The 57,671-nt window shown below is 70.0% G+C and carries 48 protein-coding genes and 1 tRNA gene (2 of these 49 cut by a window edge); 29 read left to right on the forward strand and 20 right to left on the reverse strand.

The features are described 5' to 3' along the window. A protein-coding gene (locus F6A08_RS08695) for an ATP-dependent DNA helicase (protein ID WP_192576769.1) crosses the window boundary here: on the forward strand, positions 1–1,024 show its end. Its footprint begins 2,477 nt before the window's first position; only the last 1,024 of its 3,501 coding nucleotides appear in the window; its start codon lies off the left edge, out of view; the stop codon is at positions 1,022–1,024. On the opposite strand, the gene F6A08_RS08700 is transcribed toward F6A08_RS08695, so the two are convergent. Further along, the gene (locus tag F6A08_RS08700; protein WP_225855790.1) at positions 970–2,325 is read right to left on the reverse strand and encodes a protein kinase family protein; all 1,356 of its coding nucleotides are present in this window, start codon (positions 2,323–2,325) and stop codon (positions 970–972) included. The two genes, F6A08_RS08695 and F6A08_RS08700, sit on opposite strands and share 55 nt — an antisense overlap. 64 nt (positions 2,326–2,389) lie before the next feature. Here F6A08_RS08700 and nudC point away from each other — a divergent pair, with 64 nt between their 5' ends. Together nudC and F6A08_RS08710 are read left to right on the forward strand one after the other, a co-directional pair. Further along, entirely contained in the window at positions 2,390–3,271 is an 882-nt protein-coding gene (gene nudC, locus F6A08_RS08705) for an NAD(+) diphosphatase (RefSeq protein ID WP_151459257.1), read from the forward strand. Then, positions 3,268–4,989 (forward strand): ATP-dependent helicase, encoded by a 1,722-nt coding sequence (locus F6A08_RS08710; protein WP_124895203.1) that lies wholly within the window; start codon positions 3,268–3,270, stop codon positions 4,987–4,989. Before nudC ends, F6A08_RS08710 begins: the two co-directional genes overlap by 4 nt. A gap of 834 nt (positions 4,990–5,823) precedes the next feature. Here F6A08_RS08710 and F6A08_RS08715 read toward each other — a convergent pair. After that, positions 5,824–7,224: a zinc-dependent metalloprotease gene (locus F6A08_RS08715; RefSeq protein WP_151459258.1), complete on the reverse strand. Its 1,401-nt coding sequence runs from the start codon at positions 7,222–7,224 to the stop codon at positions 5,824–5,826. 118 nt (positions 7,225–7,342) lie between these two features. On the opposite strand from F6A08_RS08715, the gene F6A08_RS08720 reads away from it, so the two are divergent. The 3 genes from F6A08_RS08720 (at position 7,343) to F6A08_RS08730 (ending at position 12,402) form a co-directional block, all read left to right on the forward strand. Next, the gene (locus F6A08_RS08720; RefSeq protein WP_151459259.1) at positions 7,343–8,434 is read left to right on the forward strand and encodes a YlbL family protein; all 1,092 of its coding nucleotides are present in this window, start codon (positions 7,343–7,345) and stop codon (positions 8,432–8,434) included. A gap of 76 nt (positions 8,435–8,510) precedes the next feature. Next, positions 8,511–11,408: a UPF0182 family membrane protein gene (locus F6A08_RS08725; RefSeq protein ID WP_151459260.1), complete on the forward strand. Its 2,898-nt coding sequence runs from the start codon at positions 8,511–8,513 to the stop codon at positions 11,406–11,408. Positions 11,409–11,559: 151 nt separating this feature from the next. Continuing rightward, entirely contained in the window at positions 11,560–12,402 is an 843-nt protein-coding gene (locus tag F6A08_RS08730; protein WP_151459261.1) for a universal stress protein, read from the forward strand. A 72-nt stretch (positions 12,403–12,474) separates the two neighbouring features. Here the strand turns inward: F6A08_RS08730 and F6A08_RS08735 are convergent. Then, positions 12,475–12,548 (reverse strand) — tRNA-Met (locus F6A08_RS08735). Between the two features lie 97 nt (positions 12,549–12,645). Between F6A08_RS08735 and F6A08_RS08740 the strand changes: the two genes are divergently transcribed. Next, positions 12,646–13,461: a carbon-nitrogen hydrolase family protein gene (locus F6A08_RS08740; RefSeq protein WP_151459262.1), complete on the forward strand. Its 816-nt coding sequence runs from the start codon at positions 12,646–12,648 to the stop codon at positions 13,459–13,461. Positions 13,462–13,470: 9 nt separating this feature from the next. Here the strand turns inward: F6A08_RS08740 and F6A08_RS08745 are convergent, their stop codons facing one another. After that, positions 13,471–14,673: an aminotransferase class I/II-fold pyridoxal phosphate-dependent enzyme gene (locus tag F6A08_RS08745; protein WP_151459263.1), complete on the reverse strand. Its 1,203-nt coding sequence runs from the start codon at positions 14,671–14,673 to the stop codon at positions 13,471–13,473. 98 nt (positions 14,674–14,771) lie between these two features. Between F6A08_RS08745 and F6A08_RS08750 the strand changes: the two genes are divergently transcribed. Genes F6A08_RS08750 through F6A08_RS08760 form a run of 3 tightly spaced genes read left to right on the forward strand, consistent with a single transcriptional unit; the run spans position 14,772 to position 19,047 of the window. Further along, positions 14,772–16,313, forward strand: coding sequence for a S1C family serine protease (locus tag F6A08_RS08750; protein ID WP_225855791.1), 1,542 nt, complete (start codon positions 14,772–14,774; stop codon positions 16,311–16,313). Between the two features lie 47 nt (positions 16,314–16,360). Beyond that, a complete protein-coding gene (locus F6A08_RS08755; RefSeq protein WP_151459264.1) occupies positions 16,361–17,614 on the forward strand; it encodes a CDP-glycerol glycerophosphotransferase family protein in 1,254 nt (417 codons plus the stop codon). Then, the gene (locus tag F6A08_RS08760; protein ID WP_124895212.1) at positions 17,611–19,047 is read left to right on the forward strand and encodes a CDP-glycerol glycerophosphotransferase family protein; all 1,437 of its coding nucleotides are present in this window, start codon (positions 17,611–17,613) and stop codon (positions 19,045–19,047) included. Before F6A08_RS08755 ends, F6A08_RS08760 begins: the two co-directional genes overlap by 4 nt. Before the next feature lie 15 nt (positions 19,048–19,062). Here the strand turns inward: F6A08_RS08760 and F6A08_RS08765 are convergent, their stop codons facing one another. After that, on the reverse strand, positions 19,063–20,088 hold the full coding sequence (locus F6A08_RS08765) for a glycosyltransferase family 2 protein (RefSeq protein ID WP_372507444.1): 1,026 nt from the start codon (positions 20,086–20,088) through the stop codon (positions 19,063–19,065). 133 nt (positions 20,089–20,221) lie between these two features. Here F6A08_RS08765 and F6A08_RS08770 point away from each other — a divergent pair, with 133 nt between their 5' ends. The 6 genes from F6A08_RS08770 to F6A08_RS08795 all read left to right on the forward strand — a co-directional run bounded on the left by F6A08_RS08770 (position 20,222) and on the right by F6A08_RS08795 (position 26,153). Continuing rightward, positions 20,222–21,505 carry a CDP-glycerol glycerophosphotransferase family protein gene (locus F6A08_RS08770; protein WP_124895213.1) on the forward strand — a complete coding sequence of 428 codons (1,284 nt, stop codon included), beginning with the start codon at positions 20,222–20,224 and terminating at the stop codon, positions 21,503–21,505. Continuing rightward, positions 21,502–22,278 (forward strand): biotin--[acetyl-CoA-carboxylase] ligase, encoded by a 777-nt coding sequence (locus F6A08_RS08775; protein ID WP_151459265.1) that lies wholly within the window; start codon positions 21,502–21,504, stop codon positions 22,276–22,278. The genes F6A08_RS08770 and F6A08_RS08775 overlap by 4 nt, the downstream gene beginning before the upstream one ends. Before the next feature lie 86 nt (positions 22,279–22,364). Further along, the gene (locus F6A08_RS08780; RefSeq protein ID WP_069188234.1) at positions 22,365–22,883 is read left to right on the forward strand and encodes a PH domain-containing protein; all 519 of its coding nucleotides are present in this window, start codon (positions 22,365–22,367) and stop codon (positions 22,881–22,883) included. A gap of 97 nt (positions 22,884–22,980) precedes the next feature. Continuing rightward, entirely contained in the window at positions 22,981–24,105 is a 1,125-nt protein-coding gene (locus F6A08_RS08785; RefSeq protein WP_151459266.1) for a 5-(carboxyamino)imidazole ribonucleotide synthase, read from the forward strand. Between the two features lie 129 nt (positions 24,106–24,234). Then, positions 24,235–24,702, forward strand: coding sequence for a 5-(carboxyamino)imidazole ribonucleotide mutase (gene purE / locus F6A08_RS08790; RefSeq protein WP_124896823.1), 468 nt, complete (start codon positions 24,235–24,237; stop codon positions 24,700–24,702). Further along, positions 24,699–26,153 (forward strand): LCP family glycopolymer transferase, encoded by a 1,455-nt coding sequence (locus tag F6A08_RS08795; RefSeq protein WP_017203284.1) that lies wholly within the window; start codon positions 24,699–24,701, stop codon positions 26,151–26,153. Before purE ends, F6A08_RS08795 begins: the two co-directional genes overlap by 4 nt. A 184-nt stretch (positions 26,154–26,337) precedes the next feature. Here the strand turns inward: F6A08_RS08795 and F6A08_RS08800 are convergent, their stop codons facing one another. Together F6A08_RS08800 and F6A08_RS08805 are read right to left on the reverse strand one after the other, a co-directional pair. Further along, a complete protein-coding gene (locus F6A08_RS08800) occupies positions 26,338–26,922 on the reverse strand; it encodes a hypothetical protein (RefSeq protein ID WP_124895215.1) in 585 nt (194 codons plus the stop codon). A 143-nt stretch (positions 26,923–27,065) separates the two neighbouring features. Continuing rightward, on the reverse strand, positions 27,066–28,829 hold the full coding sequence (locus tag F6A08_RS08805) for a DUF4012 domain-containing protein (RefSeq protein ID WP_151459267.1): 1,764 nt from the start codon (positions 28,827–28,829) through the stop codon (positions 27,066–27,068). A gap of 121 nt (positions 28,830–28,950) precedes the next feature. Here F6A08_RS08805 and F6A08_RS08810 point away from each other — a divergent pair, with 121 nt between their 5' ends. From F6A08_RS08810 to F6A08_RS08825, 4 genes are all read left to right on the forward strand, one after another. Further along, the gene (locus F6A08_RS08810; protein WP_151459268.1) at positions 28,951–30,024 is read left to right on the forward strand and encodes a glycosyltransferase; all 1,074 of its coding nucleotides are present in this window, start codon (positions 28,951–28,953) and stop codon (positions 30,022–30,024) included. Positions 30,025–30,308: 284 nt separating this feature from the next. Next, positions 30,309–32,348, forward strand: coding sequence for a hypothetical protein (locus F6A08_RS17660; protein ID WP_192576730.1), 2,040 nt, complete (start codon positions 30,309–30,311; stop codon positions 32,346–32,348). 128 nt (positions 32,349–32,476) lie between these two features. Next, the gene (locus F6A08_RS08820; RefSeq protein ID WP_225855793.1) at positions 32,477–33,337 is read left to right on the forward strand and encodes an ABC transporter permease; all 861 of its coding nucleotides are present in this window, start codon (positions 32,477–32,479) and stop codon (positions 33,335–33,337) included. Positions 33,338–33,344: 7 nt separating this feature from the next. Continuing rightward, positions 33,345–34,097 (forward strand): ABC transporter ATP-binding protein, encoded by a 753-nt coding sequence (locus F6A08_RS08825; RefSeq protein WP_164479543.1) that lies wholly within the window; start codon positions 33,345–33,347, stop codon positions 34,095–34,097. Here F6A08_RS08825 and F6A08_RS08830 read toward each other — a convergent pair. Genes F6A08_RS08830 through rfbA form a run of 5 tightly spaced genes read right to left on the reverse strand, consistent with a single transcriptional unit; the run spans position 34,094 to position 39,584 of the window. Continuing rightward, positions 34,094–34,990 carry a glycosyltransferase family 2 protein gene (locus F6A08_RS08830; protein ID WP_192576731.1) on the reverse strand — a complete coding sequence of 299 codons (897 nt, stop codon included), beginning with the start codon at positions 34,988–34,990 and terminating at the stop codon, positions 34,094–34,096. The genes F6A08_RS08825 and F6A08_RS08830 overlap by 4 nt on opposite strands. Further along, positions 34,987–36,294 carry a UDP-glucose dehydrogenase family protein gene (locus F6A08_RS08835; protein ID WP_151459270.1) on the reverse strand — a complete coding sequence of 436 codons (1,308 nt, stop codon included), beginning with the start codon at positions 36,292–36,294 and terminating at the stop codon, positions 34,987–34,989. The genes F6A08_RS08830 and F6A08_RS08835 overlap by 4 nt, the downstream gene beginning before the upstream one ends. 4 nt (positions 36,295–36,298) lie before the next feature. Next, positions 36,299–37,720 carry a dTDP-4-dehydrorhamnose reductase gene (gene rfbD, locus F6A08_RS08840; RefSeq protein ID WP_151459271.1) on the reverse strand — a complete coding sequence of 474 codons (1,422 nt, stop codon included), beginning with the start codon at positions 37,718–37,720 and terminating at the stop codon, positions 36,299–36,301. Continuing rightward, on the reverse strand, positions 37,717–38,715 hold the full coding sequence (gene rfbB / locus F6A08_RS08845) for a dTDP-glucose 4,6-dehydratase (protein ID WP_124895221.1): 999 nt from the start codon (positions 38,713–38,715) through the stop codon (positions 37,717–37,719). Before rfbB ends, rfbD begins: the two co-directional genes overlap by 4 nt. Then, on the reverse strand, positions 38,712–39,584 hold the full coding sequence (gene rfbA / locus F6A08_RS08850; protein ID WP_124895222.1) for a glucose-1-phosphate thymidylyltransferase RfbA: 873 nt from the start codon (positions 39,582–39,584) through the stop codon (positions 38,712–38,714). The genes rfbB and rfbA overlap by 4 nt, the downstream gene beginning before the upstream one ends. Positions 39,585–39,717: 133 nt before the next feature. On the opposite strand from rfbA, the gene F6A08_RS08855 reads away from it, so the two are divergent. From F6A08_RS08855 to F6A08_RS08865, 3 genes are read left to right on the forward strand one after another with little or no spacing between them, the layout of a single operon-like run. Continuing rightward, complete coding sequence (locus tag F6A08_RS08855) at positions 39,718–41,655, forward strand: DUF6541 family protein (RefSeq protein ID WP_151459272.1); 1,938 nt, start codon at positions 39,718–39,720, stop codon at positions 41,653–41,655. Between the two features lie 16 nt (positions 41,656–41,671). Continuing rightward, on the forward strand, positions 41,672–42,412 hold the full coding sequence (locus tag F6A08_RS08860) for a glycosyltransferase family 2 protein (protein ID WP_124895224.1): 741 nt from the start codon (positions 41,672–41,674) through the stop codon (positions 42,410–42,412). After that, the gene (locus F6A08_RS08865) at positions 42,409–42,792 is read left to right on the forward strand and encodes a DUF2304 domain-containing protein (protein WP_151459273.1); all 384 of its coding nucleotides are present in this window, start codon (positions 42,409–42,411) and stop codon (positions 42,790–42,792) included. Before F6A08_RS08860 ends, F6A08_RS08865 begins: the two co-directional genes overlap by 4 nt. 7 nt (positions 42,793–42,799) lie before the next feature. On the opposite strand, the gene F6A08_RS08870 is transcribed toward F6A08_RS08865, so the two are convergent. Then, the gene (locus tag F6A08_RS08870) at positions 42,800–43,807 is read right to left on the reverse strand and encodes a glycosyltransferase (RefSeq protein WP_192576732.1); all 1,008 of its coding nucleotides are present in this window, start codon (positions 43,805–43,807) and stop codon (positions 42,800–42,802) included. A 103-nt stretch (positions 43,808–43,910) separates the two neighbouring features. On the opposite strand from F6A08_RS08870, the gene F6A08_RS08875 reads away from it, so the two are divergent. The 3 genes from F6A08_RS08875 to F6A08_RS08885 are packed head-to-tail and all read left to right on the forward strand — an operon-like array spanning position 43,911 to position 46,818. After that, positions 43,911–44,861, forward strand: coding sequence for a glycosyltransferase (locus F6A08_RS08875; RefSeq protein ID WP_192576733.1), 951 nt, complete (start codon positions 43,911–43,913; stop codon positions 44,859–44,861). Further along, positions 44,858–46,087, forward strand: a complete 1,230-nt coding sequence (locus F6A08_RS08880) for a lipopolysaccharide biosynthesis protein (protein ID WP_151459276.1) — start codon at positions 44,858–44,860, stop codon at positions 46,085–46,087. Before F6A08_RS08875 ends, F6A08_RS08880 begins: the two co-directional genes overlap by 4 nt. Further along, positions 46,084–46,818: a glycosyltransferase gene (locus F6A08_RS08885; RefSeq protein ID WP_225855794.1), complete on the forward strand. Its 735-nt coding sequence runs from the start codon at positions 46,084–46,086 to the stop codon at positions 46,816–46,818. The genes F6A08_RS08880 and F6A08_RS08885 overlap by 4 nt, the downstream gene beginning before the upstream one ends. Here the strand turns inward: F6A08_RS08885 and F6A08_RS08890 are convergent, their stop codons facing one another. Genes F6A08_RS08890 through F6A08_RS08910 form a run of 5 tightly spaced genes read right to left on the reverse strand, consistent with a single transcriptional unit; the run spans position 46,819 to position 51,054 of the window. After that, positions 46,819–47,706, reverse strand: a complete 888-nt coding sequence (locus F6A08_RS08890; protein WP_124895229.1) for a glycosyltransferase family 2 protein — start codon at positions 47,704–47,706, stop codon at positions 46,819–46,821. Positions 47,707–47,743: 37 nt separating this feature from the next. Beyond that, a complete protein-coding gene (locus F6A08_RS08895) occupies positions 47,744–48,667 on the reverse strand; it encodes an NAD-dependent epimerase/dehydratase family protein (protein ID WP_151459277.1) in 924 nt (307 codons plus the stop codon). After that, entirely contained in the window at positions 48,648–49,670 is a 1,023-nt protein-coding gene (locus tag F6A08_RS08900; protein WP_124895231.1) for a glycosyltransferase, read from the reverse strand. Before F6A08_RS08900 ends, F6A08_RS08895 begins: the two co-directional genes overlap by 20 nt. Further along, complete coding sequence (locus tag F6A08_RS08905) at positions 49,667–50,497, reverse strand: glycosyltransferase family 2 protein (RefSeq protein WP_124895232.1); 831 nt, start codon at positions 50,495–50,497, stop codon at positions 49,667–49,669. The genes F6A08_RS08900 and F6A08_RS08905 overlap by 4 nt, the downstream gene beginning before the upstream one ends. After that, positions 50,494–51,054: a GtrA family protein gene (locus F6A08_RS08910; protein WP_225855795.1), complete on the reverse strand. Its 561-nt coding sequence runs from the start codon at positions 51,052–51,054 to the stop codon at positions 50,494–50,496. The genes F6A08_RS08905 and F6A08_RS08910 overlap by 4 nt, the downstream gene beginning before the upstream one ends. 142 nt (positions 51,055–51,196) lie before the next feature. Between F6A08_RS08910 and glf the strand changes: the two genes are divergently transcribed. From glf to F6A08_RS08925, 3 genes are read left to right on the forward strand one after another with little or no spacing between them, the layout of a single operon-like run. Then, positions 51,197–52,333, forward strand: a complete 1,137-nt coding sequence (gene glf, locus F6A08_RS08915; RefSeq protein ID WP_124895233.1) for a UDP-galactopyranose mutase — start codon at positions 51,197–51,199, stop codon at positions 52,331–52,333. A 32-nt stretch (positions 52,334–52,365) separates the two neighbouring features. Then, positions 52,366–53,157: an ABC transporter permease gene (locus F6A08_RS08920; RefSeq protein WP_124895234.1), complete on the forward strand. Its 792-nt coding sequence runs from the start codon at positions 52,366–52,368 to the stop codon at positions 53,155–53,157. Next, on the forward strand, positions 53,157–53,891 hold the full coding sequence (locus F6A08_RS08925; RefSeq protein WP_192576734.1) for an ABC transporter ATP-binding protein: 735 nt from the start codon (positions 53,157–53,159) through the stop codon (positions 53,889–53,891). The genes F6A08_RS08920 and F6A08_RS08925 overlap by 1 nt, the downstream gene beginning before the upstream one ends. A 4-nt stretch (positions 53,892–53,895) precedes the next feature. On the opposite strand, the gene F6A08_RS08930 is transcribed toward F6A08_RS08925, so the two are convergent. Continuing rightward, a complete protein-coding gene (locus tag F6A08_RS08930) occupies positions 53,896–55,518 on the reverse strand; it encodes an ArnT family glycosyltransferase (protein WP_151459278.1) in 1,623 nt (540 codons plus the stop codon). Next, on the reverse strand, positions 55,515–57,671 hold the 3' portion of the coding sequence (locus F6A08_RS08935; RefSeq protein WP_151459279.1) for a glycosyltransferase. The gene runs 954 nt beyond the window's last position; 2,157 of the gene's 3,111 nt are visible here — the last part of the coding sequence; its start codon lies beyond the right edge, outside the window; the stop codon is at positions 55,515–55,517. Before F6A08_RS08935 ends, F6A08_RS08930 begins: the two co-directional genes overlap by 4 nt.

A 57,671-nucleotide genomic window follows, 5' to 3' on the forward strand; every position in this document is an offset into this window, starting at 1 on the left:
CGTCACCAGAGCGCGCACCGATCTCCTGCTCAGCGGAGCCCATTGGGCGGGGCAGAAGGCTCCGCGCACGCCGAGCCCCTACCTGCTCGAGGCGATCGACGCCCAGGGAGGGGAGGCGATCGAAGCCGTCGATCCGGACGAGAACCCGTACGACGGCCCGGGGGCGACCCTCCACTGGCCGCTCGATCCGCTCGGCTCCCGCCGCCGGATCGTCTCGGCGGCGGCGGGCCTGGTCGAGGATGCGGTCGACGCCGGCACGGCCGAGCCGTCGGTCGAGCTCACGCGCCTGCTCGCGGAGCGTGCCGCGCGCCTGCGCGGAACCGATGCCCTGCCGCCGACGCGCGTGCCGGCGTCGCGGTTCAAGGACTACGTCACGGACTTCTCCGGCACCCTGTCGTCGATCGTGCGGCCGATGCCGGAGCGGCCGTACCGGCAGACCCGCCTCGGGACCCTCTTCCATGCCTGGGTCGAGCAGCGCTCGGAGCTGGTCGGTGTGGGCAGGAGGGTGGACGAGGCCCTGTGGGAGGTCGACGAGGATGAGCCGGCGTCGGAGCCCTGGCACGACGCGACGGTCCCGGACGCTGCGGGGGCCGCGGCGGACGCGGCCGATCTGGCAGCCCTTCAGGCGACGTTCGAACGCAGCGAGTGGGGTGGCTTGAAACCTATCGCGGTCGAGATCGAGATCGACTTCGCCCTCGGCGCCGGATCGGGCGACCGCGACGGGCAGGCGCACATCGTGATCTGCAAGCTCGACGCCGTGTACCGCCGTGCGGATCGGGGCGACCGCATCGAGATCGTGGACTGGAAGACCGGTCGGGCCCCGCGCACGCCGCAGGAGCGCGAAGAGCGGATGCTGCAGCTCGCGCTCTACCGACTCGCCTACCACCGGCGCTTCGAGGTGCCGCTGGAGGAGATCGACGTGGCGCTGTACTACGTGGCGGACGACCTGGTCATCCGCGGCGACAGGGTCTACTCCGAGGAGGAGCTCTTCCACCGCTGGAGCGCCGCCCGCGCGGCCCGCTGAGCCTCGTCGGTGTCGTCCTCGTCGTCCTCAGGGGCCGCCGCAGCGGGCCGGTGCGACGACGAAGGGTCGTCGCGCACGTCACGGCTGCCCGCGAACGCGTTCGTGACGCCGGAGAGATCCTCGGTCTCGATGTTCAGCATCTCGGCCCGCCGTGCATCCTCGGCATCGGCAGCGAACCCCGGGAGCGGCGTCGGCGCGTCCCCGGCTCGGGTGGTCTCCTCGTCGCTCGTCTCAGCGTCGCGCGCCCACAGCTCCTCGGGGTTGTAGGCATCCGTGTGCATCGAGGTGTCGACCTCGCTCGCCGTGTCCCTCGGCACACGATCCAGAGCATCCAGAGCCGAGTCGACGCCGGTGCCCCGTGGTTCGTCGATGTGGAGATCGTCGGAGTTCAGGCCCTCGGCGAGGGCGACGAGCAGGGCGGCGGCATCGTCGACGATGTCGGGTCGGCGCATCGAGTCGCCATGCACCAGCCATCGTGCGAACTCCAGTTCCGCGAGCAGGCGGGCGCGCACCTCCAGGCCGCTGTCGGGCGCGCGCTCGATGGCCCGGGCGTAGGCGGCGTGCACGTCGTCGGCGGCGTCGGGGGCTGCAGACAGCCAGGAGAGGTCGAGCGCGGGGTCTCCGACCGACAGGCCGTGCCACCCCAGGAGGCCGATCACGGCAGGGCCGTCATCCGGGTCGTCTTCGAACAGGAAGGACGTGGCCTGTACGCCACCGAGCGTCACGGTGGACTCGAACTGCCAGAGGTCGTCGTCGGCCACGGCATCGCGCCAGCGCACCGTCAGCCGGGCGGGCACCCGCCCCGTCGCCGCGGCCGTGTCGACCAGCCGCTCGATCTCGGCGCGGCTCTCCTCGGCACTGCGGGTGGCGAGACCGGCGCTGCGCACGACGGACGTCGGCAGGCCGTGCACGGCCGCGATCGACGCTCCCATGGACTCTGCGGCGCCACGTCCAGGGGGGACCATGGCGGCCTCGATCTGGAACCCCGGGAGGAGCTCGGTGACGAGCGCGCGCCCGTCGCCGATACGCGTCTCGCCGATGTAGGCCGGCGCGGCGAACGGGAGCATGGCGCGAGCGCCGTCGGTCAGAGCACGGAGCGCGATCGCCTCGGCCGCGAGCTCTCGCGCCGTCTCGTCGTCGTCGGCGACGCGGATCGCGAGCTCTCGTCCGTCGGCGAGCGAGGCGATCCCCGAGTCGAAGCGGCCGTCGCCACCGGCGCTGAGGCTCCGGGCACCCGTGACCTCCGCCCCGGGCAGTGCGGCGGTCACAGCCGCGGCTAGAGTGAAAGGAGAGCGTCCCATGCCCCCAGGGTAGGTCGGCTCAGGGGCGGTCCCGCCTCCGCCACGCCCGTGAGAGAGGGAGTCGATGACCATTCCGCGCCCGACCCTCGACCGTGCAGCCGAGCTCCGCGAGGAGCAGGGCGTGCTCGATCGTCTGCGCCACGATCTGGCGACCCGCGTGATCGTCGTGCGCGAGGGACGGGTCAGAGTCGTCGACTCCGCGCTCCTGCGGGTGCCGCCGACGGCGGTGGAGGAGGCCACCTGGGCTCTCCTCGGACGCGACGCGGACGGCACCGCGCTGCTGCTCGCGGCCGCGCCGCCCGAGACCGACGCGCTGGACGCGGCGCCGGACGAGATCTGGCTCGGACTGCGCGACCTCGGCGGACGCATCGATGCGCGGGAGGCCGAACTGCTCACGGGAGCGATCGCGCTCGCGGGCTGGCTGCGCGACGCGCCGTTCTGCCCCACGTGCGGCGGGGGCACCGAACTGCGTCAGGCCGGATGGTCGCGACGCTGCCTCGTCTGCGGGCGGGAGCACTTCCCTCGTACGGATCCCGCGGTCATCGTGGCGGTCGAGAGCCGTGACGGCGAGCGCCTCCTGCTCGGCGCCAATGCGAACTGGGGCGGCCGGATGTACTCCTGCTTCGCCGGGTTCACCGAGGCCGGAGAGTCGCTGGAGGCGACCGTGCACCGCGAGATCGAGGAGGAGTCGGGCGTGCGCCTTTCCACCCTGCGTTACATCTCCTCGCAGGCCTGGCCGTTCCCGCGCTCGCTCATGGTCGGCTTCCGTGCGGTCGTGGAGGACGAGTCCGCGGCGATCGCCGACGGCGAGGAGATCATCGACGTGCGCTGGTTCACCCGTGCCGAGATCGCCTCCGCGCTCGCCGGAGACGGTCCGGTCGGGCTACCGGGGCCCGCATCCATCGCGAGGGCGCTGATCGTCGACTGGTACGAGGGCAGCGCGTGAGCGCGCTGGATGGCCTCGACGAAACGCAGAGGGCGGCGGCATCGGTGCTGCGGGGACCGGTCGTGGTGCTCGCGGGAGCGGGCACGGGCAAGACCCGGGTCATCACCCACCGCATCGCCCACGGGGTCGACACCGGAGCGTACTCCCCGTCGCGCGTGATGGCGGTGACGTTCACGGCCAAGGCGGCGGGAGAACTGCGGGGCCGGCTGCGCGCGCTCGGGGTCGAGGGGGTGGCCGCCCGCACGTTCCACGCGACCGCCCTGGCCCAGCTGAACTTCTTCTGGCCGACGCTGGCAGGCTCGCCGGCACCCTCCCTCATCGACAACAAGGTGCGGATGCTGGGTCAGGCCGCCGACGCGATCCGGCTCCGGCCGAGCACCGCGACACTGCGTGACATCGCGTCGGAGATCGAGTGGCGCAAGGTCTCGATGCTCTCGATCGACCAGTATGCGGCGCTCGGTCGTCCCGTCAGCGGTGTCGACGCCGGGCAGCTCGTGGAACTGATGCGCGGGTATGAGGCGCTGAAGGACGACCGCCGCCAGCTCGACTTCGAGGACGTGCTCCTCGCCTGCGCGGGGATGCTCGAGGCGGAGCCCCGGGTGGCCGCGTCCGTGCACGAGCAGTATCGCCACTTCACCGTCGACGAGTTCCAGGACGTGTCGCCGCTCCAGAATCGGCTGCTCGAACTGTGGCTGGGGGATCGGCACGACATCTGCGTGGTGGGCGACGCCAGCCAGACGATCTATTCGTTCGCCGGGGCCGAGCAGCGCTATCTGCTCGAGTTCGAACGTCGCCATCCCGATGCGACCGTCGTCCGCCTGGAGACGAACTACCGCTCGCAGGCGCCGATCCTGACCGCGGCCAACGCGCTGATGCACGGGCGTCCCGGTGCGCTCGAGCTGGTCCCGGCACGCGAGCAGTTCACGGCGGATCCACCGACGGTCACGGCCTACGACACGGAGAGCGAGGAGGCCGCCGGCATCGCAGCCGCGATCTCGGCGCAGATCGCGGCCGGTGCCGCGCCGTCCGAGATCGCCGTCCTCTACCGCGCCCATGCCCAGTCGGCCGTGCTGCAGCAGGCGCTCGCGGCGGAGGGCATCGCCACCTCGGTGCTCGGCGGCACCCGGTTCTTCGCGATGCCCGAGGTGCGTCAGGCGATCCTCGCGCTGCGCGCTGCGGCCGTGGCGCCCACCGAGCACGGGTTCCTCCCCGGCGTTCAGCGTGTCCTGCGTGAACTCGGACTCACCGATGAGCCCCCGGCGGCGGGCGGCGCCCAGCGCAGCGGATGGGAAGCGCGACGAGCCATCCTCACGCTCGCCGAGGAGGCCGGCCCCGATGCGGATCTCCGCACGTTCAGCGATGCGCTCATGGCGCGCGCGAAGGATCAGCACGAACCCACGATGCGGACCGTCACGCTGTCGACGCTGCATGCGGCGAAGGGCCTGGAGTGGCCGCACGTCCACCTCGCCGGCTGGGCCGAGGGCTCTCTGCCGATCTCCTATGCGACGACGTTCGAGGCGATCGACGAGGAACGACGCCTGGCCTACGTCGGCGTCACGCGGGCCGCGCGTACGCTGACGCTGTCCTGGGCACGCTCGGCGGGGCGAGGGGAGCGGGCGCCGTCGCGTTTCCTGGCCGAGATCGGGACCACGGCTCGCGGCACCGGCATTCTGCGTGAAACGTCACCGAACGCCAGACGAGGGAGCCGTCAGCGCTGACACGCACCATCGGGCTGGTGTCGTTCGCCGGTTCCGCGAGGATCAGGGCCGCGAGCCGCCCGGCCTCTGCCACCTGTGCGGCGCGCAACGGCCCGGGGTCCCTGCCGATCAGCTGCGCGTGCAGCAGGGGCCACGCGGGATCGCGATCCCGATCATGGCCGTCACGGCAGCTCAGGCACGGCGACCGTCCGGGGACGACGAGGGGGCCGACGGTGACGCGTCCGCGTTCGAACGACACGGGCAGATGCGAGACGTCCTCTCGCAGATGGCGCGCGAACTGCAGCGCAGCGGCGGCTCCGGGAACCAGCACGACCGCCACCGCCGCGGTGCCGCTGACCTCGACCAGGCGAACGCCCTCGTCTGCGAGGGCCTCCCGCATGCGGTATTCGCTGCGGGCATCCGTGACACCGATGCTCTCCACCCACGCGGGCCGGGGCGAGGCCGTATCGTCGAGCAGCACCGGTTGCAGGCGGGCGAACAGCTCTCGGGCCGCCTCCCGTGGTGCGCCGGCCGCGTGTGCGAGCACATCGAACGAGCTGCGGCGGAAGCCCGAGCGCAGCCGGCTGAGCAGCAGCTCCACCCAGGGGGCGTCCGCAGCGATGCACAGGCCTCCGTCGTCGCCGAGCTGCAGCGTCTCCTCGTCGCGCCACAGCAGCGGCAGGCCCGGGTCGATTCGGGTGAGGGTCGGCGGTGTGAGCGGCATCCCTCCGATTCTGGAGGCCGCGCACAGGGGGCTGGACGCGGAGCGACGCTTCGGTGGACAACTTCGTCGGTGTCCCGATCAGGGGAGGAGGAGACAGCGCCCGCGGATCGACGCCGCGACCGCCGTCACGCTCAGACCGGCCGGTCGCCTTCGGGCGCCGCGGCGTCGCCGTCCTCGTCGCCGTCGGTCGACGGCTTCTCGTCCGAGAAGTCGTCGCCGTCGAGGAGGCGAGCGAGCGCCTCGTCGAACTCGTCGGCCGCCGGCTGCTCGCCGCGTTCCGCCGCCTGCAGCCGGGCGACCAGAGCACTCGGGTCGTCGATGTCCTCGGCCGTCGGCATGAGGTCAGGGTAGTCCCACAGCGCGTCGCGGGCGCCGATGCCGACGGCGTCGGTCACCGCCTGCCACATCGCCGACGCCTCGCGCATGCGACGCGGCCGCAGCTTCAACCCCACGAGAGCGCCCAGCGCGTCCTCAGCGGGGCCGCCGACAGCGCGGCGGCGGCGGGCCGCCTCGGCGATGCGGGCACCGTCGGGGAGGCGCGAGGTCGCCTCGGCGGTCACCACGTCCACCCAGCCGTCGATCGTCGCGATGAGATTCTCCAGCCGGGTCAGGGCCTCGCGCTGCGCCTCGCTCTGCACGGGCAGGAGCGCTCCGCCCTCGATCGCCGCCCGCAGCTCTTCGGGGTCGGACGGGTCGAGGCGACTGGCGACGTCCTCCAGCGCGTCGACGTCCACGGTGACCCCGCGGGCGAAGTCCGTGATCTGCGCCATGACATGCAGGTGCAGCCACTTCGCGTGACGGTAGAGGCGCGCGTAGGCGAGCTCGCGCGTGGCGAGGTAGAGGGCGATCTGGTCCTCGGGGATCTCCAGGCCCTCGCCGAAGGCGGTCAGATTCTGCGGGATGATCGCCGCGGTCCCCGCCGGCAGCACCGGGATGCCGACATCTCCGCCCGAGACGACCTCGAGCGAGAGGTTGCCGAGCACCTGCCCGAACTGCGCGGCGAACACCGAGCCCCCGAGACCGCGCATGAGTCGGCCGGCGCCCTGGACGACCCCCCGCATATCCTCGGGAACCTGCGTGTCGAGCGCCGAGGTCAGCGCGTCGGCGATGCTGGTGGACACCGGATCGGCGATCTCCTTCCACACCGGAAGCGTCTTCTCGACCCATTCGCCGCGCGTCATCGCGGTGGGGGCCTCGGCGAGCTCCGAGATGGTCGTCGCCTCGCCCAGCCACAGGTCGGCGAGGGCGAAGGAGTCCGCGAGCGAACCGCGGGAGCCGTCGGTGATGCCCTGGCCGTCGCGGTTCGCGATGTGCAGGGCCTGACGCAGGGCGTTCTCCCACGGGTCGCCGCCGAACGCGCCCTGGAGCTGCGCCATGATCGTCTGCATCATCGCGGGATCGAGCTGGAATCCGTCCATGCCCTCGAACGCACCGCGCAGAGCCTCGGGGTCGATGTCCCCGCCGCCCTGGTTCGCGAGCATCCGTCGCAGGAATTCCTGGAAGTCCTCGGGTGTCGGGTCGTTGTCTGCCATGTCGATCGCCCTCTCAGCACATCTGTCGCCGTGGCATCTACGCTAGTCACAGCTTTCTGCGCGCGAACCCGTTGCGGGCAGATCGGTGTACGCCGCTCGCGAACGACGGAGGAATGCAGTGGATCGAACGCGGTCTGGGAAGCTCGGACTCGGAGTCTGGGCGCTCATCGTCGCCCTCATCGCGCTCGTCGTGCTGACCTTCCTCCCGTCGCCCTACGTGATCCAGCGACCGGGCCCGGTGTACGACACCCTCGGCACCGCGACCGACGAGGACGGCGAGGAGGTTCCGCTGATCAGCGTCGAGGGCGCCGAGACGTTCGAGACGGCGGGCACGCTCGACCTCACGACCGTGCAGGTCGTGGGCAACCGCGAGCGCACACCCAGCTGGTTCGAACTCGCCCTGGCGTGGATGGACTCCTCCCGCGCGGTCGTCCCGCTCGACTCCGTGTTCCCGGAGGGCGTCACGACCGAGCAGCGCGACGAGCGCAACGCGACGCTCATGATCGACTCCCAGCATGAGGCGACCGCGGCCGCGCTGAACGAGCTGGGCTACGACACCGGAGCGCAGGTCGTCGTCGTCGACGCGGTCGAAGGCACTCCCGCCGACGGCATCCTCCAGGCGGACGACGTCATCACGGGCATCGGCGGCACTCCGGTCACCTCCGCGACCCAGTTGCGCGAGGCGATCCAGGAGTCCGACGGTCAGCCGGTGCAGCTCACGGTGCAGCGCGACGGCGAGGAGAAGACCGTCGAGGTCACGCCGGAGAAGAGCACCGAGGGCGGGACCACCACCTGGCTCATCGGCGTGACGCTGCGCACGGACTACGACTTCGAGATCGATGTGACGATCCAGCTCGACAACGTCGGCGGGCCGAGCGCCGGCATGATGTTCGCGCTCGGCATCATCGACACCCTCACGCCGGGGGAGCTCAACGGCGGGGAGAACGTCGCCGGCACGGGGACGATCGACGCGGAGGGCACCGTCGGCCCGATCGGCGGCATCCGACAGAAGCTCTACGGGGCGCGCGACGCGGGGGCCGAGTACTTCCTCGCTCCGGCATCGAACTGCGATGAGGTCGTCGGCCACGTGCCGGACGGACTGAAGGTGATCCGCACGGCCACGCTCGACGAGTCGCTCGACGCCCTCGAGGTGATCGCCGACGGGGGAGACGTGGACGCGCTGCCGACCTGCGAGCTCCCGGCGAGTTGATCCGACCACGGCACCGTGACCTCGCCGTGATCGCGATGACAGCCCGCGCACAGTGAGCGATGCCTAGGATGGAACGGTGACCTCGACCTCAGCTCAGAACCCGGCCACGCCTCGAACCTCCCGACGGATCCTCGGCATCTCCCTGGTGATCATCGCCGCGTTGATCGCGGTGTTCTTCGTGTTCGCCTCCCTCTACACCGAGTTCCTCTGGTTCGACCAGCTCGGCTTCACCGGCGTGCTGACCACGCAGTGGATCGCCACGGCGGTGATGTTCGTGGTGGGCTTCCTCGGTATGGCGGTGCCGCTGTTCGTCGTCATCCAGCTGGCGTACCGGCTGCGCCCGGTCTACGTGCGCCTCAGCTCGCAGCTCGACCGGTACCAGGAGGTCATCGAACCCCTGCGCCGTCTGGCGATGTGGGGCATGCCGATCTTCTTCGGCCTGTTCGCCGGTTTCGCGGCGGCGGGTCAGTGGAAGACCGTCTGGCTCTGGGCCAACGGCGTGGCGACGTCGGAGGTCGACCCGCAGTTCGGTCTCGACACCGGGTTCTACATGTTCGCGATGCCGTTCTACACGATCCTGCTCGCGTTCGTCTCGGCCGTGCTCCTGCTCTCGCTCCTGGTCACCGCGCTCGTTTCTTACCTCTACGGTTCGGTGCGCATCGGCCAGGGTGAGCTGCGCATCTCGAAGCCGGCACGCATCCAGCTCGCCGTGATCGCCGGCCTCTACCTCCTCGTGCAGGCCGCGAGCCTGTGGCTCGACCAGTACAAGACCCTCGTCGAGCGCGACGATCGCATCACGGGTGCCGCGTACACCGGCGTCAACGCCACGATCCCCGGTCTCGCGATCCTCGCCATCATCGCCGCCGTCGTCGCGATCCTCTTCTTCGTCACGGCCGTCATCGGCCGCTGGCGCTTCCCGCTCGCCGCGACGGCCCTGCTCATCGTGGCCTCGCTCGTCGTCGGCATCGGCTACCCGTGGGTGGTCACGACCTTCCAGGTGAAGCCGAACCAGAACGCCTATCAGGCGGAGTACTACCAGCGGAACATCGACGGGACCAAGGAGGCATACGGGGTCGCGAACCTCGAGACCACGCCGTTCGAGGCCGAGACCGACGCCGAGGCGGGGCAGCTGCGCGCCGACGCCGAGACGACCGCGTCCACCCGCATCATGGACCCGAAGGTCATCCCGCCGACGGTCCGCCAGCTCGAGCAGTACCGCGGGTACTACCAGTTCCAGAAGACGATGGACGTCGACCGGTACGAGATCGACGGGAAGATGCAGGACACCGTGGTGTCCGTGCGCGACCTCGACATGTCCGGCCTCGGCGACGGCGACAACTGGAACAACCGCGTCGCCGTCTACACCCACGGCTACGGCCTGGTCGCCGCCGCCGGCAACCAGCGCACGTCGGACGGCGAGCCGGTGTTCCTGGAGCGCGGCATCCCCACCTCCGGCTTCCTCTCCGACCGGGAGAACTTCGAACCGCGCGTGTACTTCGGTGAGAACTCGCCCGAGTACTCCATCGTGGGCGCTCCCGACGGCGCCGAACCCGCGGAGATCGACTACCCGCGCGGCAAGGACGGCTCGAGCGAGACGAAGACCACGTTCGAGGGGGACGGCGGTCCGAAGATCGGCGACACGTTCACCAAGCTGCTGTACGCGCTGAAGTTCCAGTCCGAGCAGATCCTCTTCTCGAACCTCGTGAACGACGAGTCGCAGATCCTGTACGACCGCGACCCCAAGACGCGCGTGCAGAAGGTCGCGCCGTACCTGGAGCTCGACAGCGATCCGTACCCGAGCGTCGTCGACGGGCGCATCGTCTGGATCGTCGACGGCTACACCACCAGCTCGACCTACCCGTACTCGACGAGCGTGAGCCTCTCGGACGCGATCGCGGACTCGAACATCCCGTCGCCGACGCTCGCGATCGACGACATCAACTACATCCGCAACTCGGTCAAGGCCACGGTGGACGCCTACGACGGCTCCGTGACGCTCTACGCCTGGGATGACGAGGATCCGGTGCTGAAGACCTGGCAGAAGGTCTACCCGTCGACCCTGAAGCCGATCAGCGAGATGTCCGGCGAGCTGATGAGCCACGTCCGCTACCCGACCGACCTCTTCAAGGTGCAGCGCGACATCCTCGGTGTCTATCACGTGGACAAGGCCGGCTCGTTCGCGCAACAGGACAACCGCTGGCAGACGCCGAACGACCCGCGCAGCAACGACATGCTCCAGCCGCCCTACTACCTGACCATGCAGATGCCCGGCCAGGATTCCCCACGGTTCTCGATGTTCTCGACGTTCATCCCGAACTCGCAGGGCGCCGGCGGCAGCCGAGACGTGCTGATGGGCTACCTCGCGGTGGACTCGGACGCCGGATCGGAGAAGGGCGTCAAGGCGGAGGGCTACGGGCAGCTGCGCATGCTCGAGATCGACACCGACACCACGGTGCCCGGTCCCGGTCAGGTGCAGAACACCTACAACTCCGACACCGCGGTCGTCCCGCAGCTCAACCTGCTGCAGCAGGGAGAGTCCGAGGTCATCTACGGCAACCTGCTGACGCTGCCGGTCGGTGGTGGTCTGCTCTACGTGCAGCCGGTGTACGTGCAGTCGTCCGAGGGGACGCAGCTGCCGCGTCTGCAGAAGGTGCTCGTCGCGTTCGGTGACCGGGTCGCCTTCGAGAACACTCTGACCGAGGCGCTGGACACGCTGTTCGGAGGCGACTCCGGCGCGACGGGCGGTGACGACACGGTCGAGCCGGATCCCGACGCGGCGGATCCGGACACCGGCGAGACGCCGGCGCAGCCGACCGACGCCCAGGCCGACGCCCTCGCGGCTGCTCAGTCCGCTCTCGTCGACCGCGAGACGGCACTGAAGGCGGGCGACCTCGCCAAGTTCGCCGAGGCCGATGAGCGGCTCACCGCAGCGGTTCAGAAGCTGATCGAGCTGGAGTCCGCAGCGGGGGAGTAGTCCTCCCTCTCGAGGAATGGGCGCCCCCTCGGGGGCGCCCATTCGCGTCTTCACGCCGGCGCTGCGGCCGTGGGTGGCCGCGGTTCACGCCGGAGGGCTCGCGCCGTGCGCTCCGCCGTGCGAGGGTGGGAGTCGAACAGGGAGGGCCTCGATGGCTGAGCGGATCGTTGTGGGAGTGCTGGACACGTCGGCGGGTCGACGGGCTCTGGAATGGGCGGCGGAGCGGGCGCGATCCCGAAAGGCCTCGCTGCTCCTGGTGAGTGTCGTCGGCGGAGCGGTCGGAGCAGTCGGCGAAGGTCCTGTGGTGGAGGCGGCGATCGCGTCGGCGAACGCCTTCCTCGAAGCGCACGCGCGCAACCTGGAGGCGGAAGGACTGGCCGTCGACGTGGTGGTGCTCCGTGGCGATCCGGTGCGACAGCTGGTGTCGGCCACGGCCGGGGCCACGCTCCTGGTGATCGGCAGCGACTACCGCAGCGATGACCGCGACACCCCTCGGCGCGGGGTCCATGGCCTGCGCATCGTCGCCGGAGCCGCCTGCCCGGTCGTCGTCATCCCCGATGTCGCCGCCGAGGGACGACGGGGGATCGTCGTCGGCGTCGACGGATCGCCCACGTCGGAAGCCGCCGTCGCCTTCGCGGCTGCGGAAGCGGACCGTCTCGGAGAGCCTCTGATCCCGGTGATCGTCTGGACGCCCGTGGCCGTCCCGCGCGGACCGAAGGTGTATCCCGAGCAGTATCTGACGTCGATGCAGGCGCTCTCGGAGGAGGCCCTCGCCCTCGCTCTGGCCGGCCTGCGACAGACGTACCCCGACCTCGACCTGCAGTCCCGCGTGGAACGCGGATATCCGTCCGAGGTCATCAATCGGTTGGCTGCCACGGCGCGTCTGACCGTCGTCGGCTCGCACGGTCGCGGCGCCGTCGCGCGCTTCCTGCTCGGCTCGATCAGCCACGAGGTGCTCGCGGCGCTCGTCGCGCCGACCGCGGTCGTGCGCTGACTCGAGACGGAGAGTGCAAAGGAGAAGGGCCCTCTGACCTGGATTTCTCCGAGTCAGAGGGCCCTTCATTTGTTGCGGGGACAGGATTTGAACCTGCGACCTCCGGGTTATGAGCCCGGCGAGCTACCGAACTGCTCCACCCCGCGGCACAAGAGATAACTTATCACGGATTCCGGGGTCGGTCGAATCGAGGCGACGCCGCACGGGAACCCGGGCGCGTCGTGGATGCGAGAGGATGAGAGCATGTCCGCACCTGCAGCCGTCCCCGTCGCCGTGTGCCAGTTCGCTCCCACCGCCTCCCGCCCCGACAACCTCGAGCGGGTCGCCGAGCTCGCGACCGAGGCCGCCTCGCGCGGAGCGAAGCTGATCGTGTTCCCGGAGTACTCGAGCTACTTCGTCGACCCCCTGGATGAGAGTCTCGCCGCCAACGCGGAGGACCTCGACGGCACGTTCGTGACGACGCTGATCGCCCTCGCCGCGGATCTCGCGGTCGTGATCGTCGCCGGGCTCGTCGAGCGTGCGTCCGACGAGCGGCATGTCCGCAACACGGTCGTCGCGGTGCGGGGCGACGGTGTCCTCGCGGTCTATCGCAAGCAGCACCTGTACGACGCCTTCGGGCAGACCGAGTCGGACTGGGTCGAGCCGGGTGAGGTCGGGGAGGCCGCGACGTTCGAGCTCGGAGGGCTGCGCTTCGGACTGATGACCTGCTACGACCTGCGATTCCCCGAGGTCGCCCGCGTCCTGGTCGACGCCGCCGCCGATGCGCTGGTCGTGCCGGCCGAATGGGTCAGGGGGCCGCTCAAGGAGCACCACTGGACGACGCTGCTCGGCGCGCGTGCGATCGAGAACACCGTCTACGTGATCGCCGCCGACCACCCCACTCCGATCGGTGTGGGGCACTCGCAGATCGTCGACCCGCAGGGGGTCGTCCTGGCAGGGGTCGGTACGGCAAGCGGGATCGCGGTGGCGACCGTCGAGCGCGCCGCCATCGAGACGGTGCGGACGACCAACCCCTCGCTGCGGGTTCGCCGGTACGGAGTGACAGCCCGCGAGTCCTGAGGATCCCCGTCAGGCGGAGTACCGCGTCAGCCGGGCCGCCGCTTCCTCCAGCACGTCGATCCGCTTGCAGGCGGCGAAGCGCACGAGGCCGGCGTAGTCTTCTCGATGTTCGGGGGAGACGAAGGCCGAGAGCGGAATGGCCACGACGCCGGCGCGCTCCGGGAGGGCGCGGCAGAACGCCGCAGCGTCCGCCCCGCCGAGGGCCGTCGCGTCGGCCACGGTGAAGTAGCCGCCCCGCGGTGGATGCACGGTGAACCCGGCGGCGCGCAGCCCCTGGCCGAGGATCTGATGCTTGCGCGCGAGCTCGGTCGCCGCGTTCGAGAAGTACGAGTCGTCCAGGCGCAGTCCCACGGCGATCGCAGGCTGGAAGGGGGAGCCGTTCACATAGGTGAGGTACTGCTTCACCGTGAGGACCGCCGTGATGAGCGCCGCGGGGCCGTGGATCCAGCCGATCTTCCAGCCCGTCGTGGAGAACGTCTTCCCTGCCGAGGAGATGGTCAGCGTGCGCTCCGCCGCGTCGGGCAGGGTCGCGATCGGCGTGTGCGGGGAGTGGAAGGAGAGATGCTCGTACACCTCGTCCGTCACGATCACCGCATCGTGCTGCTGAGCCAGCCGCACGACCTCAACGAGCACCTCCCGGCCGAAGACGGCTCCCGTGGGATTGTGCGGGTCGTTGACGAGGATGATCCGGGTGCGGTCGGTGACCGCCGCGGCGAGCTGTTCCAGGTCCGGTTGGAAGTCCGGGGCTCGCAGCGGGACCGTGCGCAGTCGCGCGCCGGCCAGCGCGACCGCGGCGGCGTAGGAGTCGTAGTACGGCTCGAAGACGACGACCTCGTCGTCCGGGCCGTCGATCAGGGCCAGCAGTGTGGCTGTCAGAGCCTCGGTCGCTCCGGCGGTCACGATCACCTCGGTGCCCGGATCCACGTCGAGCCCGTAGAACCGGTGCTGGTGCTCGCTGATGGCGGCGAGCAGGTCGGGGACGCCTCGACCGGGCGGGTACTGGTTCGCACCGTCGGCGATCGCACGGCGCGCAGCCTCCAGAACCTCGGCAGGGCCGTCCTCGTCGGGGAAGCCCTGCCCGAGATTGATCGCCCCGGTTCGGGCCGCTGCGGCGGACATCTCTGCGAAGATGGTGGGCGCGACGGTTCCGTCCGCAGCGAGCAGACCTGCACCCGCTGCCGTGCGCCGCCATGCGCCGGGAATGACACTCATGAAGAACAGGCTAAGGCCATAGCTGAAACTCATCCTCGACATAAGGAACGCACAGACACAGGCGTCATTCTGAAATGGTCGTTGAAGGAGCACACACCATGAACGAAGACAAGACCCCCGACCAGTCGGCAGCCGCGTCGAACGACGCCGTGCCGTCCACCCAGGCCGCAGAGGTCGCCGCCCAGTCGGCGACGGGTGCCGCCGCTGACACGCCGAAGCCGGCCCCTGCCGCGCCGGTGCACGGACACGAGGTGCCGTCGACGTTCACGTCCCCTGCGCCCGCCGCCCCCGTCATCGCCTCGGTGCCGCACGGTTACGCGCCCCCGTCCGCAGGACACGCGCCCGGCGCCGCTTTCGGCATCCCGACGGCTGCCTCGCACACCCAGCCCACGCAGCCGCTCGGCGACGCCTCCACCGCTGGGCCCAAGGTGAAGGAGCAGAAGCGAGGCGGCACGAGGATCGCGGCCTTCATCGTGGCGGCAGCCCTCGTCGGCGGCGTCGCGGGCTTCGGCGGCGGCGCCCTGCTGAACGGCCTGCAGGAGACCCCGTCCTCCGGAACGGCCACCGGACCGCAGACCGTCACCGTGAACAATCCGGGCTCGGTCAACGAGACCACCGCGGTCGCGACGGCCGCTCTGCCGTCCGTGGTGACCATCGAGGTCGCCGGTTCCGACCAGGCGGGAAGCGGTTCCGGTGTGATCATCAGCGATGACGGCTACGTCCTGACCAACACGCACGTCGTGACCCTGGGCGGCGCGGTCGCCGATCCGACGATCCGGGTGACCACCTCCGACGGCCGCATCTTCGAGGCGACCGTGGTGGGGACCGACCCGATCTACGACCTGGCCGTCATCAAGCTGAAGGGGGCGGAGGGGCTCACGCCGATGGACTTCGCCGACTCGTCGAAGCTCAACGTCGGTGACACGGCCGTCGCGCTGGGCGCCCCGCTGGGACTGGCGAACTCCGTCACCACCGGCATCGTGAGCGCGCTGAACCGCAGCATCCAGATCGCGTCGTCCGCGCTGCCCGACTCGTCCTCCGAGGACGCGCCGGATCAGCAGCAGTCGCCCGACCAGGGGCAGGGCCAGGGGCCGTTCCAGTTCGACATCCCCGGCAGCGGCACCCCGCAGACCTCCGACAGCATCTCGATCGCCGTGATCCAGACCGACGCCGCGATCAACCACGGAAACTCGGGCGGCGCACTCGTGAACAGCAAGGGTGAGCTGATCGGCATCAACGTGGCGATCGCGAGCTCGGGAAGCTCCGAGGACTCCGGTTCGATCGGAATCGGATTCGCCATCCCGTCGAACATCGCCAAGCGCGTCTCCGACGAGATCATCGCCGACGGCGCGGCGACGCACGGTCTGCTCGGGGCCTCCGTGCAGGACGCGTCGAGCGTCGAGGGCGCGACCGTCGCCGGGGCGTACATCGCCAAGGCGAACGAGGGTGGCGCCGCGGCCGCGGGCGGTCTCGAAGCGGGCGACATCGTCACCGAGTTCAACGGTGTGCCGATCACCAGCGCCAGCGATCTGACCGCGCAGGTGCGCGCGGCGGCGGCCGGCAGCAAGGCGGACGTCACCTACGTCCGAGGCGGCAAGGAGTACGACATCGAGGTGACGCTCGGCGAACTCGCCGGCTGATCCTCCCGTCACGGAGAAGGACGCCACCCGCGCGATAGGCTCGCGGGGTGGCGTCCTTCTCTTTCGGCACCGGCAACGCGGCCAAGCTCCTCCGGATCCCGCTGTATGCCGTCGGACGCATCGGCACCTTCCTCCTCCCGCGTGGCCGTCGCTGGGTGTTCGGCTGCGGCGCCGGTATCGGCGACGGAGCGCTCGCGCTGCACCGCCACGCATCCGCGATGGGGCACGACACGCTGTGGCTCACGGCCACCGCGCGCGAAGAGCGCGACGCAGCGGCCCTGGGCATCCCCACCGCCCCGAAGAACAGTGCCCGCGGATGGTGGGCCACAGCGCGCGCCGGTGTGCTCGTGGTCACGCACGGTCTCGGAGACGTGAACCGGTACGCGAACGGCGGCGCCTTCGTGGTCCAGCTCTGGCACGGCATCCCGCTGAAGCGGATCGGCCTGGACTCCTCCGCGACGACGCAGGTGCCGCACGTACCGGGAGCGGCTGTGCTGCGTCGTCTGGTCGGGTTCCTGTATCGCGCGGCCGCCCAGCGCATCCGCGTGCTGCCCGCCGCATCCGACCGCGCGCGAGGACGCCTCGAATCCGCCTTCGGTCTCGGCGATGACCGCGTGGTCGTGACCGGTGAGCCCCGGGTTGATGTGCTCTCGGCCGGTCCCGCCGAGGAGCGACGGCGCTCCGCGTCGGCGGTGCTCCATGCCGCCGTCGACGACCTTCCCGAGGGCGCGCGCACCGTCCTCTACGCGCCGACCTGGCGCGACGGGGCGCCCGACCCCGCCGTGCCGACCGCGGCGGAGTGGACTCTCATCCTCCGTGCGCTCGAGCAGGCCGACGCGGTTCTCCTCGTGCGCTCGCATCCGCTCGGTGCCGGACGCTACGCGCCGCCGCAGCCGAGCCGCAGAGTGCGGTCGCTCGGCGCCGATCGACTCGCCGACGTGACTCCGGCCCTCGCCGCGATCGACGTCCTCGTCACCGACTACTCCTCGCTCGCCTACGACGTCGGTCTGCTGGGCATGCCGGTGCTGTTCCTCGCGCCCGACGCCGAGGAGTACGCGCGCACGCGCGGCTTCTACGGCAGGTACGAGGACGTCGCAGGTCCCGACCCGGCGAGGGACTGGACGCAGCTGGTGCAGCAGCTCGAGGCGCTGCTGTCCGACGATCGGGCGTACGACATCGCCTCCTCGCGTTCCGCTACGCTCAGCGCGGAGATGCATGCGCATCGGGACGGGCGAAACACCGAGCGCGTCTACCAGGTCATCCGCGCGCGGGGGATTCCCGCGCCGAAGGGAGCAGCATGACGACGGCCCGCATCGATGACGCCGCAGAGGCGCTGGTCATCGCCGGGACCGGTGCGCGACCGGCAGCGGCCGTCCTGGTCGGACCACGAGCGCGCGTCGACGCGCGCATCACCGGCGGCGGCAAGACGTGGAAGGCCACCTTCCCGCTGCAGGCGTCACGCTGGGGCGGGCCCCTGCTCCCGCTGCCGGCCGGACGATACGAACTGCGGATCGCGGATGCCGACCTCGCCGACCTCCGTGTGCCACCCGCGGTCCTGACCGGCGTCCGCATCGCGGTGGACGGGGACGAGGTGCGGATCGCCGCGCCCATCGATCCGGTGTACGAGACGGCCGAAGGGCGCGCGACGCTGGAGGAGCGCTACGTGGCGCAGACCGGTGGGACCGAGAACGCCGTGTTCTTCGAGAGCTTCTACGGCCGGAGCGTCGGCTGCAACCCGCGGGCGATCGACCGGGAGCTCGCCGCCCGTGCGCCAGAGGTGCGGCGGTACTGGAGCGTCACCGACCTCTCGGTGGAGGTGCCGGAGGGGGCGATCGCCGTCGTCGAGGGCAGCCCGCAGTGGTGGCATGCCCGCGGAGCCGCTCGACTGCTCGTGGTGAACGACTGGCTGCGCCGTCGGTTCGCCCGCAAGCCGGGCCAGAAGGTCCTGCAGACGTGGCACGGCACGCCGCTGAAACGACTCGCCCTGCACCGCCCGGGGTTCGACCCGCGGCGCATGGCTGCCGTCGTCAAGGAGTCGCGGCGATGGGACGTCCTGCTGGCGCAGAACACCTACTCCGAGCGCATCCTGCGCAAGGCGTACGCGTTCTTCGGGCGGCCGATCTGGGTCGAGGGCTATCCCCGCAACGACGCTCTCGTCACGGGCGACGCCGCGGCCGTCCGCGAGGCGCTGGGGATCGGCGCGGACGAGCGGGTGCTGCTGTACGCCCCGACCTGGCGTGACGATCGCACCGAGATGGTGGACTTCGTCGACGCCGAGCTGCTCGCCCGCCAGGCGAACGCGGTGGTGCTCGTGCGTGGGCACTCCCGCACGATCGAGCAGGGCAGGGACAGGGCGGGAGCGCGGGTCATCGACGTCACCGGCTATCCGGAGACGTCACGGCTGCTGCTCGTCGCCGACGCCCTCATCACGGACTACTCCTCGGTCATGTTCGACTTCAGCGTCACCGGCAAGCCGATGTACTTCCTCGTGCCCGATCTCGACCACTACCGCGGCCAGCTGCGCGGCTTCTACTTCGATCTCGCCGATCGCGCCCCCGGTCCGCTGGTGCGCACCCAGGACGAGCTCGCTGCCGCCCTGGACGATCCGGACCACGTCGCGACCTACGCCGAGCGGTACGCCGCCTGGCGGCGGCAGTTCAACACGCGGGACGACGGGCACGCCGCTCGACGTGTCGTCGACCGCCTTCTGGACCTGGGGTTCGTCACCCGCTGAGCCCGGGAGTCGGCGCTAGGGGAGCGGGGTGTTGCGCGTTCCCAGACGGGAGGCGTCGACCGTGTCCCTCGCTCCGCGGAGGACTCCGCCGAGGAAGCCGAGCCCCCAGGAGAGGTGCATGGTCGGCAGGACCGCCAGGGTCCACAGCCGTTGACGAAGGCCGCCGCCGCCGGGCGCGAGGGCGACGCCCACGACGAGCAGCACGTACAGGGCCAGCGGGGTGTAGACGAGAAGCGAGGCGATCAGCGACGCCGGCCCGCTGAGCACTCCGGCGAGCTGCAGGATGCCGACGACGAGGGCGAGGACGACGACCAGCAGCAGGATCGGGGGAGCGAAGTAGCGGATGCCGTTGCGGCGTCCGAAGCGTCTGACGAGTTCGCCGCGCCACGCCCCGGTCGCCCGGAACTGCCTGGCCAGTCGGAGCCAGCTCTCGCGCGGCCAGTAGGTCACGGAGAGGTCCGGATCGAACCACACCCGGTGCCCGGCCTGGCGGATGCGCAGGTTCAGCTCCCAGTCCTCGCCGCGGCGGATGGACTCGTCGAAGAGGCCGACCTCGTCGAGCACGGCGCGGCGCATGACGCCGAGGTACGCCGATTCCGCCTCGCCCTCCTGCGTGCCGCCGTGATAGGCGCCTCCGCCGAGCCCGACGGGGGAGTTGTACAGGCGCGCGACGGCCTTCTGGAAAGGAGAGCGCCCCTCGGCGTGCATCACCCCGCCGACGTTCGCCGCTCCGGATCGCTCGAGGGTCTGCAGCGCCCGCGCTGCGTAGCCGGGCGACAACTCGGAGTGCGCGTCGACGCGCACGATGGTCGCGTAGCGGCTCGCGCGGATCGCCGCGTTCAGTCCGACCGGGATGTGCGCCGCGGGGTTGTCGACGAGGCGGATGCGCGGATCGGCAGCGGCGAGCCTCTGCGCGAGCTCCGTCGTGCCGTCCGTCGACGGCCCGAGCGCGAGGACCAGCTCGGCCGGTCCGTCCACGTCCTGGGCGAGAACCGAAGCGACCGCATGCTCGAGGTACGCACGCTCGTTGAGCACCGGCATCACGAAGGACACCCCGGACGGGGGAGTGGGGGATTCGTCAGCGGGCACATGTCGATCATGGCACGACGTCTCGCGCGTTCCCTGATGACAGGGGGGACCCGACCCGCGGAAGGCGACGAACTATCCTGGAGGGATGGGTGCACTGTCTGACGCGAAGAAGGCCTACCGTCTGCTGAAGCGGGCGCTCGCGTCCCGGTCCGCCGTGCAGCGCGTGCGTCGACGCCTCGCCGAGCGCGAGCCGCACCCCCAGGGTCGCTTCCAGGTCGCGGTCTACTTCGCCGACGGCGACGTGAACATGTACCAGATGCGTCAGTGGTACCGACCGCTCGCCGAGCTGGCCGAGCGCTGGCCGGTCGTCGTGCTCGCCCGACAGGCCACCGGTGCGGAGAAGCTCCTGGAAGAGGATGCCCCGCCCGTCGCCTTCGTGCCGAAGATCCGCGATCTCGAGCGCTTCATCGCGACGCAGGACATCCGGGTCGTGCTGTACGTGAACCAGAACACCCGGAACTTCCAGATGTTCCGCTACGGGCGGCGCTGGCACGTGTTCATCAACCACGGCGAGTCCGACAAGATGTACATGACCACCAACCAGTACAAGGCCTACGACTACGCCTTCGTCGCCGGCCAGGCCGCGCGGGACAGGCTCTCGCGCACACTGTGGGACTATGACGTGGACCGGCGCACGATCGAGATCGGCCGCCCGCAGGCCGATCACTATTCGGGCATCCTCCCCTTCACCCCGGACGACCGCACGGTGGTCCTGTACGCGCCCACGTGGGAGGGCGACCGCCCCAGCGCGCATTACGGCTCGATCGCCTCGCACGGCGAGACGCTCGTGGCGCGGCTGCTCGCGACCGGCGAGCACCGTGTCATCTACCGACCGCACCCGCGCAGCGGCGTCGTGGACGAGGCCTACGGTGCGGCCCACCGTCGGATCATCGCGGCGATCGAGGCGGCGAACGCCGCGGATCCCTCGGCGCACCACGTCTACGATCACGGGCCCGAGCTCGGCTGGCAGCTCACCGCGGCCGATGTCGCCGTCGTCGACATCTCGGCGATGGTGTACGACCGGCTCGCCGCGGGCAAACCGCTCATGATCACCCGTCCGGCGGATGAGCGCGCCTCGGTGGACACGCAGGGGTACCTCGCGGACTGCGAATGGCTGACGGTCGAGAGCGCGTCGGACATCGTCGCGGAGGTCGAGCGGGTGCGCTCCGACGAGGCGGCGATCGCGCGCCTGCGGATGTGGGTGCAGCATTACTTCGGCGACACCACCCCCGGCGTCGCCACCGAGAAGTTCCACGCCGCGGTGGAGCGGCTCATGCAGGAGTGGGAGCGCTGGGAGGCCAGCGAGGTCGGAGCGGTCCGTCCCGACGAGGACGACGACGACGAGGAAGCCGACGAGGACGAGGCATGACGGCCTCCTTCCCGCTCGCGGGCACGGTCGCCTCGCGGCTGGAGCACGTGACTCGCACCGGCTCGACGAACGCCGACCTCCGGGCGCACGCGGAGGACGCGGAGGGCTGGCCGCACCTGTCGGTCCTGACCACGCACGACCAGGCGGCAGGACGAGGCCGCCTCGATCGCACGTGGGTGGCGCCGGCCGGCTCCGCCCTCGCGGTCTCGGTCCTGCTTCGGGAGCTTCCTGCCGCCCCGACCGCACGGGGATGGATCCCGCTCGCCGCCGGTGCCGCGATGGCGGCTGCCGTCGCCGAGCAGCTGCCGGGACGCGACGTCGCCCTGAAGTGGCCGAACGACGTCCTGGTCGACGGACGCAAGATCTGCGGCATCCTCGCTGAGGCGACGACAGGGGCGGTGGTCCTCGGCGCAGGTGTGAACACGCGCATGACGGCCGAACAGCTGCCGGTGCCGACGGCGACCTCGTTCGCGGTGCTCGGCGCCGACGTCGACGAGGATCGTCTGCTCTCCGGCTACCTCACGACGCTCGACGGCTACCTGTGCGGCCTCCTCCAGGCGGGCGACGCCATCGCGAGCGGCCTTCACGACGCTGTCTCGGCACGATGCGCGACGCTCGCGCACACGGTCCGGGTCTCGATGCCGGGCGATCGCGTCGTCGAGGGAACCGCTTCGCGCCTCGACCGCGAGGGACGCCTGGTGGTGGTCGTCGACGGCGCGGAGCACGCGATCTCGGCCGGTGACGTCGTGCACGTGCGTCCGGCCGGAAGCTGACACGCCGCGGTACAGCCGGGGATGTCGCCGATCACGGGCACAATGGTGGGGTGACCCAGCCTGTGACGCTCGGCGGGCGGCCCCTGATGCCGCCACCCGGTACGCCTGCGGAAGAGCTGCTGATCGCGCGCTTCCGCAGTCACGCGCGCCGGCTGTTCTGGTCGGCGCTCGTGCTCATCGCGACCTTCGGGGCCACGGCCTATCTCTACGGCAACCTCCCCGAGGGGTTCGAGGACTGGATGCTGCTCGCCGCCGCCGGTGCGCTCGTCCTGATCGCCGTCGTCATCCCCTTCGTGGTCTGGTTCTCCCGGAGCACGACCGTCACGACGCGGCGCGTCATCGCGCATCAGGGCGTCGGCGCACGTCGCCGTCGTGAGATGTCGCACTCCCGCGGCTACACGATCGCGGTTCGCCGCGGTCCGCTGCAACGCCTGTGGGGCACGGGGACCATCACGCTGTCGAACGGCGTGGATGCGCCGCTGCGGCTGTCGAACGTGCCGAACGTGACGCTCGTGCATGAGACCCTCGCCGATCAGATCGAGGTCGGCCAGATCCTCGCGCACCGCGATGCGCAGTCCGGCGGGGACGAACCCGGCTCGCTGTGACCCGAGACGGGTCCTCGCGCCGTCTCGGCGTCGCGTCCGATGTCGAGCGGGCGGCTCCCGGTGCGGAAGAATGGGGGCAGACGAATGGAGGCGGCACATGGCGCTGCGAGTTGGCGTGATCGGCGGAGGACAGCTGGCCCGGATGATGATCGCCCCGGCGGTCGAACTGGGACTCGATCTGAGAGTGCTCGCCGAGGAGGACGGCATGTCCGCCGGACTCGCGGCCACGGCGGTCGGTGACTATCGCGATCTCGAGGCCGTGCGCGCCTTCGTCGCGGACGTCGACGTCGTGACCTTCGACCATGAGCACGTCCCGCAGGAGGTGCTGCGCGCTCTCGTCGCCGACGGGGTCGTCGTGCACCCCGGCCCGGACGCCCTCCAGTTCGCGCAGGACAAGCTGGTGATGCGCGCTCGCCTCGCCGAGCTCGGGGTGCCGCAGCCGGATTGGGCGCCCGTGCGCTCGATCGACGAGCTGCAGGCGTTCCTCGACGAGCACGGCGGCGCGGGGGTCGTGAAGACGCCGCGCGGTGGCTACGACGGCAAGGGCGTGCGCGTCGTGCGGGCTGCCGGCGAGGCCGAGGACTGGATGGACGCGCTTGACCATGGCGACGCGCTCCTCGTGGAGGAGCTCGTGCCGTTCGTCCGCGAGCTCGCGCAGCAGGTGGCCCGTCGTCCGAGCGGTGAGATCGTGGCGTACCCCGTGGTGGAGACCGTGCAGCGAGACGGGGTCTGCGCCGAGGTCATCGCGCCCGCGCCGGCCGCGGGTGAGCGGTTGACCGCCGTGGCCAGGGGCATCGGCGAGTCGATCGCCGAGGGACTCGGCGTCACGGGGATGCTCGCCGTCGAGCTCTTCGAGACCGACGACGAGCGCATCCTCGTCAACGAGCTCGCGATGCGGCCGCACAACAGCGGACACTGGAGCCAGGACGGGGCGGTCACGGGGCAGTTCGAGCAGCACCTGCGGGCGGTCGCGGACCTGCCGCTGGGCAGCACGGCTGCGCGTGCGCCCTGGTCCGTCATGGTGAACATCCTCGGCGGTCCGGCGGAGGGCACTCTCGGTGACCGTTTCGCGGCGGCAATGGCCGAGCACCCCCAGGCGAAGATCCACACCTACGGCAAGGCCCCCCGCCCCGGTCGCAAGGTCGGACACGTCAACGTCGCCGACGAGGATCTTGATGACGCGGTGTACGTGGCCCGCGCCGTCGCCGCGCACTTCGACTGAGCGGCGCGTCACCGAGCAGACATGCGATTCAAGCGCGCGCCGTTCGGGGAATCTCCCAGCACCAGACCGTAGCCTGATCTGGTGACCGAGCCACTGCACTCCTCCGCCGCGCCCCTGGTCGGCGTCGTCATGGGATCCGACTCCGACTGGCGCGTGATGAGCGACGCCTCTCAGGCCCTCACGGACTTCGGCATCCCGCACGAGGTCGAGGTGGTCTCGGCGCACCGGACTCCGGACAAGCTCATGTCCTATGCGCGTGAGGCGCGGTCCCGCGGCATCCGGGTCATCATCGCCGGCGCCGGGGGAGCAGCCCATCTTCCCGGCATGCTCGCGTCGATGACGCCGCTGCCGGTGGTCGGGGTTCCGGTCCCGCTCGCCTACCTCGACGGGATGGACTCGCTGCTCTCGATCGTGCAGATGCCGGCGGGCATCCCCGTCGCGACGGTCTCGATCGGCGGCGCGCGCAACGCCGGTCTGCTCGCCGCTCGCATCCTCGGCACCGCTGACGACGCGCTCGCCGACCGGGTCGAGGCGTATGCCCGCGACCTCGAGGCGCAGGTCGAGGCGAAGAACGAACGGCTGAAGGACTCGCTGTGACCCTTGCGCCGCCGCGCGCATCGCAGCGCCCGCTCATCGAGACCCGGCCGCTGCGGCACCCGGATTCGTCTGATCCCGGGATGATGGCGAAGCGGGGCTGGTGGCTCGTCGCCCTGAACCTCGTGCTGCCCGGATCCGCACAGATCCTCGCAGGCAATCGTCGGCTCGGCCGATTCGGGCTCGGCGCGACGCTGGTGGCCTGGCTGCTGGTGCTCGTGACCGCAGGACTGGCCCTGTTCGCCCGTCCTGTCCTGCTGTGGTTCACGATCGGCGGGGGATTCTTCTCGGCGGCGGTCCTCACGATCGTCCAGGTTCTGCTCGTCGGGTATGTCGTGCTCTGGATCGTGCTCACCTTCGACGCGCTGCGCCTGGTGCGTCTGGTGAAGGTGCCAGGGGTGTCGCGCCTCGCGATCCCGGTCGTCGCCCTCGTGCTCCTCGGCCTGGTCGGCGGCGGCACCGCGTACGCCGCGACCGCGGTCGGATCGGTGCGCAGCACGCTGGGATCGATCTTCGGCCAGAGCGGGCCGAGCGTCGAGCCGAGCGACGGCTACTACAACATCCTGCTGCTCGGCGCCGACAGCGGCGACGGCCGCGATTCGATGCGCTTCGACAGCATCTCCGTCGTCTCGGTCAACGCCGACACCGGCGCCGTGACGATCACCGGGATCCCGCGCGAGCTCCCGAACGCCCCGTTCAGCGACGGCAGTCCGATGCAGGAGCTGTACCCGGACGGCTTCGAGGGGCACAGCTCGTCGACCTGCGGCTGGAACGGCTGGATGAACCATGTGCGCAACGCCGCGGAGGTGTGCCGGGAGGACCACGGGACAGGCTTGTACCCCGACGCCGACGCGCACGGCTCCGCCCCCGGCATCGAGGCGACCAAGGATGCGGCGGAGGGTGTCCTCGGCATCGAGATCCCGTATTACGTGTTCGTCGACATGCACGGATTCGCGGAGCTTGTGGACGCGCTCGGAGGTGTGGACATCAACGTCACCGAGCGGCTGCCCAAGGGTGGTCCGCCGGAGGGCTGGACAGGCACCGATGTGAACGAGTGGGCGATCGGATGGATCGAGCCCGGTCAGCAGCGGATGGACGGCGACACCGCGCAGTGGTACGCCCGGTCGCGCTACACGACGGACGACTGGGATCGGATGAAGCGTCAGCGGGAGCTGCAGGAGGCGATCCTCGCGCAGTTCACGCCGCAGACCGTGCTGACCCGGTTCAACGAGGTCGCCGCGGCCGGAACCGCACTCATCAGCACGGACCTCCCGTCCGACAAGCTCCCCGAGTTCTTCGATCTGATGCTCAAGGCGAAGGAGCAGCCGGTGACGACGATCGAGCTCACGCCCGAGTTCGGTGTGGATGAGCACCAGCCCGACTACGCGCACATCCGCGAGATGATCACGCAGTCCCTGCACCCGCCGACGGAGACGCCGACACCGCAGCCCTGACACCCGACCCGAGGCGCGGGCGATCGTGATCGCACCGTCCGGGCGCTCCAAAGCCCACGGCCGTCCCCAGGAGAGGGACGGCCGTGGGCTTCCGGTGAGTTCACCGGATGCACCAGACGACGGTGATCGGAGGGGGAGGGATCACCGTCGTCCAGTCGACCACCGCGCGAGGCGGCAGCCGGACCTAGGCGCGCTTGCGGCGGGAGGCTCCGACCGCGACGAGAGCGCCGCCGGCGACGAGCGCCGCGGCGCCGCCTCCGAGCACCCACGGTGAGACGCTTCCGCCCGTGAGCGCCAGCTCGAAGCCGTCGCCGGTGAGCGGAAGCTCGGAACCCGCGGCCGCGACCCCGGGGTCGTGGTCGCAGCTGACCGCCGCGTCGTGACCGTGCGACACCGTGATCGTGGCGGTGTACGCGCGTGACCCGTTGAAGGCGATGGCGTAGGAGCCCTCGCCGTCGGACGGCGGACGGAACGTGAGCGTCAGGCTCCCGTCGGCTGTGGCGGTGTTGCCCGACACGGCTGCATCCGCGGCGTTGAGCCCGGAGACCGCGACGTTGACGTTCTCCGACGGGAGGAAGAACCCGGGACCGAAAACGATGGTCGAGACTTCGCAGATGTCGATGATCGGGTCGCCGACCTTGACGCCGGGAGGCGTCGAGTACGAGTCGGTCGACGCGGCCGGAACAGTCGGCGCGGCGGTGGCGACAGCGGGCGCGAGCAGGACCAGCGCGCCAGCGGTGAGGCTGATGGCAGCCAGTTTCTTCAGCATGATTTCTCCCCAGAATTTCACGCGGAATCGCCTTCGGACACACCCCTGCGTCCGACTGCGTGGTGTCTTCCTGCCCCCACGGCAGTTTTGCAGACACCAGATATTCCCCAGTGAGTCGACAGTACCCTATCGGCGGGTGAAAGTCACGAAGCGCAGGTCAGAGGTTTCCGCGTCGTCTCGGGAGCGTCGATCAACGGGGTGTGCAGCACCTCGGTCAGGCGCTCTCCGGCGCCCGTGCCCTGGAACTCGACCGTGATGGTGGTCGATTCGCCGGGGGCCAAGGTGACCTCGTGCTGCACGACAGTGCGGTCGTCGAGAACCGCCGTCTGCACGGCATCCTCCTCGCCGTCCCTGTCGATGTGGTCGGGGGTGGCGCCCTGCGGACCGTAGACGGCGATCAGGGTGCGTACGCTCCCGGGGGGAACCCCGTAGAACCCGTCCGCTGTGACGTACTTCGGCAGCGCCGTCGCCGCGTCTGCGGGAGCCGTGTTCGTCCAGGTCACGCTCACCTGGGTCGTGGGCAGTCCGCGGCAGGTGCCGACCGCGGTCGCGATGGAGGCACGGGTGTAGTAGTCCATCTTGCCGCCGGTGGTGTCGTTCATCAGGACGCCCACCGACGAGCCGTCAGCGGTGTCCTCCGGGATCGTGCCGCCCAGAGCCGAGGCCGCCAGCACGGACTCCTCGTCCTCGTGCGCGCTCCAGATGCGGATGCGTCCCTCGCCGGCCGCGTCCGCGAGGGCGCCGACCAGGGCTTCGGGGTCGCCGGCGGACAGTGCCGCGCCGAACAGGGCGCTCGCGACGCCCGCGAAGATCTGGTCCTGGGCGGCCGGATCGGGGACGGCGGCGTAGATCTCGGAGAGGAGGATGTCGGTCACGTTGTCCGCGGTGGCCGTGAACGGGCCGAAGGTGAGGTCGCCGGTGACCTTTAGGAGGTGTCGGGCCACGACGGCATCCACGGCGATCACGCCGTCGACCTTCTGCCCGAAGCGGCCTTCCCATCGCGCGGCGATGGTGGCGCCGACCTCGCTGAAGTCGGGGATGCTGGTGATGTTCTGCAGGTAACGGCCCGGACGATCCTCGAACAGGGCGACCGTCGACTCGCTCAGCGGCAGCGGTGTCTCCAGGGGCGGGAAGTCCAGCGTCGATGCCTGGGACTGCAGCGTGATCTGCCCGTTCTCGGCGTGCAGCAGGGCGATCGAGCCCACGATCCCGCCGGAGGAGCGCAGCTCGGCGTTGTTCTGCATCGCGAGGACGTAGTCGCGGGGGCCTTCGCCGCCGAGCATGGTCGGCAGCAGGACGGCCGCGCCGTGCAGTGAGCCGACGACCGTCGCGGCCTCGGTGACGGCCGAACGCAGCTCTTCGACGGCATCCGCGAGCGGCGGGAGCGTGGCATCCGCGTCGATGCGTCGTGCGTCGCGCTGGGCTGCGCTCAGGGCGGCGTCGGCCGCGCCGAGCGGCTCCGCGATCGCGGCGAACGGAGCGAGATCGATCTTGCCGCCCGAGAACCCGAGGTTCGCGAGATCGAAGTCGGCCGCCACGTCGAGCAGGGGCGACAGCGCCTCCTGCGAGACGTCGTCGGCGATCTCGGCGACCTCGCTCACCGCGCGGAAGTTCGGACCGAGCCACGGCACCGCGCCGAAGACCTGCCAGACGGGATCGGAGGTGAGGTCGCGAGCCGACGCCGCATTGCGCGCGATGCTCTTCGCTATCGGCTGGGCGCCCTCCAGATCGCCGGCGGCGATCGACGACTCCAGCTGCGTCGCTCCCTTGGCGACCTGCTGGAGATCGTTCACGGCCCCGATCCCGCGGACGGCGACCCAGCCGATCGCGATCAGCAGCAGGGACAACAGGATGCCGACGGTCCACCCGATCCATCGGCGCCGGGCGGGAAGTCGACCATCGCTCACTCGAGCATTCAAACATGAACAGCGCCGTCCGTGGGCGCGGAATCTGTGGGAACGCTGACATTCGGGCGGCGCGGGCCCGGTGCTCCCAGGAGCGAAGGGCGCCCGCGGCTACCCTGATGCCATGGGTGCTCGACTGCGTGTTGTTCTGGATCAGCTCGTGCAGATCGTCGACCCCGACCAGGCTGCCGCGTCCGTGGATCTGGCGGCGGGACTGGTCGCGACGGCTCCCTCCGGCTGCACGGTCGAGGCGATCGTCCCTGCCGGCGCGTCCGTCCCCGTGGCGGGCATCTCGGAGGTGCGCACGCTGAGCCTCGGGCGCCGCGAACTCGCCGCGTCCTGGCAGCTCGGCATCGCCCCGGGAGTCGGCGGCGGGCTGATCCACGCACCGACGCTGATGGCGCCGCTCGTGCGCCACGACCGGCTGCACGACAACGACCAGACCACCGTGACCCTGTGGGACCTGCGAGCCTGGGAGGCGCCCGATCAGCTGTCGAAGGGCACGGTCGCCTGGCAGCGGGGCATGCTCCGCCGTGCGGTCAAGCATGCCGACGCGGTGGTCGTCCCCTCTCATGCCATGGCAGAGAGACTGAGCGAGCTGGCGCGCCTGGGCGACCGGGTCCGTGTCATCGCCGGTGCTCCTCCCCGCGGCTTCGCTGCACCGACCGACGCGGCGCGACGGCGAGCAGCGCTGTCCCTTCCGGAGGAGTACGTCGTGCTCGTCGGGCCGCTGGCGACGCTGACCGAGGGCTTCCGCGGCGCGATCGCCGCTGGTCTCGATGCCGTCGTTCTGGACGCGCCAGAGGGTTCGGAGCCGCGCTACGCCGAGGTGGCCTCGGCGGCCGGACTGCCCGAGCGGCGCGTGCATGTGCGGGGTGCTCTGCCCGTCGAGGACCGCGCCGCCGTCCTGGCAGGCGCGTCGGCCTTCGCGGCGAGCGACCCGGTGGCCGGCTGGCCGTGGCGGGCGATCGAGGCGATGGTCCTGGGCGTGCCGGTCGTGGCGGTCGACAGCGGATCGCACGGTGATGTGATCGCCGACGGCGGGATGCTGGTCGCGGCCGAGGACCTCGCGGAAGCGCTGTCCGAGGCCGCGAACGCGGCGGCCGAGCGGTTGCGCGTGCTCGGGTTGGACCGCGCCAGAGCCTTCTCCTGGGCGAGTTCGGCCGAACGTCTCTGGGGCCTGCACGCGGACCTCTGATTCGCTGGGAGCAGCCTGCGCATCCCTGCGACACGCCGACGGATTGCGTCTCAACTGTCGTAACAGTGGCATCATCCCGCAACTTCCGTCACACTGGTCACATGTCTCGACGTGCCCCACGCTCTCGAAACACACCGAGGACCGCCCCACTCCTCGTCTGTTTCCTTGCTGTCTCCGCCCTGCTCCTCGGCACGGCGGTCCCCGCCGCCGCTGCCTCGGCGTCCACCTCCTCGAGCAGTGCCGACCTCGCGCGCGCGTCGGTCCAGCCCGCTTCCGGGGGGATCGTGAAGACCACCCTCGCCGGGTTCAATGCGGGGAACATCATCAGCGACGCCGTGTTCACCAACAAGAGCACGATGACCGAAGCGCAGATCCAGAGCTTCTTCAACGGCAAGGTGGCGCGCTGCCTGGGCGGTCGTGACGAGAACAACGAGCCGATCGTGTGCCTCAAGGACTTCCGCATGAACACGGTGTCGCGCCCAGGCGACGCGTACTGCTCCGGCTATTCGGGAGCGGCGAACGAGTCAGCGGCGCGGATCATCTACCGCGTGGCGCAGGCCTGCAACATCAACCCGCAGGTGCTGATCGTGATGCTCCAGAAGGAGCAGGGTCTCATCACCCACACCTGGCCGAGCGCGTGGCGCTACCGCATCGCCCTCGGTCAGGGATGCCCGGACACGGCGCCGTGCGACCCCAATTACATCGGCTTCTTCCACCAGATCTACGGCGCAGCGCGTCAGATGCAGATCTACATGGAGGGCCGCTGGTTCCAGTGGTACGCCCCAGGGCGGACCTGGAACATCCTCTACAACCCGAAGGCCTCGTGCGGCTCGTCGCCGGTGGCCGTCGCCAACAAGGCCACCTCCGCGCTGTACTACTACACGCCCTACCAGCCGAACGCCGCCGCCCTCCGGGCCGGCTACGGCACCGGCGACGGCTGCTCGGCATACGGCAACCGCAACTTCTACAACTACTTCACGGACTGGTTCGGCAGCACGCAGGGCATCAAGAGGCCGGACGGTCCCATCGTCAACGTCGGCAAGGACATCTACGCGATCACCAACGGCACCGCGTACCACATCACGGCCGACGTCTGGGGCCAGTACAAGGCCGCCTTCGGCGACCCGGCGCCGACGACGAACGACCACATCGGGTCGCTCCGGCAGGGCGGGGCGGCGACCCTGTTCCTGCAGGACGCGTCCACCCTCACGGTGTCGTATCTCAGCGACGGGAAGACGCACCGGTTCCCGACCTGCGACCTCGTCGCGAGCTGGGGATCCAACTGCAACGCGCTCACGAAGTTCGACTCCGACGACTTCCGCAGGCCCGGCGCCGGGCCGGAGATGACCGTGCGGGCGAAGATGGCAGGCGATGCGCGTGTCTTCGTGATCGAGGGCAAGGACCTCGTGCCGTACGGAACCGCGGCAGCGGCGACGGCGTGGGGACAGAACCCGAGCCTCTATGCGGCGACCATGACGCCGGGCGGGGCCTCCAAGTACCGAGCGATCCCGACGCGCTTCGTTCCGGGCGAGTTCATCACGATCGCGGGATCGACCAGGGTGTACCTGCCGACGTCCGACGGGGAGCTGCACTACGTGTCCTCCTTCGACTTCGCCACCCACCTCGGTCTGCCGGTGAAGGTCACGAAGAACGTCGCCGCGACGGCGGTCGCGCAGCATCGGACCACGACGGATCTCAGCCGCTTCGTCTCGTGCGACGGTCGCGTGTACTTCGCTGCGGGCGGCACGCTCTGGCGCGTGGCTTCCTCGGGCGGGTTCGGAGTCGCGGCGGTCGACGCCCGGACGTGTGCGCTGCTGCGGATCGGGAACGACACGGCCTCGCCTCTCTTCGTCAACGGCGCCGGCGACAGCGCCATCCACATGGCGACGGGCGGAGTCTTCCGCCACGTCGCCAACCCCGCGACGCTGACGGCGCTGAACGGCCCCGGCGCCGTGCGCGTGGTGACCCTGGCGGCGGCTGACATGGCCGCCCAGCCGAAGGGGACGATGCTGCGCGCCGACATCGGCTTCGTGGTGACGCCGGGCGACGGCCGCGTGTACCTCGCGGATGCGGGACGCCTGATCTACCTCAACTCCTGGCTCCGCGCCGACGATCTGGGCCTCCCGAGGCAAGCCGTGGCGATCTCCGACGCGGCGGGCGCGGCGATGCCCAAGGCGGGGACGGTCACCACGGTCGTCCGCTGCAACGGCGTCCTCTATTCCGCCGCCGCAGGCAAGCTGACGATCATCACGGATCCGCGGGGCGTCGCCATCACCGAACTCTCGCCGGCCAACTGCGCGACGCTGAAGCTGCCGACGCGCTGAGAACGGACACAGGAGGACGGGCGAACACCCGTCCTCCTGAAAGAGTGCGCCCAGGATCACCGACTACGATGAAGGGCGGTATGCGTGCCTGCCCGAGGCGCGCGACGAGGAGGCGTGGTGGTAACCAGGTGAGCACAGTCGACGCGCGCTTGTATCAATCTCCCGGGCGCGGACGAGGGGTGCTCGACGTCTTCCGGCGTCGGTACCTCCTGAACCTTCTCGTCCGCAAGGCGACCGCGACTCGCTATCGCAACTCCGTCCTCGGTTGGACCTGGTCCTACGTGAAACCGGCGGCGCAGTTCGCCGTGTACTACTTCGTGATGGGGATCATCCTCAACATCCATCGCGACGTCGACAACTTCGCGATCTACCTGTTCTCCGGCATCGTGATCATCAACCTCTTCAACGAGGGATTCGGCAACGCGACGAACTCGATCGTCGACAACGGAGCGCTGGTGCGGAAGATCTATCTTCCCCGAGAGCTGTTCCCGGTCGCGGCGATCATCGTCGCGTTCGTCCACTTCCTCCCGCAGGTGGCCGTGCTGCTGGCGATCTGTCTGCTGCTGGGGTGGACTCCGTCTCTGCTGGGCATCGCCGCCGTCCTCGCCGGCGTGCTGATCGTGCTCGTCTTCGCGACCGGTCTGGGGCTCTTCTTCGGCGGCATCAACGTGCGCTTCCGCGACGCCCAGAACGTCGTCGAGATCATCCGCATGTTCTCGACGTGGACGTCGCCCGTGCTCTACATGTGGACGCTCGTGATCGACAAGATGCCGCCGTGGCTGTTCCACATCTACATGAGCAACCCGCTGACGGTCGCTGTCGAGTTCTTCCACTACGGCTTCTGGGCGCCGACCGCCTCGTCGACCCCCGGCCTGCCGCCGCACTTCGGCGTGTACGCCGTGGTCGCCGGCGTCGTCAGCCTGATCATGCTCGTCATCGGACAGCTCGTCTTCCGCCGTTTCGAGCGCAGCTTCGCACAGGACCTGTGAGCACAACATGCAAGATCTGATCGCGGTGCAGACCGCCACCCCTCCCACCATCATCGTCGAGGGCGCATCGAAGTACTTCCTGCGGAGGAACTCGCATTCCTTCAAGGAGGCGTTCATCGGATGGCTGCAGAAGAAGAAGGTCAGGACGGATCAGTTCCTGGCTCTCGACGACATCAGCTTCCAGGTGGGGGAGGGCGAATCCGTCGCCATCCTCGGCATGAACGGATCGGGCAAGTCGACGACGCTGAAGCTGGTGTCCGGAGTGCTCGAGCCGGACGGCGGACGGGTGCTCACCCGGGGCAGGGTGGCCGGTCTCATCGAGGTCGGCGCCGGCTTCCACCCGGATCTGTCCGGCCGCGAGAACGTGTATCTGAACGCCGCGATCCTGGGGATGTCACGCAAGGAGACCGACGAGAAGTTCGACGACATCGTCGCGTTCTCCGAGATCGGCGACTTCATCGACCAGGAGGTCAAGCACTATTCGTCCGGCATGTTCATGCGGCTCGCCTTCTCGGTGGCGATCCACGTGAACCTCGACACGCTGCTCGTCGACGAGGTGCTGAGCGTCGGTGACGCCCCGTTCCGTGCGAAGTGCGCGCAGAAGATCAAGGAGCTCACCGCCCGCGGCGTGACGATGCTCGTGGTCAGCCACGACATGAACATGGTCCAGGAGCTGTGCTCGCGGGGGATCGTCATCTCGAAGGGGAAGATGATCTTCGACGGACCGATCACCGACGCCGTCGAGCTCCTGCGCTCCTAGCGGCGCCGGCGCAGGCGGCGCTCGACGCGCCGCCAGAACGAGGAGGCGACGATCTCCTCGCGGATGCCGTTCTCCACGTCGACGAATCGCTGGTCGATGAACTTGGTGAGGTAGAGCACCAGGCCGGTGCCGTTCTCCTCGACCCAGCTCCGCAGGGCCTCCTCGCGGATGCTCGCGTCGTACCGGGCGTGGTCGCTGCGGGCGCCGGCCACGCTGTTCGCCGCGCTGCCGGTGGCGCCGCGACGCTGATGCCAGTAGGCCAGAGGCTGATCGCCGAGGTACTCGAGGGCGCCACGGGAGAGCACCTTCAGGTTGAAGTCCCAGTCGCCGACGACGGGCAGCTTCTCGTCGTAGAGGCCGATCTCGGCGTGCAGCGAGCGACGGTAGAGGAAGCCGATGGGAACGAACCTGTTGAAAAGGAGGGTGTCGGTGAGCAGGGGGGCGGTGAGCTGGGACTGGAACTCCTCGCGCTCCTCCACGACGAAGCGGCCCTGCTCCTCGCGCTCCCAGACGATCTCGATGCGAGAGACGACGCCCTGCCGCTCAGGGTGGGCGTCGAGATACTCGACGGCCTTGGCGAGGAAGTCACGGTGCCAGGAGTCGTCGTCGTCGTGCAGCACGAGGTACTCGCCCGTCGCCGCCAGGACGCCGGCGTTGGCGGAGACCCAGCGACCGCGGGACTCCGGATGGTCGATGACGCGGACGCGGTCGCGATGCGACGGATCGGGGAGCGCGGCGACAAGCGCCGCCACCTTCGCCGCGTCGCCCCCGTCGTTGACGATGATCGCCTCCCAGTCGTCGAATGCCTGGGAGGTGATGCTGGAGAGCGCTCGGGTCAGGAAGTCCGGACGGTTCTTCGTTCGGACGACGATGCTCACGCGCGGGCCGGTCATGGGCGCCCCATGCCGAAGTAGGTCCATCCAGCGGCGCGCCAGGCCACGGGATCCAGGCAGTTGCGCGCATCCACGATGGTCCGAGCGGTGGTGGCTGCAGAGACGGTCGCCGGGTCGAGGTCGCGGAACTCCCGCCACTCGGTCGCCACGACGACCACCTCGGCGCCGTCGACGGCAGCGAGGACCGATTCGGCGTAGGACAGGTCGGGAGCGACACGCCGTGCCGTCTCGTTCGCCGCCGGGTCGAACGCCTGGACGTCGACGCCGGAAGCGTGCAGACGTCGGGCGACATCCAGAGCGGGCGAATCGCGGGTGTCGTCGGAGTCGGGCTTGAACGCGAGTCCGAGGACCGCCACCCGACGGCCCTCCGGGGCGCCGTCGAGGGCCGCCACGACGAGGTCCGCGACACGTTGCCGGCGGCGCAGGTTGATCGCGTCGACCTCGTGCAGGAACCGCACGGACTCGCCGACACCGAGCTCCTCGGCGCGCGCGGCGAACGCCCGGATGTCCTTCGGCAGGCATCCGCCGCCGAATCCGATGCCCGCGTTGAGGAACCGGCGACCGATCCGTGCGTCGAAGCCGATGGCGTCGGCGAGCTGGGTGACATCGGCACCGGTGACCTCGGCGATCTCGGCCATCGCGTTGATGAATGAGATCTTCGTGGCCAGGAAGGCGTTGGCCGAGACCTTCACGAGCTCCGCGGTGGCGTAGTCGGTGACCACGCGGGGTGTGCCGGACTCGATCGCCGGCCGGTAGATCTCGTCGAGGACGGCGACGTCCGCGGCGGACGCGTCATCGCTCTCGACCCCGTACACGAGACGATCCGGTGCCAGGGTGTCCTGGATCGCGAAACCCTCGCGGAGGAACTCCGGGTTCCACACCAGCCGTGCGCCGGTGGGGCGGATGGCATCGGCGATGCGCCGGGCGGTGCCGACCGGGACCGTGGACTTCCCGACGACGAGATCGCCGGGGGAGAGGACGGCCGTGAGGGAGGCGATCGCGCTGTCGACGTAGCGCAGGTCCGCGCCGTCGCCGTCGGCGCTCTGGGGGGTGCCCACCGCGATGAAATGCACGGTCGCCTCGGATGCCGCGGCGAAGTCGGTCGAGAACGTCAGCGTGCCGCGATCGCGCGCCTGACCGAGGAGGTCGTCGAGACCGGGCTCGAAGAACGGCGCCTTCCCCGATGCGAGCATCGCGATCCGGTTCTCGTCGACGTCGATCCCGACCACCTCGTGGCCGAGCGACGCCATCGCCGTCGCGTGCACCGCCCCGAGGTATCCGCAGCCGATGACGCTGAGTCTCATTCCATCAACCCTTCAGGCCTGCGACGTAGGCGCGCAGTGATTCTTCCGCGTCGGCGGGCGAGAACCCGGCCGAGACGATCTTCGTGAGGTCGAGGACGCTGTTGCGCGGCCGAGGGGCGACCGGCCCCGCGGCGGTGGCGAAATACTCGTCCGTGCTGACCGGGGTCACACGCTCGGGGTCGTGGCCGGACAGCCGGAACACCTCGCGCGCGATCTCCGCCCAGGACGAGGCGTCGCCCGATCCCGTCACGTTGTAGACGCCGAACGGGGCGCCCGTCTCGACCAGATGCGCGATCGCGTCCGCGATGTCCGACGTGAACGTGAGGCGTCCGACCTGGTCGCCCACCACACGAGGGTCGATGCCCCGCTCGGCGAGCGAATGCATGGTGCGGACGAAGTTGCCGCCCTCGCCGATCACCCAGGAGGTGCGGAGGATGTAGTGCCGCGCGGCCGTCGACGCCGCGAGGTCACCGGCGGCCTTGGTCTGACCGTAGACGCCCAACGGGCGAAGCGGGGCGTCCTCGGTGTAGGCGCCCTCGAGGGTGCCGTCGAAGACGTAGTCGCTGGACACGTGGACGAGCGTGATGCCGTTCTCCGTCGCGACGCGGGCGAGCGCTGCCACCGCCGTCGCGTTGGCAGCCCAGGCCTGCTCGCGCCCCTCCGGGGTCTCCGCCTGATCGACGGCCGTGTAGGCGGCCGCGTTCACGATGAGTCCGTAGTCCCGCCAACGGCGGGCGTCGGCCAGATCGGCAGCCGTCACGTCGATGTCCTCGCGCGTGGCGTACTCGATGTGCGCGGCGTCGCCGAAGCGGGCCCGCAGGGCGAGCCCGAGCTGGCCGGACGCGCCCAGCACGAGGATCCGCTTCGGCGGGATCGGCGTGACCTCCGCGAGACGCGGGTGCGCCTTGTCCTTGGCGGAGATCTCGACCTCGGCGAGGGGGATCGGCCAGTCGATGGCGGCGGTCTCGTCCGCCAGGTTCAGGAACGAGTACGACGCGTCCGGCGACCAGTGGTCGTTGACGAGGTAGGTGTAGGCGGTGTCCGTCTCGAGGGTCTGGTAGGAGTTGCCGACGCCGCGAGGGACGAAGATCGCCCGCGAGGGGTCGAGTTCCGTCGTGAACACGGTCCCGAAGCTCGGGCCCTCCCGCAGATCGACCCAGGCGCCGAAGATGCGGCCGGTCGCGACGGAGACCCACTTGTCCCACGGCTCCGCGTGGATGCCGCGCGTCGTGCCGATGGCGTCGTTGAACGAGATGTTGTTCTGCACCGGCCCGAAGTCCTCGAGGCCGAGTGCGGTCATCTTCTCGCGCTGCCAGTTCTCCTTGAACCAGCCGCGGGAGTCTCCGTGGACGGGCAGCTCGAACACGACGAGACCCGGGATGGGCGTCTCGATCCGTTCGAGCGACTTCCCGAACGCCGTGCTCACTGGCCCTTGCCCGCGTAGAACGCCTCCACGGCGTCCTTGCTGGGCGCCCACCACGACTCGTTGTCGCGGTACCAGTCGATCGTCGCCGACAGGCCGGCCTCGAAATCGGAGAACTGCGGGCGCCAGCCGAGCTCGGTGCGCAGCTTGGTCGAGTCGATCGCGTACCGCAGGTCGTGTCCGGCACGATCCGTCACGTGGTCGTAGGCGTCCGCCGGCTGACCCATCATCGTCAGGATCAGCTCGACGACGTCCTTGTTGTTCCGCTCGCCGTCTGCGCCGATCAGGTACGTCTCGCCGATCGCACCCTTGTCGAGGATCGTGAGCACGGCGGAGGAGTGGTCGTCCGCGTGGATCCAGTCGCGCACGTTCTCTCCGGCGCCGTAGAGCTTCGGGCGGATGCCGCGGAGCACGTTGGTGATCTGACGGGGGATGAACTTCTCGACGTGCTGGTAGGGGCCGTAGTTGTTCGAGCAGTTCGAGATCGTCGCCTGCACCCCGAACGAGCGGACCCAGGCCCGGACCAGCAGGTCGCTGCCGGCCTTGGTCGACGAGTACGGCGAGGAGGGGTTGTACGGGGTCGACTCGGTGAACCGCTCGGGGTCGTCGAGTTCGAGGTCGCCGTACACCTCGTCGGTGGAGATGTGGTGGAACCGGCGGTCGTGCCGGCGTGCGGCCTCGAGCAGCGTGTACGTTCCGATGATGTTCGTGTCGAGGAACGGACGCGGGTCGTTCAGCGAGTTGTCGTTGTGCGACTCCGCCGCGTAGTGCACGACGGCGTCGGCGTCGGCGAAGAGCTGGTCGACGAGCGTCGCATCGGTGATGTCGCCTTCGACGAACGTGACGCGGTCCTCGGGGAGGCCCTCCAGCGACCGGCGGTTGCCGGCGTAGGTGAGAGCGTCGAGGACGGTCACGTGGTGATCCGTGTGACCGACGACGTGGTGGACGAAGTTGGAGCCGATGAAGCCGGCGCCTCCGGTGACGAGCAGGCGGCTCATGCGTGTCCTCTCTTCAGGATGTCGAGCAGGTAGACCCCGTACCCCGACTTGACCAGCTTCTCTGCGCGCTCACGCAGCTCGTCGTCGCTCAGGAAGCCCTGACGCCACGCGACCTCCTCCGGAACGCCGATCTTGAGCGCGGTGCGCCGCTCCATGGTGCGCACGTACTCGGCGGCGTCCGTCATCTGGTCGAAGGTCCCGGTGTCCAGCCAGGCAGTGCCCCGCGGGAGCACCTCGACCTGGAGCTTGCCGCGCTCCAGGTAGGCGCGGTTGACGTCCGTGATCTCGTATTCGCCGCGCGCGCTCGGCGCGAGGTTGCGAGCGATCTCGACCACGTCGTTGTCGTAGAAGTAGAGACCGGGCACGGCGTAGTTGCTCTTCGGCTGTGCCGGCTTCTCCTCGAGCGACACCGCGCGGCCCTCGTCGTCGAACTCGACGACGCCGTACGCCTGGGGCTCGCCCACCCAGTAGGCGAAGACCGCGCCGCCGTCGATGTCCTCGAACCGCTGCAGCCGGCTGCCGAGTCCCGGGCCGTAGAGCAGGTTGTCGCCGAGGACCAGGGCGACCGAGTCGTCTCCGATGAAGTCTGCCCCGATCGTGAAGGCCTGCGCGAGCCCGTCCGGCGACGGCTGCTGCGCGAACTGCAGGTTGATCCCGAACTGCGATCCGTCGCCCAGGAGCCGCTCGAAGTGCGCGGCGTCATGCGGGGTCGTGATCACGAGGATGTCGCGGATCCCTGCGAGCATGAGCGTCGACAGCGGGTAGTAGACCATCGGCTTGTCGTACACCGGGATCAGCTGCTTCGACACTCCGAGAGTGATGGGGTGCAGACGTGTGCCGGAGCCCCCGGCGAGAATGATGCCTTTCACGCCTCTATGTTGTCACACTGTTCCTGGAACCCCGGGGCGCGAGCGGTAAGCGCTCTCATGCGGTGCTGCACGCAGGGGATCGACAAGGGTGCGGGCTATCCTGATTCGGTTGTCCGCGAGAGGTCTGGAACTAATGGGAATGCTCGAACTGCTGTGGCCCGCCGTCGTCCTGGTCGCGGTGTACGCGCTTCTCGGCGGGTCGCTGGCGTGGGTGATCGGGCTGCGCGGGCTGTGGGCGGTCGCCGCGGCCCCGGCCTTCGCGACGACGGTGATCGGCGGCGCGAGCGTGGTCGCCGGCTGGCTCGGCCTCGGCTGGTCGATCCTGCCGAGTCTCATCCTGACCGTCGTGATCGGCGTCGGGGTCGTGCTCGTGCGCCGCAGGACGGCATCGCCCGTCGCGTCGCCCAGATCCTTCTCGCCGTGGTGGACCGTGCTCGCCGTCGGCCTGGCCGCGGTCGTGATCGGCTGGCAGACGCTGTCGGTCATCGGCGGTCCGACGGCCATCTCGCAGACCTTCGACAACGTGTTCCACCTCAATGCGATCCGCTACATCCTCGACACCGGGGCCGCCTCGCCGCTCGAGCTCGGACAGATGACCAGCCCCAACGGGGGAGTGCCGTTCTACCCCTCCGTGTGGCACGCGACGGCCGCCATCGTCGCCCAGCTCAGCGGCGCGAGCATCGCCACCGTGGTCAACGCCCAGACCCTGGTGATCGCGGCCGTCATCTGGCCGTCGGGCGCTGTGCTGCTTTCCCGGGTGCTCGGCGGCGCCACAGCGGCCGTCACGGTGAGCGCCGCGATCGTCAGCGCGTCGGTGCCCATGTTCCCGCTGCTCCCCATGGACTACGGCGTCCTCTACCCCTTCCAGCTCGCACTCGCCACAGCTCCGGTCGCGCTCGCCGCCACCGCCTCGATGCTCGGCATCGGATCGTCCTCCGGGCAGCGCGCGCCGGGATGGTGGGCCTTCATCGTGCTCGGCGCGATCCCGGGCGTGGCCCTGGCCCATCCGGGCGGCTTCGTCGCGTGGCTCGCCCTCTCCGTCCCGATGGTCGCGGTCTTCGCCGTCCGCTTCTGGCGCGGTCACGCCCGCGCGGGAGCACGCATCGGTCTGATCGTCGGCGTGCTCGCCTACCTCGGACTCGGACTCCTGCTCCTCAAGATCCTGCGCCCGCCGCTGCCGACCCGACTCTGGCCGACCGCGCTCAGTCCCGCCCAGGCGGCCGTCGAGGTCGCCCAGGTGTCGATGTTCTACGGCACGGTGTCGATCGGGGTCGCCGTCGCGATCCTCCTCGGTCTCGTCTGGGCCGTTCGCGAGCGCACCGGCCCCGTCGCGGTCGCCGTGCTGTCCTGGGTGGTCGGTGCCGGTCTCTTCATCGTCGTCATCGCCTCGCCGTTCCCCACGCTCCGCGATGCGCTCACCGGGAGCTGGTACAACAACTGGCCGCGGCTCGCGGCGGTGTTCGGCGTGGCGCTCGTCCCGCTGGCGGCTTTCGGCCTGGCCCGCACGGTCCAGGCCGTCGCGCGACGCTGGCGTACCGCTCGCCCCGAGGACCTGCGGGCTCGGACGATCACGGGTGTGGCGCTGGCGGTCGTCGGTTTCGTCCTGTTCCCGCTCCCTGCCATGCCGCACGCGGTCGAGCAGGCGCACCGGCAGTTCGCACTGACCGACGATTCGGCTCTGGTGAGCGCGGACGAGATGGCCCTGCTCGAGCGCATTCCCGAGCACGTGCCCGCGGGGGAGACGATCGCAGGCAACCCGTACACCGGCACCGCCCTGGCCTATGCGATCGGCGGACGGCCCGTCCTGATGCCGCACATCCTGGTCGACGTCTCCGAGGACGCGCAGACGGTCAACGACCATCTCGCCGATGCCGCGACGCAGCCGTCGGTCTGCGACGCGCTGCGCGCCACCGGGGTCGGCTTCGTGCTGGACTTCGGCGAGCGCGAGGTGCACAACGGCTCGCACCCCCTCCCCGGCCTCGACGAGCTCGCGGATTCCGGGGTGGTGCGCCTGGTGGACAGCCAGGGCGATGCCAGACTGTACGAAGTGACCGCGTGCGGTCTGGGCTGAACTCGGAGATCCTGACATGACCGACAACACGCGTGCGAACCGCGTTCTCGTCCTCGTGCCCGCGTGGAACGAGGAACGCAACGTCGGAACCACCGTGCGGGAGATCCGTGCCGCGTCGTCGCGCTATGACGTCGTCGTGATCGACGACGGATCGACGGACGCGACGGCCGCGGTGGCGAGGGACGCCGGCGCCGCCGTGCTCTCCCTGCCCTTCAACCTCGGCGTGGGCGGCGCGATGCGCACCGGATTCACCTACGCCGCCAGGGAAGGCTACGGAGCCGCCATCCAGGTCGACGCCGACGGGCAGCACGACCCCGTCGACATCGAGCGGGTGCTCGCCGGCCTCGACCGGGCCGACATCTCGATCGGAGCGCGGTTCTCCGATGTCGGCGACTATTCGGTGCGCGGCCCGCGCCGGTGGGCCATGGTGTTCCTCGCCTCCGTGGTCTCGCGCATCGCGAAGACCCGCCTCACCGACGTGACGAGCGGATTCCGTGCGGCCAACGCCCGAGCGATCGACCAGTATGTGCGCTACTACCCGGCCGAGTACCTGGGAGACACGCTGGACTCGCTCGTCGCCGCCCTCCACGCGGGACTCACCGTCACCCAGGTCGGGGTCGCGATGCGTCCTCGCGTCCACGGGAACCCCAGCCAGGGGCCTCTCGGCTCCACGGTCTACCTGCTCAGGTCCGTGTTCGCGCTGATGCTCGCCGCGATGCGACGGACGGGATCGCGAGCAGGGGAGCCCCGCGCATGATCGTCTTCGTCGGCATCGCCCTCGCCATCCTGATCCTCGTGGTCGTGCTGTGGATGCTGCTCACCCGCAGGCTGCGCGAGAAGTACGCCGTCCTGTGGCTGATCATCGCCGTGTCGGTGCTCATCGTCGGGCTGTTCCCCGGCCTCCTGGCAGGTCTGACAGCCTTCCTCGGCGTGCAGGTGCCCTCGAACCTGCTCTTCGCGACCGCGATCCTCCTCCTTCTCGGAGTGTCGCTGCACCTCTCCTGGGAGTTGAGCCAGGTCGAGGAGGAGACGCGACGCCTCGCGGAGGAGTCGGCGATCCTGCGGACCCAGCTCGACCGGCTCGAGAGCAGGACCTCGCGCCTGGAGGGTCAGCGGCCCGCCGACGACGTCGACTGACGGCCGCTCAGGCGCCCGACGTCCGCCGCACGGCTCGGCGCCCGCCGGTGATGGCACCGCAGAACCAGCTCGCCCGGTACTCCACGGCAAATCGGGGCGGCACGATCTCCCGCCGGCGCGCTTCGCGGAGGAGGGCGGACACCGCCGTCAGGCGCCGGGCATGCCCGAAGGCGCGATCGCGGCGGACGTCGATGCGGTCGGCGGGAATCCGGGAGTCGAGGGTGTCGACCATCAGCTGGCGCCATCCCACGTAGGTCCAGAACGTCATCCTCGCGACCGCGAACGGGGAGCGGGAGCCCTCGAAGCGCTCGGCCTGGCCGAGGACGTTCGCCACGGAGGTTCGGATGCTCCCGCCGCCGAGACGGCTCGGATCCCCGAAGACGTTGGCGTCGTGCTGGACATAGTCCTGCACGACGTCGTCCACGATGCGGGTGCCGCGGTGGGCGGACGCGACGACGGCGAGCCAGTGATCGTGCGTCGCGACCCTGGTCGATGCGCGCGGGAACGGAAGCGCTGTGGCCAGCAGCTCCGGCCCGAAGAGACAGAGCGAGCCCGTGAACTCGTTGGACAGCAGCGTGAAGAGAGCGCCGTGATCCCGACGCTCGGTGCGGCCCGTCTCCGTCTCCGAGGGGTAGGAGATGATCCTCGCCTGGGCGGAGACGAGCGACACCTCGTCGAGATGGGGGAGCAGGCGCTCGATCTTGTCGGCGTCCCACCGGTCGTCCTGATCGCACAGCGCGACCCAGGTGCTGTGTTCGGAGACCTCGAGGAGAGCGCGTTCGAAGTTCAGGTAGAAGCCGAGCCGGGTGCCGTCGCCGATGATCCGGAAGCGATCGTCGCCCTCGGTGATCTCCTCGACGAGTGCGGCGACCGGGGCGGGGTCGCCGTCCACGGAGATCACGCACTCCCAGTTCCGCACCGTCTGCGAGCGCAGGGAGTCGAGCTGGCGGCGAAGGAGCTCCGGATCAGGGGAGTAGGCGGCGAGCACGATGGTGCCGAAGGGGGAAGTCGACACGCGAGGGCCTTCCGGGTCTGCGGGGATCGATCAGCGAATGAGGCTAGTCTAAATGCGCCATGCTCCTGTCTCCGCTCCCCGTTCGACGTCCGGTGCGCCTCGGATGAGCGCCGCGCATGTCTGGGCGGTCTTCTCGACCTTTCGGCCCGGTGAAGCCGCTCTCGACGCGGTCGCCTCGGTGACCGCGCAGGTCGAGGGCGTGATCGTCGTCGACGACGGCTCCGGTCCCGCTGCCGACGCCGTGCTGTCGGCGCTCGAAGCGGGCGGCGTGACGGTGGTGCGACGCGGGGCCAACGACGGCATCGCGGCGGCGCTGAACGACGGCATCGACCGTGCCAGAGAGGCCGGAGCGGAGTTCGTGGTCACGTTCGACCAGGATTCCTGGGTCGGGCCGGGCTTCGTGAGCGCCCTGGTGGCGGCTCACGATGCCGCGACCGCTGCCGGCGACCGCGTCGGGCTGGTCGTGCCGGAGCACTTCGCCGGGGTGCGGCAGCAGAGGGGGCCCGTCGCCCCGTTCGGCGATGCCGTCAACGTGATCCAGTCGGGGATGCTCATCCCGGCGTCCGTCATCGCCGCAGAGGGGGCCCTCCGGGAGGACTTCTTCATCGACCTCGTCGACACCGAGTTCGAGCTGCGCCTGCGCCGGCGCGGCTGGCGGGTGCTCGCGGCCGGCGGTGTGCGCATGGAGCACGCGCTCGGCACGAAGTACCGGCGTGAGCTGTTCGGCCGGACCGTGGCGCTGCCCGGGATCCCGCCGGAGATCACGCTGAGCACCCCGTTCCGCTATTTCTACCGCCTGCGCAATCGGCTCGTGCTCAACAGGGAGTACTTCGTCTCGGCGCCGCGTCAGATCGCGAGGGATTCGCTGCTCGACGGCATCCATTTCGTCAACGCGGCCTGGGTCGCCCGACCTCGACGTGCGCTGCTGCGGCTGTATCGCGCCGCATTCGTGGCCGCCCTGCGCGGACGCATGGGTCGGATGCCCGCGGCGCTCGCACCCATCGCGGCCGAGATCCGGTGGAGCGCACCCGTGATCGAATCGGAGCAGAGGTGAGCGGCGCCGTCCGCACCGCGGCGGGACGTCTGAGCGGCTTCACCGTCTCGGTCGGCGTCGTGACGCTCATCGGCATCATCTCGATCCCGCTTCTGACCGCCTCACTCGGAAGGACCACCTGGGGCACGCTCGCGCTCATCCAGACCGTGTCCCAGTTCGGCGGCATCCTCGTCGCCTTCGGGTGGGGAGCCACGGGTGCCGCGACGGTGGCGGGGATCCCCGTGGCGGAGAGACCGGCGTTCTACCGCACCTCGCTCCGTGCCCGCGCCGTGCTCTACCTTCTCGTGCTGCCGGTGATCGCCGTGATCCTCGTGCTCCTCACGCGCGGCGACGTTCTCGTGTCCGTGCTCGGCGCCGCGGTGTACCTGCTGCCCAACCTCGGAGCGACCTGGTACTTCACGGGCGAGGGGAGGCCGATGCGCCTCCTGCTCTGCGACACCCTGCCGACCGTGACGGGCGCGGTCGCCGGCATCATCGGTGCGGTCGTCACCGGCGAGCTGTGGGTGTACCTGGTCGGACAGGGGCTCGGATTCGTGGCCGCCGTCTCCATCGACGCCGTCGTCGTCCTCCGCGGCTCCTCGGGACGCTCCATGGCACCGGTGCGCCTGCGTACCGCGCTGAGCGGGCAGCGCCACGCCGTGTCCGCGACGCTCGTCAGCGGCCTCTACGTGACCCTGCCGATGGTGGCGGTCCAGGCGTTCCTGCCGGGGCTGCAGCCGATGTACGCCTTCGCGGACCGGCTGTTCAAGTACGCCTCGGTCGCGCTGCTGCCCATCCAGCAGTATTTCCAGAGCTGGGTGCCCGACCCCGGGGCGGACTTCCGGCGACGAGCGCGGATCGCGACCCTCGCCGCCGTCATCATCGGCGTCATCGGCGGCGCGTGCATCGCCGCACTGAGCCCCTGGGTGTCGACGCTCCTCTCCGTCGGCCGGATCACGGTCCCGTGGGAGGTGTCGCTGCCGCTGGGCGTGGCCTTCGTGGGGATCGCCACGGCGGCGATCGTCGGATACGCCTGTCTCGTGGTCGTCGGCCGCGTGCGGGCCCTGGCGGCGTCGACGCTCATCGGGGCGCTGGTCGGCGCGCCACTCATCCTGCTCTTCGCGGCCCTCGGATCGGTGCCGGCGGTGGCCTGGGCCGTGGCGCTGTCCGAGCTCTGCGTGGCGGGCTACCAGGTCCTCGTGCTGCGGGCGGAGCTCCGCACGTCCGAGAAGGAGGCCGCGGCGTGAGCACGGTGCGCGTGAGCGTCTGCATGGCGACGTACAACGGCGAGCGGTTCCTCGGTCCGCAGATCGAATCCATCCTGCAGGAGCTCGAGCCGCAGGACGAGCTGGTCGTCGTGGACGACGCCTCGTCCGACGGCACCGTCGCCGCGCTGGAGCGGTTCGACGATCCGCGCATCCGGGTGCACGCACGCGCGGACAACCGCGGGTACGTCCGCACCTTCGAAGAGGCGATGGAGCGCGCGACCGGCGACATCCTGATGCTCTCCGACCAGGACGATGTCTGGATCCCCGGCCGCAGGGCGCTTTTCGTCGAGGCGCTGACGAACTCCGCGGTCGCGGCGTCGAACCTGGTGCTGCTCGGCTCGGACGATCCGCTGCCCAATCCGGTCACGAGGCGACCCTGGCGTCTCCGGGCGGCGTGGTCCCGGCAGGGCGTGCGCAACGGGCTGCGGATCCTGGCCGGGATGGCGCCGTATTACGGCTGCGCCATGGCGATCCGACGCGATGCCGTGGACCGCGTGCTTCCGTTCCCCGCCTACCTGGACGAGAGCCACGACCTGTGGCTGGCGCTCTTCGGCAATGCGCATCGCACGATGACGCACATCGAGGCAGCGACGATCCGCCGCCGCATCCACGACACGAACGCCTCGCCCTCGCGGCCGCGCGGCATCCGCGCCGTGCTGCGGGCGCGGATCATGCTGCTGCGGGCGTGGGGAACGGCCCGCCGCCGCTGATCAGCGCAGGATGTGCGCCCAGAGCGCGCGACGACCGTCGGCGTCTCCGTGACGGACGACGGCGGGCACCGTCGTCAGCGCATGGAGGCGGGCGAGAACGCGCGCTCGGGCGGCCCGCGCCGTCGCCCGCCATCCGTGCGCCTCCGCCCGTCGCGCGGTCTCGAGGAAGAATCGGCGATCGTCCGTGAAGCGCGTCCCGTCCAGGATCGCCTTCTGCGAGGCGCTCTCGGTGTGCCGACGGTACGCGAACACCTCGTCGTCGATCACGACGAGCGACCCGCCGGCGAAGGCGATGTCCAGGAGGATGGCCAGATCGAGCACGATGGGCAGGTCGTCGCGGAAGTCGTGTGCGCGGATCGCATCCGCGCGGAAGACGAGCGAGGGCCAGTACAGCCAGTTCCCCCGGGTGAGGCTGGTCGCGAGACGCTCTCCCTGCATCTCGACGTCGCCTGACCGGGTGTCCGGGCGGAGCAGGCGCTGCTTCACCCGATCGACGAGAGGCAGCGAGGGCGCGCCGTGCTCGTCGATGACGCGGACCCCCGGCTGGAAGACGGCGGCCTCCGGGTGCCGAGCGATCGCGGCACGGAGGGAGGCGACATAACCGGGCAGGAGCAGATCGTCGCTGCCGAGCACCATCAGGTGGTCGGCCGTCGCGAGACGCACGCTCGCCCGGAAGTTCTCGATGATCCCGACGTTCTCGTCGTTGCGAACGTAGCGGATGCGCGGGTCGTCCAGTCGGCCGAAGTGCTCCGCCACGCCAGGGTCGGGGTAGGCGTCGTCGATGACGGTGAGACGCCAGTCGCCGTCGCTCTGCGCGCGGACGGATTCCACCGTCCGGTAGAGGAGCTCCGGCTCACCCCAGAACGGCAGCATGATATCGATCGTCATCGCCACCAGCTTACGAACATCGGGGACATCGCGTCGGTCACGGCCGGCCCAGCATGGCGAGCCGTGCCCGCAGCACCCGGTCGAGGCCCTCGGGAAGGGTCGTGGCGACCAGGGCGTCCAGATCCGTCCACACCTCGGACCGCACACGCAGGTCCAGGGCCTGGCCCGTGGCCGGTCCCTGGCCGAGGAGGGAGAAGCCGCTGCGGCGTCGCAGTCGCCTCAGCTCGCCCAGGATCGCGCCGACCGAGACCGCACGACCGGTGCCGACGATCTTCACGACCGTGGCCCCGGCGGGGAGCAGGCGGGCGCGAGATGCTGCCGCGCTGACCACCGCGGCAGCGTCGTCCTCGAAGATGTAGTCGCGCAGCGTGTCCAGGGACACGTAGATGATCGCGGGCTGCATCGTGATCGCGCTGTCCACGAGCGTCGAGATCAATCCCTGCTTCTTCGTCAGGTCCTGGCCGGGGCCGTAGAGGTTGGTGAGCCTGCCGATCACGGTGCGCCAGCCCTGCTCGGCACCGCGCTCCGCCGCCAGCGCCTCCATGGCGAGCTTGGCATCGCCGTAGGCGGAGGCCGAGGCGGGGGGAGTGGACTCGCGGTGCGGCGGCTCGGCCGCGCCGCCGTACGCGCCGCCGACCGACGAGGCGAGGAACAGCACCAGGCGATCAGCGGTCGCCAGCGGTGAGCGCGCCAGCACGTCGAGGAACGCGCCGAACAGCGCGACCTCCGCGAACAGCGACTCCCGCGGGGTCGAGGTCACGCCTTTGCCGGCGCACCAGTAGATCTCGACCGGGCCCGGCACGCGGAGGAACGCCTCGGCGCCCGCCGTGAGCTCTCGGATCGCGCGCTCCGGATCATCCCACGAGACGTCGACGGCGAACGGCGTGTCGGCCCGCGAGCGGGACACGGCCCGGCCGAGGAGTCCGCGGCCGATGATCCATCTACGCGCTGTGCTCGTCACTCGAGTCCCTGGACGTGATCTGCGCGTGTCCGAGCGGACCCGACTGCGGATCGCGGACGATGAGGTAGGTCGGTCGGCCCAGCGCGGAGCTCACCGTCACGCCGAGATACTCCGCGATGATCCCGAGCGCCATGAGCACGGCACCGATCCCGGCGGCCGTGAGCACCATCTGCGACGTCCATCCGGCCGGGATGTCCACGGCGAACGCCCGCATGATCACCAGATACAGCGCGAAGAGGATCCCGCCGGCGAAGAACAGCGCCCCGACGCCCGTCACGAACCGCAGGCCGCGGGTTCCCGAGGTCAGCACCATCCGCCAGAAGTGCGCGAACAGTCGTCGATAGGAGTAGCCGGAGGTGCGCTCGCCCTCGTCGCGGAGCAGCACGGGCGAGGTGACCGTCTTCGCGGACACCCAGCTGAGCGCGACGTCGAGGTAGACACCGGTACCGGCGTACGCGGCGACGCTCCGGGCGATCTCGCCCAGGATGAGCCGGTAGCTGTTGAACTGCGAGGCCTGACCTCCGCCGAGGAAGGACTCCAGGAGCTTCTTCGAGCTCTTCGAGGCCGTGTTGCGGACGAAGCCGTGCGGAGGGCGATTGCTCGGTGCCGCATACACGAGATCGGCCTGCTCCCGCAGCGCGGTGTCGATCATGCCGCCGATGAAGACCGGGTCGTGCTGGCCGTCCTCGTCGAGCGTGACGATCCAGTCGCCGCCCGAGCTGGCGATGCCGGCGAGGGTCGCCGCGTGCTGGCCGAAGTTGCGGCTGAGCCAGACGGCCCGGACCCAGGGCCAGGTGTCCGCGAGACGGCGGATGACCGCAGCCGAGTCGTCGGGACCCCGGTCGTAGCTCAGGATGACCTCGGTGACCCTGGCGCGATGGCCGTCCGGGGTGGTGAAGTCCTCCGTGAACGGCGCGATGCTCGCCACCAGGTCGTCCAGGGTGCGCTCGCCCTGGTACACCGGGGTGACGACGCTGACACGGTGGATGTAGCTCTCGCTCATCGACTCCTCCATCTGAGTACGAGGTAGGAAAGGCGCCGGAGCCGGGCCATCGCGCTGGCGCGGACGTTGCCGATCAGCACATCGGCGCGGGACACCACGGCGGGGTGCCGACGGTGGAGGTCGGCGTGGAAGCGACGGGCCTGATCAGCCTGCGACGCGATGAGCACGGCACTCCACTGCGAATCGGACAGGCGGAACGTCGCACCGACGGTCGTGTCCGGCACGAACTCGCCCGTGAGCAGCACGCGGGAGTACGTCGCCTGGTCGATGAGGTACGGGAACTCGGCGCTCCAGCCACCCGCGCGCTCGAGGACGTCGCGGCGCATCATGACCGAGGCCGGCTCTCCGAACAGATTCGAACCGGCCCGGACGGCCTTGGCCACCGCTCGCGCACCCGGCATCGGTCCGGCGAGGCCTCTGAGGCCCCACCCCGGCATCAGGACGCGGCCGTCGGCGTCCGTGACGTCGCGTCGGCACGCCGTCAGCACCGCGCCGCTGCTTCGCAGGAGCTCGCTCTGTCGAGCGAGGATCCCCGGGCGGAGCACGTCGTCCCCGCAGACGAGTTTGAGGAACTCTCCCGTGGCGGCCTCGGTGACCCGGTTCCAGTTCCGCTCGGCGCCTCCGCCCGCCGGCGTGTCCAGCAGCGTCACACGAGGGTCGTCCGCATACCGGTCCATGACCGCGCGCGTGGCGTCGGCCGATGAATGATCCGCGACGATGAGCTCGAAGTCCACGCCCTCCTGTGCGAGCACCGAGTCGATGGTCTCCTGGAGGGTGGCGGCGTTGTTGTAGGCGGGGACGACCACACTGACGGTCGGCGCGGTCACGGGGTGTGCTCCTTTCGACGGAAGGAGAAGCGGCTGTGGCCGAAATAGCTCACCAGCGTCGTCACGAACACGATGAGGGCCTGGGCCACGATCGGCTCCAGATGTGCGAACTCCACGAGCAGAGGAAGCAGGACCGCGTTGATGCCCAGCGAGACGAGGTAGACGGTCTCGAAGCGGACGAGGTCGGTCCACACGTGACCGCGGACGCGGAACACGAGCCGGCGGTAGAGCACGAAGGCGCACAGGACGCTGGCGACATGCGCGAACAGCAGCGTGACCATGTAGCCCCAGAGGCGGCCCACCGTGATGTCGAAGAGCGCGAACCAGACGAATCCGACGACCGTGTTGATCACGCCGACGAAGAGGAAGGCGACCCGTCGGTCGCGGAACAGTCGGAGCAGCGGACCATCGGGGCCGGTCATCCCGGCGATGGAGCGGTCCTCGACGACCTCCTGGTCGGAGTCCGGATCTGCCATCTCGTCGCCGTGTCGCGCATCGCTCATCGGCTCGACCACCTGCCCTGCACTCTCGCTCGTCACCGCGGTGCCGGTGCTCATCGAGCGTACCGCATGGTGTCAGGGCGCTCCCTGACAGGGGAGGACAGTCGTCGCAGGTAGCATGGGTACGCTATCGGCTCCGCGACGCCGGGGCGCGCCACGACGGCCGCCTGCGCGTGATCCAGACAGGAATGATGCATCAATGGACCTCCTCATCGTCGGCTCCGGTCTCTTCGGACTCACCATCGCCGAGCGGGCAGCCGCGGCCGGACGGAAGGTGACGATCCTCGAGCGACGCCACCACATCGGCGGCAACGCGTACAGCGAGGCGGAGGCGACGACGGGCATCGAGGTCCACCGCTACGGCGCGCATCTGTTCCACACCTCCAACGCGACCGTGTGGGAGTACGTCAACCGCTTCACCACCTTCACGAACTACGTGCACCGGGTCTACTCCGCGCACAAGGGCGTCGTCTACCCGCTGCCGATCAACCTCGGCACGATCAACCAGTTCTTCCAGGCCGCCTACAGCCCCGCCGAGGCGCGCGCGCTCATCCAGGAGCAGGCGGGCGAGTTCGACCCCTCGTCGGCGAGCAACCTCGAGGAACGGGGTATCGGTCTCATCGGCCGCCCGCTGTTCGAGGCCTTCATCCGCGACTACACCGCAAAGCAGTGGCAGACCGAGGCCAAGGATCTCCCCGCATCGATCATCAGCCGTCTGCCCGTGCGCTACACCTACGACAACCGGTACTTCAACGACACCTGGGAGGGCCTGCCCACCGACGGGTACACCGCCTGGCTGGAGCGCATGGCCGACCACCCCAACATCGAGGTCCGCCTGTCGACCGACTTCTTCGACGAGGCGCAGCCGCTGAACCGCGCGGCGGTCGTCGGACAGGTCCCCATCGTCTACACCGGCCCCGTGGACCGGTACTTCGACTACACCGAGGGCGAGCTGAGCTGGCGGACCATCGATCTCGAGGAGGAGGTCCTCGACATCGGCGACTTCCAGGGCACGAGCGTGATGAACTACCCGGATGCGGACGTGCCGTTCACGCGCATCCACGAGTTCCGCCACTTCCACCCCGAGCGCGCGGATCGCTACCCGAAGGACCGCACGGTCATCATGCGCGAGTTCTCCCGGTTCGCCGGACGTGACGACGAGCCGTACTACCCGGTCAACACGGCGACGGACCGCGAGCGCCTCCTGGCGTACCGCGAGCTCATGGCGGGGGAGAAGGACGTGCACTTCGGCGGACGCCTCGGCACCTACCAGTACCTCGACATGCACATGGCCATCGGGTCGGCGCTGTCGATGTGGAACAACACCCTCGCCTGACCCGCGACCGGATCGATTCTGAAGGGGACCGGATGAGTGCGACGTCGATCGGCGCGCCTGGCTCGGCACGGCGGTACCTCCACTCCCTGTGGCTGCTGTCCTCCCGCGACCTCCGGGTGCGGTATGCCACGAGCTGGCTCGGCTACCTGTGGTCGATCCTCGACCCGCTGCTGATGAGCCTGATCTACTGGTTCGTCTTCACGCAGGTCTTCGAGCGGACCGTGGGGGAGCAGCCCTACATCGTCTTCCTGATCACGGCCCTCCTGCCGTGGGTGTGGTTCAACTCCTCGGTGTCCGATCTCACGAAGGCCTTCAACCGCGACTCCAAGCTCGTCCGCTCGACCTCGATACCCCGATCGATCTGGGTGAACCGGATCGTGCTGAGCAAGGGGGTGGAGTTCCTGTGCTCGCTGCCCGTGCTGGCGGTGTTCGCGATCTTCTCCGGTGCCACGGTCTCCTGGCAGCTGGTGTGGATCCCCGTGGCACTGATCCTGCAGGCGGCTCTGCTGGTCGGTCTCGGTCTGCTGATCGCGCCGCTGTGCACGCTGTACGCGGATCTCGAGCGCACCACGCGTCTCATCCTGCGCATCCTGTTCTACGCCTCGCCGATCATCTACGGCGCCGCGGATCTCCCGGGGGCCTTCAAGGACATCGCGGTGTTCAACCCGCTGTTCGGGATCTTCAGCCTCTATCGCGTGGGGTTCTTCCCCGATCAGTGGAACACGGCTGCGGTGATCGGCGCTGTGCTCATGACCCTCCTCATCCTCGTCGTCGGCATCACCGTGTTCCGCCGACTCGAGCCCGCCGTGCTGAAGGAGCTGTGATGACCGCGATCGAAGTGGTGGGGCTCGGCGTGCGCTTCCGTCGCAACCGGCGGGGAAGGCGCACGTTCAAGGACATCTTCGGCAGGCGAGGCCGGGGCCGGCCCCCCGGCGAGTTCTGGGCGCTGCGCGACGTCTCCTTCACGGTCGCGCCCGGCGAGTCCATCGGCGTGGTCGGACGCAACGGGCAGGGCAAGTCCACGCTCTTGAAGCTCGTGGCCGGCGTCCTGCTGCCGGACGAAGGACGAGTGGTCGTGCACGGCGGCGTCGCGCCGCTCATCGAGCTCACCGGAGGCTTCGTGGGCGATCTGACCGTGCGGGAGAACGTTCGCCTGACCGCCGGTCTGCACGGGATGAGCCGCGCGGAGATCTCCCGCCGCTTCGACGACATCATCGGATTCGCCGAGCTCGAGGACTTCCTGGACACGCCGTACAAGCACCTCTCGAGCGGCATGAAGGTGCGGCTCGCGTTCTCGGTCGTCTCTCAACTCGAAGAGCCGATCCTCCTCGTCGACGAGGTGCTCGCGGTCGGCGACAAGGCCTTCCGCGAGAAATGCTACCGCCGGATCGACGAGCTGCTCGCCGACGGGCGCACGCTCTTCTTCGTCAGCCACAACGAACGCGACCTGCGCCGATTCTGCGCGCGCGGGCTGTACCTCGACAAGGGCCGCCTCGTGCTCGACGGCCCCATCGGCGACGTGCTCGACAGGTACAACGCCGACAACGCGCCCGCCTGACGGCTCAGTCGCCGGCTGCTCCTGGCATCCGGTAGAGGATGAGCTCGGGTCCGGTGTGCGCGCCCCCGATCACCTTCGCGAGGTACTCGACGCTGCGCCAGATGCGGACCGGCTCCCACGGACTCGCCGGGGGAGTGCCGATGCTGCTCCAGACGGTGTCCGGCTCGAGTTCTCGGATCGCGCGGTAGACGCTCTGCTCCTCGGGCATCGAATCGGCGTTGAGGTAGCGGGACACCATCGCGGAGGACGTCAGCACATAGGGAAGCGGATCCATGCCCTCCCTGGGCTGCACGACTCCGTCCTCGACCGTCAGCTCGGAGGCGAGGTTGCGCGGCCCGTCGGTCAGGAACGGCGTGTACCCGTCGTAGAACGTGTCGTCCGCCTCGATGCCGCGTGCGTCGAGGTCGGCGGCCGCGGTCTGGCGCGTGTCCGCGGCGAGGGCGCTCGCGAGTTGCGCGGTCGAGGCCAGGAGCAGCGACAGCAGCGAGAGGGCCCCGAGGACCCCGACCGCGACACGGGCGATCGTGCCGCGCTGACGCGCCCAGCGCCATGCGGCATCGGCGCCCACCGCTGCGAACAGCAGGGGCGTGACGTACATCGGCAGCCCCCATCGGTCCCAGTGCAGCGTGAGGGCGGAGATGGCGACCCAGAAGACGAGGCCCGTCAGAAGCGGGGTCATGTCCCAGCGTCGGGTCAGCACTGCGGAGACCAGACCGATCAGGGCGAACAGCACCACGAGGACGCCCGCGTTGTTCAGGAAGCCGGTCGCATAGAACGCCGCGTTCCCGGCCCAGTCCAGTCCGTCGGCGCCCAGGTGACCTGTCGAGTTCTGCTGCAGCAGCTGCGCGCGGACGGCCGAGAAGTTCGTGAACAGGGAGGGCGAGAGCGCGAAGGTGAAGCCGATCGTCATGCCGATCGCGGCGAGGCCGCGGATCGGGATGCGCCAGAGGTGGCGTGATCGGATCGACGCGATCACGACGGCGGCGGCGATCGTGACGGTCGCGGCGAGAGCCGGGTACTTCGCCGTCACACCCACGGCGACGCCGGCGCTGGCCAGGACCAGCGACGGCCATGACTCGGTCTGCAGATACCGCACGCACCCGAGGATCACCAGGAGCACGGCGAAGACGAGCGGCACGTCCGGAGTGGCGTAGCGCGAGTTCTCGACGAAGGGAGGGAAGAAGGAGACCGCGAACGCCGCCCAGAGACCGGTCGTGCGGGAGAACGAAGCGCCGATGAAGTACGCGACGACGATCGACGCGGTCCCCAGCGCGGCCGTGACGGCGCGCGCGAGGGCGTAGAACGGCGCCGGGTCGACGGCGAAGAGCACCTCGGGGGAGCCGCCGCCGAACAGATGCGACCAGGCCTGGAAGGCGAGGTAGCTCAGCTGGGTCTCGAGATGATCCGGCCGGAAGAAGTGCGGCGGCTCGAACGAGTTGCGCTGGGCCATGTCGATGGCACCCTCGACCACGACCCATTCGTCGGCGTGCAGGGCGAACGGGAGCCCCCACCCGATGCCGGCGAAGCGGAGGACGCCACCCACGACCGTGATCGCGAGTAGGCCCCAGACGATCAGATCAGGTCGCGATCCCAGCTTCCGTCGGGCCGTCGTCACCGCGTCGCTCATGCGACGGTGTTCTCGAGGTCGGCGATCGCGTACTCGAGGAGGACCCTGGCGCGCGTCGCGAAGGAATGCTCCGCGCGGATATGCGCGCTGATCCGCGCGAGCTCGTCCTCGTCGGGGAACTGCGCATCGAGGTCTCCGCTGAGGAACGGGATGATCTCGGACACGCTGCGGTAGGTCTGGACGGCACCCTGGAAGATTTCGTCGATCCCGGGGACGGTGTCGCTGTACACGCGTCCGCCCGCGGCCACGACGTCGAACAGGCGGTTCGAGATGAACCCCTCTCGCTGCATGTCGGCCCAGTGGTCGTTCAGCACCACGGCGGCGCCGGCGTACATCTCGCCGAGGGCGGCGTTGTCGACCCGCGACCCCGCGATGGCCTCCGCCGGGACGAAGCGCTCCCAATCGCCGCCGTAGAGCTCGAGCGGGAGTCCGCCGCGCACCGACTCCATCACGGTCGGTCGCGGGATGCCCCGGCTGTTGCCGACGAACAGCAGGCCTTCGCGCTCACGGGCGGCGGTGGGGCGGAAGCGGTCGGGGTCCGTGCACTGCAGCAGCGGCTCCACCGGCAGCGACCAGCGGCGCGTCACGTCCGCGGACCAGCTCAGGGAGGCGGCGAACACGCGATCGAAACGCTGCGCCTCCGCCTTGGCGACCATGTCGGGGTGGCTGATGACCCAGAGGTACGAGAGCGAACCCGGGGACGGAACGAACTCGTCCAGCCCGCGCAAGTGGACGACGACATCGTCGAGATACTCGGTCTCGCGATGCTGCGCCTCGCGCGCGTCGACCACCGCGTCCTGCCCGAGGGCGGTGAGCGCATCGGCGAGAGCGCGGCCGAAATGCGTGTCGCCCCAGCTCTCTCCGACCGGCCCCGACGGGGATGCCGTCTTGATCGCCCATCGCAGGCGCGGGATGACGCGGCCGTCGAGCGTGGTGGTCTTCCGGTCGCGCGTCACGACAGGGAGGAGGAGCTCGGGCTGCGGCTCCGGAGTGCTGTCGTCGTCCTCCGTGGCGACAGAGGGGAGCACCTGGCGCCAGTGCGGTACCCGCATGTCGAGCGGGGCGTACCAGCGCTCCGGCGGCGTCACGGCGCATCCCGCCAGCCGGGAGCGGAGCGCGGAGGCCGTTCCCGCCGGGTCGAGCTGGACGAACTCCCACGGCGCGGCCATCTGCGTGAACTCGACATCGGTGCGGACCGCGAGAGATCGGTCCTCGAACGCGTTCGCCAGGCCCGCCCATTCGTGTTCGTTGAACAGCAGGGGGTCGAGGCCACCCGCCTCGGAGAGCGCCGCTCTCGACACGAACGCGCTGCGACCGGACAGTGCGCGCAGCTCGACCGTGGGACCGAGCCGGCGCGCGTCCTCGATCGGGTGCCCGCCCAGGATCGCGACGGGAGTGCGCTGCGAGCCGACCAGCAGGGAGCCCATGCTCTCGACCGTCCCCGAGGTGCTCACGGTCAGGGGGATCACGGCAGTCGCCCGGCCCGAGGAGACCTCATCCACGAGTTCGCGCACACCGGCCGCGGTGAACAGGGACAGCGGGTCGATGACGCCGAAGACCCGCGCGGTGCTGCGTCGGAGCTCGCGCTCCACCACGTAGGCGAACGGTTCGCCGCTCTGGTGGAGCATCGCGGACACGCGATCGCGCCCGCTCGCATACGCGCTGATGTTCCGCCACTCGTCCGGCTTGACGCCGACCGCGACGATGCGGACGTCTGCGGAGCCCTCGGCGATCTCGGTCAGCGCGACGAACTTGGAGGCCAGCGCCGCATCGTGGCGCTGGACGAGGCAGACGACGGTGGTGTCGGCGTCCGGCCCTCGTCCCTCCGTGCCGTTCTTCGCCGAATGGCGCAGCCGGACCTCGGTGTTCCAGCCGAACGCCTCCGTCGTCGAGATGCGGTCGGACGCATCCTCGGAGTTGTCGTAGCGGGCTCCGAGCGTTGGCACGTGTCGGATGGGCGCGTGAGCGGCGAGCTTGAGGATGAGGTCGTAGTCGACCGCGCGGCGGAGAGTCGGGTCGAAGCCCCCGACCGCCTCGATCGCGTCTCGCCGGGCGACGAGCGTGTTCAGGTCGATCGAGTTTCCGCGGAGCAGACTGGTCGGACTCGGCGATCCGTAGCGGTATCTGGTGCCCGCCTCGTCCTCCATGGCGAT

The organism is Microbacterium algeriense (assembly GCF_008868005.1).
GTDB lineage: Bacteria > Actinomycetota > Actinomycetes > Actinomycetales > Microbacteriaceae > Microbacterium > Microbacterium algeriense.

Coding starts and splice junctions, on each gene's coding strand:
- F6A08_RS08700 (WP_225855790.1), bottom strand. CDS start 2,325: ATGGGACGCTCTCCTTTCACTCTAGCCGCGGCTGTGACCGCCGCACTG.
- nudC (WP_151459257.1), top strand. CDS start 2,390: ATGACCATTCCGCGCCCGACCCTCGACCGTGCAGCCGAGCTCCGCGAG.
- F6A08_RS08715 (WP_151459258.1), bottom strand. CDS start 7,224: ATGGCAGACAACGACCCGACACCCGAGGACTTCCAGGAATTCCTGCGA.
- F6A08_RS08730 (WP_151459261.1), top strand. CDS start 11,560: ATGGCTGAGCGGATCGTTGTGGGAGTGCTGGACACGTCGGCGGGTCGA.
- F6A08_RS08740 (WP_151459262.1), top strand. CDS start 12,646: ATGTCCGCACCTGCAGCCGTCCCCGTCGCCGTGTGCCAGTTCGCTCCC.
- F6A08_RS08745 (WP_151459263.1), bottom strand. CDS start 14,673: ATGAGTGTCATTCCCGGCGCATGGCGGCGCACGGCAGCGGGTGCAGGT.
- F6A08_RS08750 (WP_225855791.1), top strand. CDS start 14,772: ATGAACGAAGACAAGACCCCCGACCAGTCGGCAGCCGCGTCGAACGAC.
- F6A08_RS08760 (WP_124895212.1), top strand. CDS start 17,611: ATGACGACGGCCCGCATCGATGACGCCGCAGAGGCGCTGGTCATCGCC.
- F6A08_RS08765 (WP_372507444.1), bottom strand. CDS start 20,088: ATGCCGGTGCTCAACGAGCGTGCGTACCTCGAGCATGCGGTCGCTTCG.
- F6A08_RS08770 (WP_124895213.1), top strand. CDS start 20,222: ATGGGTGCACTGTCTGACGCGAAGAAGGCCTACCGTCTGCTGAAGCGG.
- F6A08_RS08775 (WP_151459265.1), top strand. CDS start 21,502: ATGACGGCCTCCTTCCCGCTCGCGGGCACGGTCGCCTCGCGGCTGGAG.
- F6A08_RS08780 (WP_069188234.1), top strand. CDS start 22,365: ATGCCGCCACCCGGTACGCCTGCGGAAGAGCTGCTGATCGCGCGCTTC.
- F6A08_RS08785 (WP_151459266.1), top strand. CDS start 22,981: ATGGCGCTGCGAGTTGGCGTGATCGGCGGAGGACAGCTGGCCCGGATG.
- purE (WP_124896823.1), top strand. CDS start 24,235: ATGGGATCCGACTCCGACTGGCGCGTGATGAGCGACGCCTCTCAGGCC.
- F6A08_RS08800 (WP_124895215.1), bottom strand. CDS start 26,922: ATGCTGAAGAAACTGGCTGCCATCAGCCTCACCGCTGGCGCGCTGGTC.
- F6A08_RS08810 (WP_151459268.1), top strand. CDS start 28,951: ATGGGTGCTCGACTGCGTGTTGTTCTGGATCAGCTCGTGCAGATCGTC.
- F6A08_RS08825 (WP_164479543.1), top strand. CDS start 33,345: ATGCAAGATCTGATCGCGGTGCAGACCGCCACCCCTCCCACCATCATC.
- F6A08_RS08830 (WP_192576731.1), bottom strand. CDS start 34,990: ATGACCGGCCCGCGCGTGAGCATCGTCGTCCGAACGAAGAACCGTCCG.
- F6A08_RS08835 (WP_151459270.1), bottom strand. CDS start 36,294: ATGAGACTCAGCGTCATCGGCTGCGGATACCTCGGGGCGGTGCACGCG.
- rfbB (WP_124895221.1), bottom strand. CDS start 38,715: ATGAGCCGCCTGCTCGTCACCGGAGGCGCCGGCTTCATCGGCTCCAAC.
- F6A08_RS08855 (WP_151459272.1), top strand. CDS start 39,718: ATGGGAATGCTCGAACTGCTGTGGCCCGCCGTCGTCCTGGTCGCGGTG.
- F6A08_RS08860 (WP_124895224.1), top strand. CDS start 41,672: ATGACCGACAACACGCGTGCGAACCGCGTTCTCGTCCTCGTGCCCGCG.
- F6A08_RS08865 (WP_151459273.1), top strand. CDS start 42,409: ATGATCGTCTTCGTCGGCATCGCCCTCGCCATCCTGATCCTCGTGGTC.
- F6A08_RS08875 (WP_192576733.1), top strand. CDS start 43,911: ATGAGCGCCGCGCATGTCTGGGCGGTCTTCTCGACCTTTCGGCCCGGT.
- F6A08_RS08890 (WP_124895229.1), bottom strand. CDS start 47,706: ATGACGATCGATATCATGCTGCCGTTCTGGGGTGAGCCGGAGCTCCTC.
- F6A08_RS08900 (WP_124895231.1), bottom strand. CDS start 49,670: ATGAGCGAGAGCTACATCCACCGTGTCAGCGTCGTCACCCCGGTGTAC.
- F6A08_RS08910 (WP_225855795.1), bottom strand. CDS start 51,054: ATGAGCACCGGCACCGCGGTGACGAGCGAGAGTGCAGGGCAGGTGGTC.
- glf (WP_124895233.1), top strand. CDS start 51,197: ATGGACCTCCTCATCGTCGGCTCCGGTCTCTTCGGACTCACCATCGCC.
- F6A08_RS08920 (WP_124895234.1), top strand. CDS start 52,366: ATGAGTGCGACGTCGATCGGCGCGCCTGGCTCGGCACGGCGGTACCTC.
- F6A08_RS08925 (WP_192576734.1), top strand. CDS start 53,157: ATGACCGCGATCGAAGTGGTGGGGCTCGGCGTGCGCTTCCGTCGCAAC.
- F6A08_RS08930 (WP_151459278.1), bottom strand. CDS start 55,518: ATGAGCGACGCGGTGACGACGGCCCGACGGAAGCTGGGATCGCGACCT.